Here is a 56108-nt window from a genome sequence, read left to right as displayed (position 1 = left end):
GACCAGGTCCATCGCGCCGCCCATGCCCTTGACCATCCGGCCGGGGATCATCCAGTTGGCGAGGTCGCCGCCCGCGGAGACCTGCATCGCGCCGAGCACCGAGACGTCGATCCGCCCGGAGCGCACCATGCCGAAGGAGAACGCCGAATCGAAGTACGCCGCACCGGGGTTGACGGTGACGGTCTCCTTGCCGGCGTTGATCAGGTCGGGGTGGACGTCGGCGTCCGCCGGGTAGGGGCCGGTGCCGAGGATGCCGTTCTCGGAGTGCAGGACGACGTGCACGCCGGGCGGCAGGTGGCCGGGGATCAGGGTGGGCAGGCCGATGCCGAGGTTGACGTACTGGCCGTCGCGCAGTTCGCGGGCGGCCCGGGCGGCGAGCGCGGCCCGGGGGTCGAGCGCGGCCCGGGCGGCGAGCGCGTCGCGGGGGTCGAGGGCGGCGGTCATCGGGACTCCTCCGGGGCGGCGGGGCTGCTGACGGTGCGCCGTTCGATCCGGCGGTCGGCCGGGTCGGCGGCGACGATCCGGTCGACGTAGACGCCGGGCAGGTGGACGGCGTCCGGCGGGATCTCGCCCGCTTCGACGATCCGGTCGGCCTCGACCACCGTGATCCGGCCGGCGGTGGCGCACAGCGGGTTGAAGTTGCGGGCGGCGGCGTGGAAGACGCAGTTGCCGTGCCGGTCGGCGACCTCGGCGCGCACCAGCGCGAAGTCGGCGCGGATCGCCTCCTCCAGCAGGTGGCGGCGGCCGCCGAACTCCCGGACCTCCTTGGGCGGGGAGGCCACCGCGACCGCGCCGCCGCCGGGGGCGTAGCGCCAGGGCAGGCCGCCCTCCTCGACCTGGGTCCCGGCCCCGGCGGGGGTGTAGAAGGCCGGGATGCCGGCGCCGCCGGCCCGCAGCCGCTCGGCCAGGGTGCCCTGCGGGGTGAGTTCGACCTCGAGTTCGCCGCTCAGGTACTGCCGGGCGAACTCCTTGTTCTCGCCGACGTAGCTGGAGGTCATCCGGGCGATCCGCCCGGCCCGCAGCAGCAGGCCCAGGCCCCAGTCGTCGACCCCGCAGTTGTTGGAGACCACCCGCAGGCCGGTGGTGCCGGCGTCGACCAGGGCGCCGATCAGGGTGGACGGGATGCCGCACAGGCCGAAGCCGCCGACCGCGAGCAGTGCGCCGTCGGGAATGTCCCCGACCGCGCGGGCCGGGGAGTCCAGGACCTTGTCCAAGGGGGCCGCCTTAACCAGGGGGAGGGGCTGACTGGCGCACCACCCTCCCCGCAGGCCCCGGGGCTTTCCATGGCGGACGGCGCCATGGCGCGCACGCGCACCATGTGAGCCCCGCACACTCCCGGCCGCCGGCCGCCGCGACATGGCGGCGGGCCACGCAGTGCGGGCGGCCGATGTGTGGGCTCGTCACATGTCGTCCGGGGGGACGCACCCCTACGGTTCCGGCATCCCACCAGCACCGGCACGTCAGGAGCCCCCCACCATGCCACTCACGGACGCCACCCGCAGACGCCCCGTCCGGAAGTTCGCCGCGCTGGCCGCCTGCGTGCTGCTCGCCGCGGGCTGCGCGAAGGCCGGCACCGCGGGCACCTCGACCGGGGCCGGGAGCGGTGGGGGCGACAAGAGCCCGGTCAAGGTCGGCCTGGTGTACTCGAAGACCGGCCCGCTGGCCGCCTACGGCAAGCAGTACCTGGAGGGATTCAAGGCGGGCCTGGCGTACGCCACCAAGGGCACCGGCGCGGTGGACGGACACCCGGTGGAGGTTGCCGAGCAGGACGACGCGGGCGACCCGGCGAAGGCGGTCTCCGCGGCCAAGGACCTGATCGGCAAGAACTACAAGATCCTGGCGGGCTCCACCGCGTCCGGCGTGGCGCTGCAGGTCGGCCCGATCGCCGCGCAGAACAAGGTGCTGTTCATCTCCGGCCCGGCCGCCGCCGACAAGGTCACCGGCCTGAACAAGTACACCTTCCGCTCCGGCCGCCAGTCCTACCAGGACACCAGGGCGGCGGCCTCGTTCATCGGCGACGCCAAGGGCAAGAAGGTCACCGTGCTCGCCCAGGACAACGCCTTCGGCCAGGCCAACGTGGCCGCCGTCAAGGACGTGCTGGGCGGCGAGGGCGCCACCGTGGACGCCGTGCTGGCCCCGCCGTCCGCCACCGACCTGACGCCGTTCGCCACCCAGGCCAAGGACGCCAAACCCGACCTGCTGTACGTCGCCTGGGCCGGCGACACCGCGTCCGCGCTGTGGACCTCGCTCAACCAGCAGGACGTGTTCTCCGCGACCAAGGTGGTCACCGGCCTCGACGTGGCCGCCTCCTACCCGCTGTTCGGCCCGGCCGCCGAGAAGATCGACTTCCTGAACCACTACTTCGGCGGCGCCGCCGGCACCGAGGCCGAGAAGGCGATGACCGACGCGGTCGCCAAGGCCGGCTCCAAGCCCGACCTGTTCACCCCCGACGGCTTCACCGCCGCCCAGATGGTGGTGCACGCGCTGGAGGCCAACCAGGGCTCCGACGCGGACACCGACGCCCTGGTGAAGGCCCTGGAGGGCTGGAGCTTCGACGGCGTCAAGGGGAAGTTCACCGTCCGGGCCGAGGACCACGCGCTGCTCCAGCCGATGTTCCAGGTCAAGCTGACCGGCTCCGGCGCCGGCGCCATGCCCACCGCGGTCAGGACCCTGCCCGCCGACCAGGTCGCCCCGCCGGTCGCCAAGACGGCGGGCTGAGCCGGATGAGCACCCCCGCCCCGGTCCTGCGGCTGGACGGCCTCGGCTGGTCCGTGCGCGGCGTCCCGATCGTGCAGGACGTCAGCCTGGACGTCGCCGAGGGCGAGTTCGTCGCCTTCATCGGCCCGAACGGGGCGGGCAAGACCTCCCTGTTCAACCTGGTCTCCGGCATCTACCCCGCCACCCGCGGCACCCTCCACCTGGACGGCGCCGACATCACCGCCCTGCCGGTGCCCGCCCGGGCCCGGCGGGGCCTGGGCCGGACCTTCCAGACCTCCTCGCTCTGGCCCGGCCTGACCGTCGCCGAGCACGTCCGGCTCGCCGCCCAGGCCGCCGCCGGACCCGCCGCCTCCTACCGGATCTGGCGCCGGGCCGGCCACTACCGGCAGCAGGTCGAGCAGACCCTGGAGCGCACCGGCCTCGCCGACCGCGCCGACCACCTCGCCGGGTCCCTCTCGCACGGCGGCAAGCGGAAGCTGGAGCTCGCCGTGCTGCTGGTCGGCGAGCCCCGGCTGATCCTGCTGGACGAGCCGATGGCCGGCGTCAGCGCCGAGGAGGTGCCCGCGCTGGTCGAACTGATCCGCTCCGTCCACCAGGAGCAGGGCCGCACCGTGCTGATGGTCGAGCACCACATGGACGTGCTGCTCGGCCTGGCCGACCGGCTCGCCGTGATGCACCACGGCACCCTGCTCGCACTCGACACCCCCGACGCCGTGATGGCCGACGCCACCGTCCAGGGGGCCTACCTCGGGGAGGCGCTGTGACCGAACCCCTGCTCCGGGTAAGGGAGTTGCGGGTCGTCATCGACGGCCTGCACATCCTGCACGGCGTCGACCTGGACGTCGCCGCCACCGGCGTCACCGCCCTGCTCGGCCGCAACGGCGCCGGCAAGACCACCACCGTCAAGGCCGTCATGGGACTCGTCCCGCGCACCGGGGCGGTCACCTTCGACGGCGCGGACATCACCGCCCTGCCCACCCACCTGGTGGTGCGCCGCGGCATCGGCTACGCCCCCGAGGACCGCGGCGTCTTCGCCGGCCTGAGCGTCGCGGAGAACCTGCGGCTGGCCGAACGCGACGGCGACCCCGCCTACGACCTGGTCCACGAACTGTTCCCCGAGCTGAAGCAGCGCCACAAGCAGCCCGCCGGGACCCTCTCCGGCGGGCAGCAGCAGATGGTCGCCATCGCCCGCACCCTGCTGGGCGGCAACCGGCTGATCATCGCCGACGAACCCACCAAGGGCCTCGCCCCGAAGATCGTCACCGAGGTCGCCGACGTGCTCGCCCGGGCCGCCGAGACCGTCCCCGTCCTGCTGGTCGAGCAGAACCTCGCCCTGGTCCGCCGGGTGGCCGGCCACTGCGCCGTCCTCGCCGACGGCCGCACCGCCCACCAGGGCGACGCCCGCGCCCTGCTCGCCGACGAGGACGCCGCCCGCCGCCTGCTCGGCGTCGGCAGCCACCGACCCGACACCCACGGGAGGACGCCCCGATGAACACCGTCGTCCTGCTCGCCTGCACCGGCCTCGGGCTCGGCGCGCTGTACTTCCTGGTCGCCTCCGGCCTCTCGCTGATCTTCGGCCTGATGGACGTGCTCAACTTCGCCCACGGCGCGCTGCTCTCGATCGGCGCCTACGCCGCCTGGTGGGCCGCCACCGACGGCGGCATGGGCTTCTGGCTGGCCGTCCCGTTCGGCACCCTGGTCGGCACCGCCGCCTCGGTGCTGCTCGAACTCGCCCTGATCCGCCCGCTGTACGCCCGCCCCCGGGACCAGATCCTGGCCACCGTCGGCGTCGGCCTCGCCCTGCCCGCCCTGCTGATGGGCATCTGGGGCTCCGACGCCCGCCCCTTCCCGCAGCCCGCCGCGCTGGCCGGCACCGTCGACCTGCTCGGCGCCACCGTCCCGGTCAACCGCTTCGTGCTGATGGCCGCCGCCCTGGTCGTGCTGGTCCTGCTGCGGCTGTTCCTGGCCAGGACCCGCTACGGCCTGATCGTCCGGGCCGGCGTCGAGGACCGGGCCATGGTCACCGCGCTGGGCATCGACGTCCGCAAGGCCTTCACCCTGGTCTTCGCCATCGGCGGCGCCGCCGCCTCGCTCGGCGGGGCGCTGGCCGGCCTCTACTTCGGCTCGGTCAACCCCTCGCAGGGCACCGGACTGCTGATCTTCGCCTTCGTCGTCGTGGTGATGGGCGGCATGGGCTCGGTCACCGGCGCCGCCGTCGCCTCGGTCGGCGTCGGCCTGGTCCAGCAGTTCGCCAACTACTACACCACGGCCGGACTCGGCGACCTCTCGGTGGTCGTGCTGCTCGCCGTCCTGCTGCTCGTCAAGCCGCGCGGACTCACCGGGAGACTCGCATGACCGCCCACCTCAAGCGCTGGTGGCCGCTGGCCCTGCTGCTCGTCCTGTTCGCCGCGCCCTACAGCGCCCTGCCGGTGCCCGGCCTGCTGGACGGCCCGCTCGGCAGCCCCGGCAGCCTGCAGCTGATCGCGCTGTGCCTGCTGTACGGCGGCCTCGCCACCGGCTACGACCTGCTGCTGGGACGCACCGGGCTGCTCTCCTTCGGGCACGCGCTGTACTTCGCCACCGGCCTGTACGCCACCGACCTGGCGATGCTCGAGTTCGGCCTCGGCTTCGTGCCCGCCGCGCTGTTCGGCCTCGCCTGCACCGTCGCGCTGGCCCTGCTGCTCGGCGCGGTGTCGCTGCGGGTCACCGGCATCGGCTTCTCGATGGTCACGCTGGCCTTCGCCCAGGCCGGCTCGATCCTGGTGCAGCGCAACCCCGGCGGCCTGACCGGCGGCGAGGAGGGCCGCTCCGCCCCCGCCGAGCACCTGCCCGACGCGCTGATCGGCATCCAGAATACCGCCAACCTGTACTGGATCGCGCTGGCCTACCTGGTCGTCACCCTCGCCGTGGTGCACTGGACGGTCTCCTCGCCCACCGGCCGGATCTGGGCCGGCATCCGGGAGAACGAGCGCCGCGTCGAGGTGCTGGGCCTGCGCCCGTACGGCTTCAAGCTGGTCGCGTTCACCGTCTCCGGCGCGCTGGCCGGCGCGGGCGGCGTGGTCTACCTGCTGCTCACCGGCGGCGCCACCCCGCAGGCGGCCGGCTCGGACGCGACGCTGGCGCTGCTGGTGATGGTGGTGCTCGGCGGCTCCGGCACCCGCTGGGGCCCGCTGCTCGGCGGCGTCCTGTACACCTGGGCCGCGCACCGGCTCGGCGACCTCGCCAACTCCGACTCGATCGCCCACCTGCCCCCGGTGCTGCGGGTTCCGCTCTCCCAGCCGCTGTTCCTGCTCGGTACGCTCTTCGTCGCCGTGGTCTACCTGCTGCCCGGCGGCCTCGCCAAGCTCCCCGCCCGGCTGCGCGGCGGCCGCGCCGCCAAGACCGCCGTCCCCGTCACCGCCGTACCGGAAGGCGCCGCATGACCGCCCCCCAGCCGCTCACCGTCCCCGTCGACGGCGGCGAACTCGCCGTCCTGCACTGGCCCGCGACCGTGCCCGGCGCGCCCGTGGTGGTCGCCGTCCACGGCATCACCGCCAACGCGCTGGCCTGGGGCGCGCTGGCCCGGCTGCTCGACGGCCGGGTCGCGCTGTACGCCCCCGACCTGCGCGGGCGCGCCGCCAGCCGCGACCTGCCCGGCCCGTGGGGCCTGGCCCGGCACGCCGAGGACGTCGCCGCGCTGGTCACCGCGCTGGACGCGGGCCCGGTCCGGCTGGTCGGCCACTCGATGGGCGCCTGGGTCTGCTCGCTGGCCGCCGCCCGGCACCCCCACCTGGTCGCCGAACTCACCCTGGTGGACGGCGCGGTGACCTTCCCGCTGCCGCCCGGCGTCCGCGAGCAGGACGCCCTCGCGGCGGTCCTCGGCCCCGCGCTGACCCGGCTCTCGATGACCTTCGCCAGCCGCGCGGCGTACCGCGAGTTCTGGCAGGCCCACCCCGCGTTCACCCCCTGGACCGACGAGCTCGACGCCTACACCCAGCGCGACCTGGTCGGCGAGGCACCCGAACTGGTCTCCTCCTGCGTGCACGAGGCGGTCACCACCGACGGCACCCAGGTCCTGCTCGACCAGGAGGCGGCCGGCGCGGTCCACCGCCAGCGCGTCCCGACCCGGCTGCTCTACGCCGAGCGCGGCCTGCTGGACGAGCCCCAGGGCCTCTACGACCCGGCCCGGCTGGCGGCCGCGGAGGTCACCGTGCCGACCGAGCCGGTCGCGGACACCAACCACTACTCGATCGTCTGGTCCGACCGGCTGGTGGAACTGCTGCTCGCGCCCTGACCGGCCGCACCGACGGCGCCGGGGCCCGGGAAGCAGCACGCTTCCCGGGCCCCGGCGCCGTCGGGAGCGACCCCGTGCCGTGCGGGCGCGCTACCCGCCCAGGAAGGCCTGCCAGCCGCCGGCCGGGGCCTGGCCGACGTTGAGGGTGCGCAGCTTGCGGAGGGTGGACTGGTCCTGGACCTCCAGCCAGTCGACCAGCTGCCGGAACGAGACCAGCCGGACGTCGGGCTTGTCGGCGATCTGCTTGAGGGTCTCCTCGACGGCGTCCATGTAGATGCCGCCGTTCCACTGCTCGAAGTGGTTGCCGACGAACAGCGGGGCGCGGTTGGTGGTGTAGGCCCGGTTGAAGCCCGCCAGGTAGGAGTCGCGGGCCTGGTCGCGCCACTGCCCGTACTTCGACGGGTCGCCCTTGGTGGAGCCGCCGGACTGGTTGGCCAGGATGTTGTAGTCCATGGACAGCACCTGGAAGCTGTGGCCGGGGAACGGGATGCCCTGCAGCGGGAAGTCCCAGATCTTGCCGTCCTGGACCTTCTGCGGCCAGATCTGCAGGCCGCCGGGGGAGCTGGCGTCGTACTTCCAGCCCAGCTTGGCGGCGGTCGGCAGCAGCGCCTTCTGGCCCTCCAGGCAGGGGGTGCGGCCGCCGATCAGCTCCTTCTTGTAGTCGAAGGGCAGCGGGTCGACGTCGGTGAAGCCGGTGTTGGTCCTCCAGTTGGTGACGAAGGAGACGGCCTGCTGGATCTCGCTCTCCCAGTCCTCCGGCGTCCACTTGTTGACGCCGTTGTGGTCCGAGCGGGTGGAGCAGAAGTGCCCGTTGAAGTGGGTGCCGATCTCGTGGCCGGCCAGCCACGCCTGGCTGATCAGCTTGATGGTGTTGCGGACGGCGTTGTCGGACAGGAACGGGATGTCCGAGGCGCCGACCGGGTGCTGCGGCGGGTGGTAGAGCGAGGACTTCTCCTTCGGCAGCGTGTAGATGCCGGAGAGGAAGAAGGTCATCGTCGCCTTGTGCTCCTCGGCGAGCTTGAGGAAGCGGGTGAACTGCCCGTCGTCGGTGGCGCCGGCGCCGTCCCAGGAGAAGACCACGAACTGCGGCGGGGTCTCGCCCGGCTTGAGCTTCTCGGGGGCGGGCTGGTGGGGCTGGGTGCCGGTGTCGGCGGTGGAGCCGTCGCCGATCGGGGTGCCCTTGACGGCGGACGGGCTGCCGCTGCCGGCGGCGCCCCCGGTCTTCGCGTCGGAGCCGGGACGGTTCGCCGCGCCGCCCCCGCTGGAACAGGCCGCGACGGCGCCGAGGGCCGCCGTGGCCGCTGTGGCGGTCAGCACTGTCCTGCGCGAGATGCTGCTCATGGTCTCCCCTGCCACGGTGGGCCCGGCCAAAAGAAGGTCCGGACGCCGACACGCGGCTCCGGAGGTCAACTTCTGGCAAAATCGGACAATTTGACGGTAACGCCACCCAAGGATGGCATGTCCGGGGTGGCCGGTCCAACGCCGCCCACCCTCACCCGGTCATCACGCCGGCCGGGCCCGCCCGGCTCCCGGCCGGCCCGCCTTGTTGCCGTCCTGAGACAGACAACCCCGAGGTCGAGGCCGCTACTCGCTCTCCACCAGGGCCGCCAACCGGCGCCGCCGCCGGACGAGTTGCACCACCACCGAGCTGATCGCGGTGGCCGCCGCGCAGGAGATCACGAAGCTCAGCCAGGCGGTGTCGAACCAGTGCAGGTTCAACCAGCCGAGGCTGACGATGTACGCCGCCCACACCACGGCGGCCACCGCCGACCAGCGCAGGAACGTCCAGGGCCGGTACGCGGAGTGCCCGACCGCCAGGTCCAGGACGGTCCGCCCGGCCGGCACGAAGCGCGCGATGATCACGATGGCCGCCGCCGCCCGGCTGGTGGTGCGCCCGGTCAGCGCCCGCTGCACCCGCTCGACGCTCGCCGCCAGCCGCGGCCGCCGGGCCAGCCGGCGGTGCACCGCGGGCGCGCCGCGCCGGGCCAGCTGGAGCAGCAGCAGGTCGCCCAGGAAGGAGGCGACCGCCACGCCCGCGCCCAGCAGCAGCGGCGAGCCGTCCACGTGCGCGGTCTTCAGCACGGCGAGGATCACCAGCGTCCCGCTGGGCAGGAACGGCAGGAAGGCGTCGCCGAGGACCGCCGCCAGTGCCAGCGCGCAGTACCAGGCGGGGCCGATGACGGCATCCAGATCCACGGTGTCTCTCCCTCCAGCACGCCCGGGGGGAGCAGCTGCAACGGGGATCAACGCTAGCGCGGGCAAATTTCATGGCATGAAGCACCCCCGTGTGGCATACCGCACACGGCCCCGGGCACGGCGAGAGCCCCCGGGCGGGGTGCCGCTCCGGGGGCTCGTGGGATCGAACGACGCTGGTCGAGCCCGTCGATCTGTCGCTGGCGCGCGGAACCGGTACGTGTTCCGCGCCGGTCTCCAGACTGCCCCATCCGCACCCCCGAACGGGCCCGCGGACCTGGCGACTTCTCGCTGTGGCGTGAAGTCGCCACGCAGCGTGGCCTGCTGGCGGACCGTCAGCCGCCGCGCCCCGGCGCCCCCGCCGGGGCGGGAACAGCCCGGCCGCCGGACGGGTTGTGCTCCGACGAACGCCCGGGCACCCGGCCGGGGCACCAGGAGGACGCACCGCATGAGCACCGCACCGGAGCCGACCGCCCCCGAGACTGCACCCGAGAGCGCCGCCGCCGTGGACCCGGTCCGCGGCCGGACCGCCGGCCGCGCCCCCGCCCCGCTCTCCATCCTGGACCTCGCCACCGTCGGCTCCGGCCACACCGCGGGCGAGGCGCTCGCCGCCACCACCGAACTGGCCCGGGCCGCCGAGGGCTGGGGCTACCACCGGTTCTGGGTGGCCGAGCACCACGGCATGCCCGGCGTCGCCTCCTCGGTGCCCGCCGTGCTGCTCGCCCACCTCGGCGCCCACACCACGACGCTGCGCCTGGGCTCCGGCGGCGTGATGCTGCCCAACCACGCCCCGCTGGCGATCGCCGAGCAGTTCGGCCTGCTGGAGGCCCTGCACCCGGGCCGGATCGACCTCGGCCTGGGCCGCGCCCCTGGCACCGACCAGGCCACCGCCCGGGCGCTGCGCCGCGGCCTGGCCGACGGCGCCGACGACTTCCCGCGCCAGCTCGCCGAGCTCACCCACTTCCTGGACGGCGACTTCCCGCCCGGCCACCCGTACGCCCGGCTGGAGGCGGTGCCGCGCTCGGCCTCCCGCCCGCCGGTGTGGCTGCTCGGCTCGTCCGGCTTCAGCGCCCAGCTGGCCGCCCGGCTCGGGTACCCGTTCGCGTTCGCGCACCACTTCAGCGCCGCCAACACCGTCCCGGCGCTCGACCTGTACCGGGACGGCTTCACCCCGTCCGAGGTGCTGGAGAAGCCGTACGCGCTGATCGGGGTCAGCGCGGTGGCCGCGGAGAGCCGGGAGCGGGCGCTGTGGCTGGCCCGCTCGGCCGGGCTGGGCATGCTGCGGCTGCGCCAGGGCCGGCCGGGCCCGATCCCGACGCCGGAGGAGGCCGCCGCGCACCCCTACACCCTCGCCGAGGAGGACTTCCTCGACTCCTGGCTGGCGAACGTGGTGCTCGGCACCCCGGCCGAGGTCGCCGAGGGCCTGGAGGCACTGCGGCGGCGCACCGGGGCGGACGAGCTGATGGTCACCTCGCACATCCACGGGCACCGGAACCGGCTGGAGTCCTACGGCCTGATCGCCGAGGCGTACGGCCTCACCGGCTGATCGCGTCGAGCACGGCCAGCTGCTCGGCGACCCGCTCCGCCGACCAGGTCCGCACCCAGTCGGCGAAGTCGCCGGTGTACGCCCGGGGCGCGGCCTCGGTCCGCATGACCAGCGCCAGGTAGATCCGGTACAGCGCGAGCCGGGCCCGCCCGGCGTCGTCCACCGCGAAGGCCGGGTCGACCGAGCGGTAGCCGGCCACGAAGTCCTCGTCCCGCTCGGCGGCGCCCAGCGGGTCGAGGCCGACCAGTTCGGCGAGCGGGTCGCCGAAGAAGGCCCGCTCGCCGTCGATCACGCCGGTCAGCTCCCAGCCGCCGTCCGGGCCGGGGGTGAGCAGCAGGTTCCCCTCCCAGGCGTCGAAGTGCACCAGGGCGGGGCGGCGGACCTCGGCCAGCGCGGCCCCGAACCGCTCCGGCAGAGCGCGCAACTCCTCGGCCGGGGCGGGCAGTTCGACGCCGTAGCGGTCGGCGTCGGCGAGCAGCGCGCCGAGCATCGCGGCGAACGCGGCCGGCCAGTCACCGGCCGACAGCCCGGCCTCGGGCTGCGGGTAGCCGTAGCGCTCCCCGGTGGCCCGGGCCACCCCGGCGGCCCAGGCGCCCAGGGTGCGGCGCAGCCCGGCCCGGTCGGCGGCGGAGAGCTGCTCGCGCAGGCTGTCCCAGGTGCGGCCCTCGACGTAGCCGAGCAGCAGCCACTCGCGGCTGTCGGCGTCCCCGTCCGGGTCGTGGTGCAGCACCTGCGGGACGGCCAGCCCGGCGTCCGCGGCCAGCGCGTGGAACAGCCGCTCGGTGCCCAGCAGGCCGCGCTCGTGCGCCAGCCCGGGGGTGCCGGGCGGCGGGGCGCACTTGAGCACCAGCCGCCGCCCGTCGGCCAGTTCGAGCAGCCGGGCGGCGTTGTACAGCCCGCCCGTCAGCGGGGTCTCGGCGACCACCGCCACCCCGCCCAGCACCGCGTCCACGCGTCCCATCGTCCTGCTCCCCTCCGCACCGGAAGACCGCGGCCGTCACCGCGACCGGTCACGGAGTATCGCCGCGATCGCCTCGGGACCGCCAGGGCGGGCGTAGTACCAGCCCTGCGCGGTGTCGCAGCCGGTCTGGCGCAGCCGCTCGGCCTGGGCGGCGTGCTCGATGCCCTCGGCGGTGACGGTCAGGCCCAGGGCGTGCGCGAGCTGCACCATGGCGCCGACGATCTGCTCGTCGGCGGCCCGCCGCCGGCCGTCGGCGCCGGGCGCGGACTCGCGGAACGCCTCGATGAAGGTGGCGTCCAGCTTGAGCGCGTGCACCGGCAGCCGGGACAGGTAGGCGAGGTTGGAGTAGCCGGTGCCGAAGTCGTCGATGGCGATCCGCACGCCCATGTCGGCCAGCGCCTGCAGGGACTGCAGCGGGCGGCCGCCGGGGCCGAGCAGCGCGCTCTCGGTGATCTCCAGCTGGAGCAGCGCGGCGGGCAGCCCGGTGCGCTCCAGCACCTCGGCGACGTCCGCGACCACGTCGGAGTCCCAGATCTGGCGGGGCGCCAGGTTGACGCTGACCAGCACCGGCTGCCCGGGGAACCCGTCCAGCCACTGCCGGGCCTGCCGGCAGGACTCCTCCAGCACCCACTTGCCCAGCGCCACGATCGCCCCGGACTCCTCGGCGAGCGGGATGAACCGGTCCGGCGGCAGCAGCCCGTACCGGGGGTGGTTCCAGCGCACCAGCGCCTCCGCGCCGCGCACCGCGCCGTCGGCCAGCGCCACCAGCGGCTGGTACTCGACGGTGAACTCGCCGCGCTCCACGGCCGGGCGCAGCTCGGTCGCCAGCAGGTGCCGGGCGAGCTGGTCGGCGCCCCGGTCGCGGTCGTACAGCGTCCAGCGGGCGCGGCCGTCGGACTTCGACCAGTACAGCGTGGAGTCGGCGTCCCGGACCAGGTCGGTGGGCGTGGAGCCGTGCACGGGGCGCTCCACCACGCCGATCGAGGCGGTGACGGTCAGCCGGTGCCCGGCCACCTCGAAGGGCCGCTCCAAGGCCTCCATCAGGTCGGCGGCCAGCCGGGTCAGCTGCTGGTGGCCGGCGCTGCCGGTGACCAGCACGGCGAACTCGTCGCCGCCCAGCCGGGCCACCAACTGCCGCCCGTCCCGGGCGAACCCGTGCTCCAGCCGGGCGGCGACCGCCACCAGCAGCTGGTCGCCGATGTGGTGGCCGAGGGTCTCGTTGATGGCGGCGAAGCCGTCCAGGTCGACGTAGCACAGCCCGATCCGCCGCTCGCCGTCCGCGCCCGGTCCGCCCCGGCCGTCCGGCTTGAACGCGGCCTCCAGCCGCTCGTAGAACAGCGTCCGGTTCGGCAGCCTGGTCAGCGGGTCGTGCAGCGCCTGGTAGGCGAGCCGGTCGCCGAGCTGGCGGCGCTCGGTGACGTCCTCGACCATCACCATCGTGTAGTACGGGTCGCCCGCGCCGTCGCGGATCAGCGAGACGGTGACCCGGCCCCAGACCTCCCGCCCGCCGCGGTGCTTGAGCCGCTTCTCGGCGCGCATCCGGTTGCGCTCGCCGCGCACCAGCTCGCGGTAGCGGCTGCGGGACGGCTCCTCCGGCTCGATGACCTGGTGGATGTGCATGCCGGGGAGCTCGGCCACCTCGCGGCCCAGCATCGCCGCGAACACCGGGTTGCCCTCGATCAGCAGGTCGTCGGAGTCGATCAGCGCCATGCCGATCCCGGCGTCCGAGAACGCGGCCCGGAACCGCGACTCGCTGGCCCGCAGGGCGGCGGCCAGCCGCTCGGCCTCGGTGTCCGGCGGGGCCCCGCAGGCGGTGCACGCCCCGGCTCCGGTACCCGGGCGCGGCGCTTCGGGCCGCCCACCCCGATGGTGTGCGTCGGCCCCGACGTTCCGGCCCGGCACGGCACGCTCCCGTCCGCTGCTGCCACTGGTCGCGCCGGACGCTCCTCACGGACGGCGACCGGCCAGGCGGCCCGCGCCCGCCCGCGGCCCCGGCCCGGTGGGCGGGGAGCGGTCGGCGGCCTCGGGCCACGCCCGCCGATCATAGGCCGCCGGTGTAACTGTCCGCGACCGCCGCCAGGGTGATTGGCGAGGCTTGTCCCGAGCTGCCCGTTACATTCTGTGCGAGGCGCGCGGATCGCCGCCGGAGCGCGCCGGCGGGCCGGCCGCCGCCGCGCGGGCGGGGGCCGGGGAGTGCGCCCGCGCGCACGGACCGTGACGGCGCGGGCGGGCGGGCGCGGGGGTGCCGGACGGTCAGGCCAGGGCGGCGGAGAGCGTGATGGTGGTGCCGGACAGCGCCTGGCTCACCGGGCAGTTGGCCTTCGCGTCCTCGGCGGCCTTCACGAAGCCCGCCTCGTCCAGGCCCGGGACGGTGCCGACCACGGTCAGGTGGATGCCGGTGATGCCGGTGCCCGGCTGGAAGGTCACGTCCGCCTTGGTCTCCAGCTTGGTGGGCGGGGTGCCGGCGCCGGTCAGGCCGTGCGAGAGCGCCATCGAGAAGCAGGACGAGTGGGCGGCCGCGATCAGCTCCTCCGGGCTGGTCTTGCCGTTCGCCGCCTCGGCCCGGGACGGCCAGGACACCGGGAACTCGCCGACGCCGGAGGAGTCGAGGGTCACCAGGCCCTTGCCGTCGAGCAGGTTGCCCTCCCACTCGGTGTGCGCGGTGCGGGTCGTCGCCACGATCAGGTACCTCCCATGAGAAGCGGACAGCTGTCGAACTGCTGTGCCCGCGGCCGGACTTCCGGCCGAGGCCCGCCCAGCCTACGGCCCGCACCGCGCTCCGGAGGCCGAACGCCGCGCGGAGCGGCCGGCCGTCCCGAACGCCGTCCCACATGCCGGAACGGGCGGGTGATCAGGGCGGACGGGCCCGGCCCGCCCTGTTAGATTGGCCGTCCGCCGCGCCCGAGCGCCCACCCGAAATCCCGCATCGGAGCCACCCCACATGACGGACCAGCCCACTCCCTCCCCGGCGGGGATCGACGACGCCGTGCGGGCCGAGCTGACCCGCCTGCGCGAGTCCATCGACAACATCGACGCCGCCGTCGTCCACATGCTCGCCGAGCGCTTCAAGGCCACCCAGCAGGTCGGCCGGCTCAAGGCCGAGCACCAGCTGCCCCCCGCCGACCCGGCCCGCGAGCGCCGCCAGATCAAGCGCCTGCGCGAACTCGCCCTCAGCGCCAACCTCGACCCGGTGTTCGCCGAGAAGTTCCTCAACTTCATCATCGCCGAGGTGATCCGCCACCACGAGGCCATCGCCAACGAGGCCTGAGCCGCCCGCACGGCGGTTGTCTGCTCCGGGTAAGGGCCGGATTTCGCCCTGCCCCGGGCACGGGTTAGCGTGCAGTCCTTGCCAAGGAGGCGGTGTCGGTGTCGGTGGCGGTGACCGAGGGGCCCACCCAGGAACGGCGTCCGCGCAAGCGGCGGCCCTGGTACGTGGAACTGCCCGTGATGATCGTGATCGGCCTGGTCGTCGCCGTGCTGATCAAGACCTGCCTGTTCCAGATGTTCTCCATCCCGTCCGGCTCGATGGAGAACACCCTCCAGGTCGGCGACCGGGTCGCGGTCAACAAGTTCGCCACCCTCACCGGCTGGAAACCGGAGCCCGGCGAACCCGTGGTGTTCAAGGACCCCGGCGGCTGGCTGCCGCCCGCCCCGCAGAGCGGCAACGCCTTCACCCGCACCGTGCACTCCGGCCTCAGCGCCGTCGGCCTGCTCCCGCCCGGCGACGACTACCTGGTCAAGCGGGTCATCGCCACCGGCGGCCAGAGCGTCGCCTGCCACGGCACCACCCTCACCGTCGACGGGCAGCCCGTCGCCGAGCCCTACCTGCACCCCGGCGACGACTCCTGCTCCGGCATCGACTTCGGCCCGCTCACCGTCCCGGCCGGCCACGTCTGGGTCGAGGGCGACCACCGCAGCGACTCCGCCGACTCCCGCTACCACCGCGACGGCCCGGACGGCGGCGCGGTCCCCGTCGCCGACCTGGTCGGCCCCACCACCGCCGTCGTCTGGCCGCTCAACCACTTCACCTGGTTCGGCTGGACCGGCCACTGACCGGCCCCCGCCGGATCAGCCGCCGGTGACGCCGCGCCGCAGCCGCACCGCGCAGCCCGCCGCCACCGCACCCGACAGCAGCACCAGCACCCCCGCCTCCGCCCACTGGAACGGCCAGTAGCGGCGGGCCGGCTGGTACTCGACGCGCTGCACCAGCCCCATCGCGTTGATCGCCCCCCGGCACGCCGCGACCGAGTCCAGGTCCTGGTGGCACGCCGCGGGCACCGGCCCGGTGAACGTCCGCCCCGCCGGATCCACCGCGCGCACCGACAGCACCCACGCCCCCGGCAGCGACACCGGCACCGACGCGTACAGCTCGTCCCCCGTGATCCGGATCGTCCCCCGCTCCGGCTCCAGCACCAACGCCCCCTCCACCCGGGCCGGCGCCGCCAGGTGCGGGCGCACCAGCAGCGGCACCAGCACCTGGACGGCCACCAGCACCCCCAGCACCACCGCCATCGCCGCGACCTGACGGCGCAGCAGCAACCCCGCCGCCACCCCCGCCGCGAACCCGAACAGCGCCCACCCCACCGGGACGATCCCGTGCGCCGCGAACACCAGCGGCCCGAACCGGCCCGGCAGCGCGCCGTCCCCCGCCCCCGGCAGCGCCTGCGCCCGGTCCAGCGGCGCCGCCCACCAGGACACCGCCCACGACAGCAGCCCCGCCAGTCCCGCCACCGCCGCGCCCACCAGCGCCAGCCGCACCAGCAGCCAGCGCGTCCGGGACACCCCCTGCGTCCACGACAGCCGGAACGCCCCCGACTCCAGGTCGCGCGCCACCAGCGGCACCCCCGCGAACATCCCCGCCCCCGCGGGCAGCACCAGCAGCAGCACCAGCCCCAGCCAGAACAGGCCGGTGAGCAGCCCGTCCCCGTCCACCGCCGCCGCGAACGCCGACTGCGCCCGCTCGCAGCCCGCCCCCGTCCGGGCGCACCCCGGCAGGCCGCTGGAGTCGTACAGGCCCGCCAACCGGGGCCCGGTCGCGCCGTACAGGGCCGCGACGACCGCCAGCGCGGCCAGCGCGCACCACGCCTGCGCCCGGTACTGACGCCAGGTCAGCCAGCTCACGACAGCTCCTCCGCCCGCTCGTCGCGGTCCTGCTGCAACTGCTCCAGGACCACCTCCTCCAAGTCCCGCACCCGCCCGTCCGGGCCGGCCAGCAGCTCCGCCAGCGGGCCCGCCGACCGGACCCGGCCCCGGCCCAGCACGATCAGGTGGTCGCAGTCCCGGGCCAGGTCGCCGATCAGGTGCGAGGACAGCAGCACGCTCGGGCCGTGCTCGGCCCGGGCCTCCGCCAGCCGGTCCAGGAACTCCCGCCGGGCCAGCGGGTCCAGCGCCGCCACCGGCTCGTCCAGCACCAGCAGGTCCGGCCGCTTCGCCAGCGCCAGGGTCAGCGCGAGCTGCGCCCGCTGGCCCCCCGACAGCCGGTCCGCCCGCTGCCCCGGGTCCAGTCCCAGCTCCGCCACCCGCCGCCGCGCCCAGCCGTCGTCCCACCGGCGGTTGGCCCGGCGGCCGAACACCAGGTGCTCCGCCACCGTCAACCCCCGGTGCACCGGCGCGTCCTGCCCCACGAACCCCACCCGGGCCGGCCACTGCGGCCCGGACCCCGGCCGGGCGCCCCACACCCGCAACTCGCCCGCGCTCGGCGGCAGCAGCCCCGTCACCAGGTGCAGCAGCGTGCTCTTCCCGGCCCCGTTCGGCCCCACCAGCCCCACCGTTCGCCCCGCCGGCACCTCCAACGTGCACTCCCGCAGTGCCCACCGCCTCCGGTAGCGCCGCCCCACACCCCGAGCCTCGATCACGACCCCTCCTCCGTCACGTCCTGCGAACACCCACCACCCTGGCCCCGGGCCCCGCCGCACCGCGTCGGACCTGGGACCACGCCCGGAGCGGTACTCCAGCAGGAGGGCGCCCGGGGAACGGCGGGTCCGTGCCGCCGGCGGCCGGAGCCCCTCGAACGCCGGGGCTGCCGCGGGCCCTTGCCGGAACCGGAAGCCGATGCCCGCACCGGCAGCGAACCACCGGCGGACCCGGCCCCGCCGTCCCCCGAGCCCCCGGTGGTCGCTCCCAGGTACGACGTCCGCCGTCGTCCCCAGGTCCGATCCGCCCGCCCCCGCCCGGCCGCTAGCGTGGCGGGCATGGACTTGCACCGGCCGCTCGGCCCACGGTCGCGGGCCGCCGTGGACGCGGCCGCCGCCGCCGTCCTGACCTCACTGCCCCTGCTCCCGGTCTGGAACGCGACGTCCGGGCACCCGCAGCGGGTCGCCCTCGCGGCGGTGCTCCCGGGCCCGCGCCCGGCGGACCTGGCGATGGTGGCGCTGGCCGCGCTGGCCGCGCCGCTCGCCCGGCTCCGGCCCGCCGGGGTGCTGCTCGCGGTGCTGGGCCCGGCGGCGCTGAGCGTCGGCGTGGCGTCCTCGCCCGCGCCGTGGGTGGCGGTCGCGGTGGTGCTGTACCGGCTGCCGGGGGCGGTGCCGCGCCGCCGGGCCGGGCAGCTGCTGGCGCTGGCCCTGCTGGTGGCGGCGCTGTGCCTGTCCGGGATGCTGGGCTGGTTCTGGCCGCACCCCGGCTTCGGCGGCCCGGGCGCGGTCCTGACGGCCTGCCTGTTCCTGGCCACCGGCTGGACGGCGGGCTGGGCGGTGGACGAGCGCCGCCGCCGCCGGATCGAGCACGCCGCGTCCCGGGAGCGCGAGGAGCGGCTGCTGATCGCCCGCGAACTGCACGACGTGGTCGCGCACAGCCTCGGAGTGATCGCCGTGCAGGCGGGCGTCGCCAACCACGTCGCGGCCGAGCAGCCCGAGCAGGCCCGGCTGGCCCTGGCCTCGATCGAGGAGACCAGCCGCACCGCGCTGAACGAGATGCGGGCCCTGCTGGGCGTGCTGCGCACCGGCGGGGACGGGGAGCGGCTGCCCGCGCCGCGGCTGTCCGACCTGGACGGGGTGGTGCGCCGGGCGGCCGCCGCGGGCGTCCGGGTGGAGGTCCAACTGGTCGGCGAGCAGGCCGAGTTGCCGCCGGGGCTGGAGCTGGCCGGCTACCGGGTGGTGCAGGAGGCGGTCACCAACGTGGTCCGCCACGCCGCCACCGACCGCTGCCGGGTCCGGCTCGACTACCGGCCGGAGGCGCTGGAACTGACCGTCACCGACGAGGGCCGCGGCGGGCCGCCGCACGCAGGCGGCAGCGGGCACGGCCTGGCCGGGATGCGCGAGCGGGTCGCCGTGCACGGCGGCCGGTTCCGGGCCGGGCGGGGGCCCGCCGGGCGGGGCTTCGAGGTGTCTGCGGTGTTCCCGCTGGTGGTGGCCGGATGATCCGGGTGCTGGTGGCGGACGACCAGGCGCTGGTGCGCGGCAGCTTCCGGCTGCTGGTGGACTCCGCGCCCGACCTGGCCGCGGTCGGCGAGGCCGCGGACGGCGCCGAGGCCCTCGAACTCGCCCGCCGGGAGCGGCCGGACGTGGTGCTGATGGACATCCGGATGCCCCGGCTGGACGGCATCGAGGCCACCCGGCAGCTCACCGCCGACCCGGCCCTGGCGGGCGTCCGGGTGCTGGTGCTGACCACCTTCGACCTGGACGACTACGCCTTCGCGGCGCTGCGCGCGGGCGCCGCCGGGTTCCTGCTCAAGGACACCCGCCCGGCCGAACTGCTGGACGCGGTCCGGGTGGTGGCCGCGGGGGAGGCGCTGCTCGCGCCCCGGGTGACCCGCCGGCTGATCGAGGAGTACACCCGCCGCCCGGAGCCGTCCGCGCTGCCCGCCCCGGCGGCCCTGGCGGGGGCGACCGAGCGGGAGCGGGAGGTGCTGGCACTGGTCGGGCTGGGCTTCTCCAACGAGGAGATCGCCGCCGAGCTGCACGTCAGCCTGTCCACCGCGAAGACCCACATCGGCCGGCTGCTGCAGAAGCTCGCCGCCCGCGACCGGGCCCAACTGGTCATCGCGGCCTACGAGTCGGGCCTGGTCCGGCCCGGCGTACGATGACCGGGTGTTCATCCTCGAGCTGACCTACACCGCCCCGCTGGAGCGCGTCGACGCCCTGCTGCCCGCCCACCTCTCCTGGCTGGAGCAGCACTACGCGAACGGGACCTTCCTGGCCTCCGGCCGCAAGGTCCCGCGCGACGGCGGCATCATCCTGGCCGTCGCCCCCGACCGCCCCGCCGTCGAGGCCCTCGCCGCCACCGACCCGTTCGTCCCGGCCGGGATCGCCGCCTACCGGATCACCGAGTTCGTCGCCACCACCACCGCCCCCGCCCTCGCCGCCCACCGCGAGACCCTGCCGGTCTGAGGGCGCCTCAGCTCCGGGCCGCCGACTGGGCGGCGAACGCGCCTGCCAGGACGAGTGCGCCGCCCGCCAGTTGCGGGGTGCCGAGGTGCTCGCCGAGCAGGATCCAGGCGAGCACGGTGGCCACCACCGCCTCCAGGTTGGCGACCACGCCCGCGACCGGCGGGGAGAGGTGCTGCACCGAGGCCACCCCGGTCAGGTAGGCCAGCACGGTGGCCACCAGCACCATCCACAGCGCCGGCAGGAGCGCGGGCACCTGGTGGCCGTTCATCGCCACCGAGCGCCCCAGCAGCGACCAGTCGGCGTCCCAGGGCAGGGTGAACGCGGTCAGCAGCACGGCGCCGATCAGCAGGCCGTACGCGGAGACCGCCAGCGGGTCGACCGGGCGCTCGCCCTGCCGGCCGGCGTCGGCGAGCACGAAGTAGCCGACCTGGCAGCAGGCCGCGCCGAGCGCGAACAGCACGCCCAGCGCGTCGAAGGACAGCCCGTTCCACACCTCGACCACGCAGGCCAGCCCCGCCACCGCGACGCCTGCCCCGGCCGTCGCCCGCCGGGAGACCGGCCGCCGCTGCACCAGCCGGACGTAGGCGATCAGCAGCGGCGGTCCCAGGTACTCGATCAGCAGCGCGACGCCCACCGGGATCCGCGAGATCGCCGCGAAGTAGCAGGCCTGCACGCCCGCGACGGCCAGCAGGCCGAAGCCGAGCAGCACCCCGGGCCGCCGCAGCACCGCGTCCCGGTGCCGCCACGCCACCGGCAGCAGCACCAGCGCCGCCCCGGTCACCCGCAGCCACACGGTGTGCGCGGAGGACAGCCCGGCCTCGATCAGCGGCTTGGCCGCCGTCCCCGACCCGCCGAACGCGACCGCCGACACCAGCGCCAGCCCCAGCCCCAGCGGAGCCGCCCGCCGGGCCGCCCGCCGGGTCGGACCCGGACCCGGACCCGGACGCGGGGCCGCGGCCGCAGCCGTGGCCGGGACGGGCGGGGGAGGGGCGTCGACGGGAACGGCGGAGGGGTCCGAGCTGCTGTGCATCGCCGCATTCTGCCAGCCCGGACCCCTCCGCCGTAAGGTGTTACCCCGCCGGTTGGTACTGATCGCCGAGCAGCCCGCCGGCCCCGCCCAGCCCCGGCGCGGTGCTGGCGGACGGGCTGCGACCGGCCCCGCCGCTCGGCCGGGCCGAGGGCGAACGGGTCGGCCGGAGGCCGTTCTCGCCGCCGTCCGGGCTCGCCCCGCTGCCGCCGCTGGGACGGGCCGACGGCGAGGCCGAGGGCCGGTCGTCACCCGCGGACGGCGAGGGCGTGCTGCTCGCGCTGTCCGCCGCGGACGGGCTCTGGCTCGGCGAGGCGGAGCCGCTCGGCGTGCCGGAGGGCGCGCTCGCGGCCGGGGCCCGGGTCGGCCCGGCGAAGTCGGTGACCGGCTGCCCGGCCAGCGCGGACTTCATGTACGCCGTCCAGATCTGCGCCGGGTACTTGCCGCCCGCCGCGCTGCCGGTGCCGCCCACGCCGTCCAGGCTGACCTGCTTGCCGGTGCCCGGCTCCTGCCCGAACAGGCCGACCACGGTCACCAGTTCGGGGGTGTACCCGGCGAACCAGACCGACCTGGAGTCATCGGTGGTGCCGGTCTTGCCCGCCACCGGGCGGTTCAGCGCGGCGGCCCGGTAGCCGGTGCCGCCCTGGTCGTCGACGACGCCCTGCAGGATCGAGGTGGTGGCCCGGGCCGCGTCCTTGGAGATCGCCTGGGCGGTCTTGTGCTCGGGCAGCACGACCTGCTCGCCGCCCGCCTCCAGGCCCTTCACCAGCCACGGGGTGATCTGCTGCCCGTCGTTGTCCAGGGTGGCGTACACCCCCGCCAGCTCCAGCGCGCTCGGGGTGGCCGCGCCCAGCGGGATCGACGGGACGGCACTGAGGCCCGGCGTGTCGGCGGGCAGGCCGAGCGCCACCGCGGTGGCGCGGACCCTCTCCAGCCCGGTGTCCTGCGCGAGCTGCGCGAACACCGAGTTCACCGACCAGTCGGTGGCCTGCTGCAGCGAGATCTGCCCGTACGAGTGCTCGCCCTCGTTCGGCGGCGCGTACGGGGTGCCCTTCGCGCCGCGCACCGGCCGCCGGTTGGTGCCGTCGTACACGGTGTCGGCGGTGATCCGCTCGCCGGACTGGGTGCGCGCCCCGGAGTCCAGGGCGGCCGCCAGCGCGATCGCCTTGAAGGTGGAGCCCGCCTGGTAGTCGGTGCGGGTGGCGTTGTCGATCCAGTGCTTGGTGGCGTCCGCGCCGCCGTACAGCGCCAGCACCTGCCCGCTCTTCGGGTCCACCGAGACCGCGCCGGCCTGGGCCGCCGCGTCGACCTTCCGGCTGTCCGGCTTGAGGTTGTCGGTCAGCTGGGTCTGCACCGCGTCCTGCAGCTGCTGCTGCTTCTTCGGGTCGACGGTCAGCGTGATGGTGTACCCGCCCTGGGCGAGCTGGGCGTCCGAGACGATGCCGTGGTCGGTCAGGTACGAGGTGGCCGCGGCCACCAGGTAGCCCGCCTGCCCGGACAGGCCCGGCGCCGACTTCGGGGCCAGCACCTCCGGGAACGCGGTGTGCTGCCGCTCCTCGGCGCCCAGCCACTTCTTCGCCACCATGCCGTCCAGCACGTAGTTCCAGCGCGCCGTCGCCTTCTGCTTGCCGGCCTCGCTGGCCGAGGAGACGTCGAAGGCGCTCGGCGCGTTCAGCAGCGTCGCCAGGTAGGCGCCCTGGGCGGCGGTCAGCCGGCTCGCGTCCACCCCGAAGTACGCCTGCGCGGCGGCCTGGATGCCGTACGCGCCGCGCCCGTAGTACGAGGTGTTCAGGTAGGAGGAGAGGATCTCGTCCTTGCTCTGGGTGGCGTCCACCTTGATGGCGATGAACACCTCCTTCACCTTGCGGCTGACGGTCTGCTTCTGGTTCAGGTACGCGTTCTTCACGTACTGCTGGGTGATCGTCGAGCCGCCCTGGGTGGAGCCGCCGGACGCGGTGTTGAACGCGGCCCGGGCCATGCCCTTGAGGTTGACCGCGCCCTCCGAGTAGAAGTTGCGGTCCTCGGCGGCCAGCGCGGCGTGCTGCGCCTCGGGGGAGACCTTGTCCAGCGAGACGTTCTGCCGGTTGGTCTGGCCGGTGCGGGCCAGCACCGAGCCGTCCGCGTACAGCCAGGTGTTGGACTGGGCGGTGGCGGCCGCGTGCGCGTCCGGCACCTTCACCAGGGCGAACAGTCCGACCCCCAGCAGCACCGACGCCGCCAGGCCCAGCAGGGTGATCCGCCAGGTGGGTATCAGCCGGCGCCAGCCGGTCCGCTTCTTGCGCTCACGAGGCTTTCGAGGCAACGGAGACCTTCCCGCAGGCCCCGGACGGGCTGCTCGCTCGGGCGACGGCGTGAACCTCGCCAGCCTGACTGATCGACTTGTCAGATGTTAGGGACCTATGTCCCATTTCTCCTAAGACGATCTTTAAATCCCCCTTAGCTTCACATCCTCCCCCTTCTCAACGAGCGCGCCGCGCAAGGGACATGGCGGGAACGGCCGGAAAACGCCGAAGGCCCCTCGCTGAGAGCGAGGGGCCTTCGTGCTGTCGGTGCGCCGCCAGGGACTCGAACCCCGGACCCGCTGATTAAGAGTCAGCTGCTCTAACCAACTGAGCTAGCGGCGCGTGCTGACGTGGAGAACACTACACGCTCCCCGACCTGCGGTGAAACCCGGTTCCCGGGCGAGCCGGACCGGGCCCGGAAACGCCGAGCGGCCCGGAAGCGCCGAGAGCCTCCCCGGAGGGAGGCTCTCGTGCTGTCGGTGCGCCGCCAGGGACTCGAACCCCGGACCCGCTGATTAAGAGTCAGCTGCTCTAACCAACTGAGCTAGCGGCGCCTGCTGACCCGGAGAACACTACACGCCCCGGGCCGCCCGCCGAAATCGTGACACCCCGCTCACCGAGCGTGCTCAGCGCGGTGGCGGCAGCCGGCTCAGGAACACCTCGAACGCGGTCGGCTTCACCGCGTTCGCCCCGTCGAACGGGTAGTTCATCTCCTTGATGGCGATCAGCGACAGCGCGATCAGCCCGGCCAGGCTGAGCACCATCGCCAGGTGCGCCCAGGTGTTGGAGAGGCCGAACAGGAAGGTGAAGGCGATGGTGACCACCGCGCCGGCGATCAGCGCCGCCCACAGCAGCGGCGGCACGCAGTCCGCGATCAGGTTCAGCCGGGCCCGGCGCTTGCTGGCCAGCCCGTCCACGTGCTGGATCACGTTCTGGTAGATCGCCGACTGCTGGTCCCCCTGCGGGTCGAAGGAGAGCGCGGACTCCCGGATCCGGTACATCAGCGCCGTCGCCGCCGGGTCGCTGTGGTGGTCGTTCATCTGCCGCCACTCGGTGTCCACCACCGCGTGCGCGTAGCTGAGCGTCAGCCCCTCCAGCTCGGCCCCCGCGGGCAGCGGCATCTGCCGGGACATCCAGTACACCCCCGCCAGCTCGTCCGCCTCGTCGAAGGTGGTCGCCTTCGCCGTCGACGAGTTCTCCCACACCACGATCACCACGAACGCCACCAGCACCGCGTAGAACGCCCCGACCGCCGCGAAGATGAACCCCGCCACGTCGTTGCAGTTCTCCCGCGCCGGCACCGACGCGTACTTCTGCACCAGCAGCATCCCCGCCGCGGTCCCCGCCAGCGTGCCCACCATGATCATCACATCGACCCAGTTCACGCCGCCCCCACATCCCCTCGGTGCCCGATTGTGCGCATACGGCCATCACATCGCCCGCCCTCGCCCCCCAGCGACCCGAACTAGCCCGACCGGCCGCCGGACGCACCCCTGCCGGACGGCGGGCGGCGCTGTCGGGCAGCGCGGTGATCACGAGGAGTTCGGGTCCTGCGGAGCGCGGGGACCGGCCCCGTGCTCCACCCTCGTCCTTGACCTTCCGCGTTGCCCGCGAAGCGCCCTCGTCGGCCGTCCATCCGCAGAGGAATCTATCGGTCGAATTCGGACAGACGGGACAATCAACGCAACACGCGCCGAAATGGACCGCGCTGTCACTCGGATCGCGCACTGCGGCGTCAACTCCGGGTGACGAGTAGTCAGATCGGGTGGAAATCGGTCAACCGGCGTGCCGCGCCCGGTGCGTGCGCCGCGCACGCCGGGCTGCCAGGATCTCCGGTGTCCAACTCCCCTGCCGCGCCCGCCCCCTGCCCGCGCGGCCCGCTGCGAAGGCAGAACCATGAGCACCGCCCCCGACCCCTACCGGCCGGTCCGCCGGATGCGGGCCCGCGACCGGCGCGAGTCGCACCGGGTCTCCACCCCGCTCGAGCTGTTCTTCGACCTGTGCTTCGTGGTCGCCATCGCCCAGGCCGGCCGGGAACTCGCCCACGCCCTGGCCGAGGGCCACTACGCCGCCGCCCTCACCGGCTACGCGATGGCCTTCTTCGCGGTGTGGTGGGCCTGGATGAACTTCACCTGGTTCGCCTCCGCGTACGACGTCGACGACGTGCCCTACCGGCTCACCACCCTGGTGCAGATCACCGGCGTGCTGGTGCTCGCGGCGGGCGTCCCGCGGATCTTCGAGGACCAGGACCTGGTGCTCGGCGTGGCCGGCTACGTGCTGATGCGCCTGGCCATGGTCACCCAGTGGCTGCGCGCGGCCCGCGGCGAGAGCGGCCCGGCCCGCACCTGCGCGCTGCGCTACGCGGTGGGGATCTCGGTCGTCCAGGTGTTCTGGGTGGTCCTGCTGTTCCTCCCGCACGGCACCCAGGGCCCGCTGTTCCCGCTCGGCGTGCTGGTCGAACTCGCCGTCCCGGTCTGGGCCGAGAAGGACAACCAGACGCCCTGGCACCGGCACCACATCGTGGAGCGCTACGGCCTGTTCACCATCATCGTGCTGGGCGAGACGGTCGCCGCCGCCACCGTCGCGGTCCAGGCCGCGCTGGACGAGCACCGGGCGGTCGCCGAACTGCTGCCGATCGCGGCCGGCGGCCTGCTGATCTGCTTCGGCGCCTGGTGGATCTACTTCGCCGACGACAGCCACGACCACCTGCGCGACAACCGGCAGGCGCTGCCCTGGGGCTACGGCCACTACCTGGTCTTCGCCTCGGCCGCCGCGGTCGGCGCCGGCCTGGAGGTCGCCGCCGGGCACGCGGTGGGCACCGCGCACCTCTCGGCCCGGGCCGCGAGCGCCGCCGTGACCGTCCCCACCGCGCTGTTCCTGGTCACCGTCTGGGCCCTGCACTCCCGCCACCACAAGCGCGGCGCCGCCCAGGCGATCCTGCCGCTGGCCGCGCTGTCGGTGCTGGCTGCGACGCTGGCGGGGGAGTCCGCGGTGCTGATCGCCGGGCTCCTGGTGGCGCTGGCCGTCGCCACTGGCCTGATCCTGTCCGCGAAACGGAGCTGACCGTGCGCCTCGAAGACCTCCCCTACGCCCACCTGCTGCAGCGCCACACCGGGCCGCTGCGCCCCGACGCCCGGTACGACACGGTGCACTTCGACGGCCTCGCGCTGACCGGGCAGTTCGGCGGCACGCACTTCCTGGAGTGCGCGTTCACCGGGGTGCGGATCGAGGAGGCGAAGCTGCGCCGGGCCGGGTTCAACGAGGTGTGGGTGCAGGGCGGCCGGCTGGTCGGGGTCGACCTGGCGGAGAGCGAGTGGCAGGACGCCGAGGTCGACTCCACCGTGCTGGCGGGCATCTCCGGGTACGGCTCGGCCGTCCGCCGCACGGTGTTCCGCCAGTGCAAGCTGGAGGCGGTCAACCTGCGCGGCGCGGTGCTGCGCGACGTGGTCTTCGAGGACTGCCTGCTGCGGGACGTCGACCTCGCCGAGGCCAAGCTGACGGACGTCTCCTTCCCCGGCAGCACCCTGGACGAGGTCCGCCTGCGCGGCGCGAGCCTGAAGAACACCGACCTGCGCACCGCCGCCCGCCTCGGCCTGCCCGACGGCCACCTCGGCCTGCGCGGCGCCGTCATCTCGACCACCCAACTGCTCGACCTCGCCCCGCAGTTCGCCCACGCCCTGGGCATCGCGGTGCAGGACTGAACCCGGCCGCCGCGAGCCGTCCGTCGAGGATTTCCCCCCGGCTGTTCACCTCCTGTCCGCCGTTGCGGCCGTCGGTGAACAGTCCGCCAAACCTTCGTCCCGGCCGGTGACCCGAGGGCCCGTCCTGCGTGAGGATGCTCGGCGTTCGACACGAAGGTGTCTGGACAACACCAGCAGCCGAGGGGACGGGCGGGTCGAAGTGGCAGAGCTGAGTCGTAGGAAGTTCATCGCGTTGTCGGCGAGTGCGGCGGCCGGGGCGGCGGTCGCCGGGACCGCGGCGGGAGCCGGGGCGGCACCCGCGGCGGCGGCCGCGGCGGGGGCCGCGGCGGGGGCCACCGGCACCCTCGCGGACGCCCGGCACATCGTGGTCCTGATGCAGGAGAACCGCAGTTTCGACCACTACTTCGGCATGCTGAAGGGCGTGCGCGGCTTCGCCGACCGGGCGACGATCCAACTGTCCGGCGGCTACGGCGTCTTCAACCAGCCGAACCTGCTCGGCCGCCAGTACCCGTGGCAGTTCTCCGCGACCAAGCCGGCCGGCGGCGCGGACCCGGAGCGCCTGGCCCAGTGCAACGGGGACCTCGCGCACGGCTGGAGCGACCAGCACAAGGCGTGGAACGGCGGGAAGTTGGACTCCTGGGTGTCCGCCAAGGGCAACGTGCGCACCCTCGGCTACCTGACCCGGGCCGACATCCCGTTCCACTACGCGCTGGCCGACAACTGGACGGTCAACGACGCCTACCACTGCTCGGTGCTCTCCGCGACCGGCCCCAACCGCACCTACCACTGGTCCGGCCAGATCGACCCGGCCGGCACGGCCGGCGGCCCCGCGTACGACGGCGGCGACGAGTCGGGCCTGAAGTGGCAGACGTACGCGGAGGCCCTGGAGGCGGCCGGCGTCAGCTGGAAGGTCTACCAGAACGCCGCCGACAACTACGGCGACAACGCGCTCGCCTACTTCACCGCCTTCTCCTCCGCCCCCGCCGGCAGCGCGCTCGCCGTCAAGGGCATGGGCTCGGTCCCGAAGGCGACCGGGAAGACCCCGGACGACATCGTCGCCGCGATCAGGGCGGACGTGCTGGCCGGCACCCTGCCCCAGGTGTCCTGGATCGTGCCGGACCAGGCGTCCTCGGAGCACCCGTACGCCACCCCGGCCGACGGCGCGCACTTCGTGCACAACGTGCTGGACGCGCTGAACGCCGACCCGGCCGTGTTCGACTCCACGATCCTGTTCCTCAACTACGACGAGAACGACGGCTTCTTCGACCACGTCCCGCCGCCGGTCGCCCCGTCCGGCACGGCGGGCGAGTTCTACAACGGCACCAACATCGGCCTCGGCTTCCGCGTCCCGATGATCGCCGTCTCGCCGTGGAGCCGCGGCGGCTGGGTCTCCTCGGAGACCTCCGACCACACCTCGGTGCTGCGCTTCCTGGAGAAGTGGACCGCCGCCCTCGGCAAGCCCGCGACCTGCCCGAACATCTCGGCCTGGCGGCGGAAGGTCACCGGCGACCTGACCGGCATGTTCGACTTCGCCCACCCGGTGTACGGGATGCCCGCGCTGCCGGACACCTCGCAGACCATCGGCCTGGCCGCCTGCGGCCCGCTGCCCAACCCGGCCCCGGTGAACAACCAGCTGCCGGTGCAGGAGCCGGGCACCCGCCCGGCCCGCGCGCTGCCCTACCAGCCGGTGGCCAACCTGGACCGCCTGGAGTTCGGCTCCGGCGGCGTGATCAAGGTCTGGATCGCGATGTCCAACCAGGGCAGCGCGAGCAGCCACTTCGCCGCGTACGCCAACGCCTACCGCTCCGGCGGCCCGTGGCCGTACACCGTCGACCCGGCCGGCTCGACCAGCGACTTCTTCAACTGCGGCACCGGCTACGGCGCGGGCAAGTACGACCTGACGGTGGTCGGCCCCAACCGCTTCCTGCGCCGCTTCACCGGCGACGCCACCGCCGCCGGCAAGAACGCCGCCGCCACCGCCACGTACGCCCCCGCCCCGGACACCGGCAAGCTCGCCCTCTGGTTCGAACTCGCCAACACCGGCAGCACGGCGGTGACCTTCACCGTCACCTCCAACGCCTACCGCTCCGACGGCCCGTGGACGTACCAGGTCGCGGCCGGGGCGAGCACCCGCGACTACTTCAACGCCGTCGCCTACACCAACGGCTGGTACGACTTCACCGTGACGGTCAGCGGCGACGCCAGTTGGTCGCAGCGCTTCACCGGCCACCTGGAGACCGGCGCCCCCTCGATCTCCGGCTGACGCCCGGGGCGGGGCCGCCGCACCCGGACGCCCCGGTCCGGGTGCGGCCTCCCGGGGCCGGTGCGAGGGTGGACGGAGCCCGATGTCCGCGAAACCCCGAGGAGGAGACATGGGCCTGAGCGACCAGTTCAAGGACAAGGCGAAGGACCTCGCCGACCAGGCCAAGTCGGCGCTCGGCGACCACGGTTCCAAGGCCGAGGAGACCGAGCAGAAGGCCCGCGAGCAGGCCGAGGGCATGATGCCCGGCGGCCAGGAGTCCGCGGACGACCAGCAGCAGCAGGAGGGCGAGTCCTCCTGACCTGCCGACCGCGTGGGACGGGCCCGACCGGGTCCGTCCCACCGGCGTACCGTGGCAAGGGGGGACCGCCCACCCGAGGAGGAGACATGGGCATCTTCGACAGGTTCCGCCACAAGGCGGCGGCCCAGCCCCCCGCCGACTCGCCCGAACGGGCCGCCCTCGCCCACGACGAGGCCGCCGACGCCTTCGGGGACCGGGTCGAACGGGCCCGCGACGACGCCGAACGCCGGATCCGGCAGGAGCGCGAGGACCGCGAGGCCGCCGAGAACATGACCGCCGAGGGCGACCCCTGGAGCTGACCCGCGCGACACCCCCGGAGCGCCGGCCCCGTCACCGGGCGCCGGCGCTCCGCGCGCTGTGACACGGCGGTGACAGTAGGCATACGTCACACGGATGTCGGGCTGGAAGTATTCCTTCTGCGCGGGGGAGCGGGCCGAGAGGGAAACCGGCCCGCGGAGCGCGCAACCCACACCAGTCGCAGCACCCGTATCCCTTGGGGGGAAACCCATGAACACCCGCCGGTCCGTGTCGTCCGCCGCCGCTGCGACGAAGGTCGCCGCCGCCGCGGCGCTGGTCCTCGCCGCCACCGCCGTGGCCGGCGGCACCGCGTGGGCGGACGGCGCAGCGGCCCTCCCCCCGTGTGCCCACGGGACGGCCGTGCTGCCGGGCGAGACCCCGGTCCAGGGCGGCCCCGCGCACAGCGGCACGGTGGCGCTCGAGGTCACCGGCGACGCGAAGCCGACCGTCCAGGGCGACGTGACGACGTACCGGGTGCGGGTCACCGAGACCAACCGGACCGGCGCCGACTACCGGCACGTGACGCTGCTGCCGATCTTCTTCACCCAGCTCGGCGTGATGAACGGCGACAACGCCAAGGTGTTCTGGGAGCACGGGGGCAGCAGCGTCGCCCTGCCCACCCGGCCCGGCTGCGACCCGTCGGCCTGGGTCGACTCCGCGGCGCTGGACGTGCCGCTGGCGAACGGGCAGTCGGCCTCCTTCGACCTGCGGATCACCACCTCCACCCCGGTGGCGGAGAAGGTCAAGGAGATCAGGGTCGGGGCGAGCGCCTGGGCGGACGGCACGTCGGTCACGGCAGACTCCTTCCTCCAGCTGCCGGGCGTGCCCCGGGCCGCCGAGCCCACCAAGGCGCCCACCGCGACCCCGACCAAGGCGGCCACTCCGACGCCGACCGCGACCCCGACGAAGGCGCCCGCCGCCTCGGCGACCCCGACCGCGACCGCCGCCACCCCGGCCCCCGCGGCCGCCTCCGCCGAACTCGCCTCCACCGGCGGCGGCAGCAACACCGGCCTGCTGGCCGCCGCCGCGGCCCTGCTGATCGCCGCGGGCGGCGCCGTCCTCTACACCCTGCGCCGCCGCACCCGCTGACCTTCCGCCACCTCCCTACGGCCGGCCCCTTCCGAGGGGTCGGCCGTACGGCGTTCAGGGCCGCGGCGGCGGGGGTCGCGCTGAGCAGGGTGAGGGCGAGGTCGACGGCGGCGGCGAGGTCGGTGTGCTCGCCGCGGGCCCAGTCGTGGGGGGTGCGGACGACCTCGATGTCGGGGTCGACGCCCCGGTTCTCGACCGAGAAGCCGATGCCGCCGGTGAACCAGCTGGCGTTCTTCGGCACGGAGATCTGGGTGCCGTCGCCGAGCGCGTGCCGCCCGGTCATGCCGACCACGCCGCCCCAGGTGCGGGTGCCGACCACCGGGCCGAGGGCGAGTGCCTTGATGGCGGTGATGATGACGTCGCCGTCGGAGCTGGTGGCGTGGTCGGCGAGGGCGACGACCGGGCCGCGCGGGGCGTCCCGGGGCCAGCGGACGGGCTGCCGGCCGCGGGTGAAGTCCCAGGCCAGGACCCGGCGGTGGAGCTTCTCCAGGACGAGTTCGGAGACGTTGCCGCCGGCGTTGCCGCGGACGTCCAGGACCAGGGCGGGGCGGGCGAGTTCGGAGCGCAGGTCGCGGTTGAACTGGGCCCAGCCGGAGCCGCCGAGGTCCGGGATGTGCAGGTAGCCGCACAGGCCGTCGCTGAACTCCCGGACCAGGTGCCGCCGCCTGGCCACCCAGTCCTGGTAGCGGATCGGCCGCTCGTCGGTGAGCGGGGTGACCGCGATCCGCCGGGTCCGCCCGTCGTGGCGGACGGTCAGTTCGACGGTGCTGCCGCCCGTCCCGGCCAGCAGCGGGGTCGGGCCGCGCACCGGGTCGGGCGGGCGGCCGTCCACCGCGAGCAGTTCGTCGCCGTCGTGCAGGCCGTAACCGGCCAGCGGGGCGCGGGCCTTGGGGTCGGAGGACTCGCCGGGCAGGATCCGGTCGACCAGCCAGCGGCCGTCGACGTCGCGGTGCGCGTTGGCGCCGAGCAGGCCGAGCGGCTGCTGGGCGATGGCCGGGCCCTCGCCGCGCCGGGACGGGGTGACGTAGGCGTGCGAGGTGCCCAGTTCGCCGAGGAGTTCGCGCAGCAGGTCGGCGAAGTCGTCGGGGGAGGCGATCCGTTCCAGCAGCGGGGCGTACTGGTCGGTGAGCGCGGGCCAGTCGAGGCCGCACATCCCGGCGTCCCAGAACTGGTCGGCGACGATCCGGGCCGCCTCGGCGTAGGACTGCCGCCACTCGGCGGCCGGGTGCACGGTGTGGGTGATCCGGCGCAGGTCGACCGGGACGGGGGCGGTGGGCGCGGCCAGCGGGTACAGCTTGAGCGCGCCGGCCGAGAACACCGAGACGGCCGAGCCGTCCGCGGAGACCGCGAAGCCGTCCAACTGCTCGACCAGGGTGGTGCGGCGGCCCCGGGCCAGGTCGAAGTGCTCCAGGGCGGGGCGGCCGGAGGTGTCCTCGGGGTTGGCGAAGGTCTGGCCGAGCGCGCCGGAGATCGGCCAGCGCAGCCACACCACGCCGCCGCGGACCGCCGCCGTCGCCGAGTACTTGGAGGCGATCACCGGGAACGGGACGAGCCGCTTGCCCAGCCCCTCCTCGTCGACCCGCACGGTGCCGTCGCCGGTGGCCTCCTCCGGGTCCAGGCCGACCGGCGGGCGGCCCTCGGCGGGCGAGGCGAACGGGGACGGGGTGCCGGCGGCCAGCGGGACCAGGTAGGGGCGGCAGCCGAGCGGGAAGGACAGGTCGCCGGTGTGCACGTCGTGCACCGGGTCGAAGCCGCGCCAGGACAGGAACACCAGGAAGCGGCCGTCCCGGGTGAACACCGGGTGCTCGTCCTCGAACCGGCCGCCGGTGACGGCGACCTTGTGCTCGGGCCGGTCGGTGCGGGCCAGCCGGATCGCCCGCAGCGAGCGGCCCGCGACCGGCTCCGACCAGGCCAGCCACTGCGAGTCGGGGGAGAACGACGGGCTGGAGACCGGCCCGAACCGGGACGCGGCGACCTCGGCGACCGCGCCGTCCGCGGTGTCCACCAGCAGCAGCCGCCCGTCCGAGCAGGCCACCGCGAGGCGCCCGCCGTCGGGGGCGGCGGCCAGCTCCTGGACCCGGCCGATCCGGCCGCCGGCGATCCGCCGGTGCGGGGGGTGCTCGTCGGCGGCGTCCTTGCCCGGCAGCGCCGCCAGCTCGATCGCGTCCTCGCCGTCCGCGTCGGTCACCCAGGCCGCCTGGTTGCCGTAGCCGAGCACCAGCGGCAGCCGGCAGCGCACGCCCGGGGTGTCGGCCAGCACCCGGGCCGGGCCGTCGCGGTGGGTCAGCCAGTACAGCGAGCCGCGGACGTTGATCACCCCGGCCCGGCCGGTGGCGTCGCAGGCCAGGTCCTTGACGTTGTTGGCGGCGCTGACCTGGTACGGCCGCCGCCCGGCCCGCGCCCCGCCCAGCGGCACCTCCAGCCGGCGCGGGGCGGGGGCGTCCAGCGAGTCCAGCAGCCAGACGTCCCCGGCGTGCTGGTAGACCACCCGGACGCCGTCGGTGGCGGCCTCCCGGGCGTAGTACGAGGCGTGGTCGGTGTGCCGGCGCAGGCCGGTGCCGTCCGGGCGGACCGAGTACAGGTTGCCGACGCCCTCGTGGTCGGAGAGGAACGCGATCCGGGTGCCGTCGGCGGCGGCCACCGGCATCGGCGAGGCCAGGTGCCCGGGCAGGCCGGGCAGCAGCAGGTCGTGGTCGACCCAGAGCCGGCCGGTCGCGCCGCCCCGGTAGCGCTTCCAGAACGCGGGCTCGTGCGGCGCCGCGTCGGTCAGCAGCACCGTGTGCCCCTCGCCGACCTGGGCGTCCGCGACCGGCCCCCACGGCATCCGCCGCCCCGGCGCGCCGTCCGGCGACAGCTCCCACGCCCAGGCGTAGTGCGCGAACGGCTCGTGGTACGAGGTCACCGCCAGCACCTCGCCGTTCGGCAGCCAGCCGCGCACCCGGGTGTCCTGGCTGCCCCAGTACGTCAGCCGCACCGCCGCCCCGCCGTCCACCGGCGCGGTGAACACCTCCGGCACCAGCGCCGACCAGCTCGTCCAGGCCAGCACCGCGCCGTCCGGCGACAGCCGGGGGTGGCTGACCCTGGTCCGGTCCGCGCTCACCCGCCAGGCCCGGCCCACCGTCCCGTCCGCCGCCAGCGGCGCGACCCAGACGTCGTCCTCCGCGGTGAAGGCGAGCAGCCCACCGCGCACATGGGGGTACCGCAGGTATCCGGACACCCCTCCATGGTTCGATCGGCGGCCGGGGCCCGCAAACGCGGTCGGTCCGGGCGGGCCGCCGGAGGGCCGCCGGGGCGGCTGACGCGGGGTCAGTGAACCGGGTCCGCCGGTCCATTGACAGGGGACGGCCGCAGCCGCTTCAGTGGTCTAGTCCAACTCCCTGGGTGGGTGCCGGTGCGGCGGCACGCCCCGGTCGGGAACCCCACAGCCCGGCGGACGGAGGAGGGCGTCCCCCACACAGAGGCAGGAGCATCCCCACATGCACACTCCCCGCAGGAAGCGGCTGCTCGCCGCCGGAACGGCCTGGGCGGTGGCGGCCACCGGCGCCGTCGCGCTCAGCTTCGGCCTGGCCGGGTCGGCCTCGGCCGGAGAATTCCTGGTCAACGGCGGTTTCGAGACCAATGCACTGAGCCCCTGGACCTGTAGCGGCTCGACCGGCTCGGTGGTCACCGGCCACGCCCACGGCGGCACCTACGCGCTCGCGGGCGCGGCCTCCGCGTCCGACACCGCGCAGTGCGCCCAGACCGTCGCGGTCGCCCCCAGCACCACGTACACGCTCAGCGCGTACGTCAACGGCGCCTACGTCTACCTCGGCGTGGACGGCGGCGCCTCGACCTGGACGCCGAGCACCGGCGGCGGCTACCAGAAGCTCTCGGTCAGCTTCACCACCTCCGCGACCCAGACCTCCGCCACCGTGTTCACCCACGGCTGGTACGGGCAGGGCACCTACTACGCGGACGACGTCTCGCTGGACGGCCCCGGCGCGCCCGCCTCGCCCTCCGCCAGCGCGAGCCCCTCCACGCCGGCCAGCCCCAGCCCGTCCGCCTCGGCCTCGGCCAGCAGCAGCCCGTCGACCAGCGCCTCGCCGTCGACCTCGGCCAGCCCGTCGAGCAGCCCGTCCACCTCGGTGCCGCCCACCAGCCCGCCGCCCGCGGGCGGCCACGCCCTGGTCGGCTACCTGCACGCCAGCTTCGCCAACGGCGCCGGGTACATGAAGATGTCCGACGTCCCCGACAGCTGGGACATCATCGACCTGGCCTTCGGCGAGCCGGACTCCATCACCGGCGGCACCATCCACTTCAACCGCTGCCCGGTCACCGAGTGCCCCGGCGTCGAGTCCGACGCCGACTTCAAGGCGGCCATCGCCGCCAAGCAGGCCAAGGGCAAGAAGGTCCTGCTGTCGATCGGCGGCCAGAACGGCGAGGTGCAGCTCACCACCACCGCCGCCCGCGACAACTTCGTCAACTCGGTCTCCGCGATCATCGACAAGTGGGGCCTGGACGGCCTCGACATCGACTTCGAGGGCCACTCGCTGTCGCTCAACACCGGCGACAACGACTTCAAGAACCCCACCACCCCGGTGATCACCAACCTGATCTCCGCGGTCAAGACCCTCAAGGCCAAGTACGGCGCGAAGTTCCAGCTCACCATGGCGCCGGAGACCTTCTTCGTCCAGCTCGGCTACCAGTACTACGGTTCGGGCCCCTGGGGCGGCCAGGACCCGCGGGCCGGCGCCTTCCTGCCGGTCATCTACGCCCTGCGCGACGACCTGACGCTGCTGCACGTCCAGGACTACAACTCGGGCTCGATCATGGGCCTCGACAACCAGTACCACAACATGGGCGGCGCGGACTTCCACATCGCCATGACCGACATGCTGCTCAGCGGCTTCCCGGTGGCCGGTAACACCAACAACGTGTTCCCGGCGCTCAAGCCCTCGCAGGTCGCCATCGGCATGCCCGCCAACACCTACGCCGGCAACGGCTACGTCGCCCCGGCCGTGGTCAACCAGGCGCTGGACTGCCTCACCAAGGGCACCAGCTGCGGCTCCTACACCCCGCGGGCCGGCAAGCAGCCGAACCTGCGCGGCCTGATGACCTGGTCGATCAACTGGGACAGCTACAACGGCAACGAGTTCTCGAAGAACTTCCACAGCTACTTCGGCTGAGACCCGGCACGGCACTGACGGAGCCGGCCGCCCCTCGGAGGGCGGCCGGCTCCGGCCGTCCTCCGGCCGGACCGCCGCTGGTCGACCGGGGCGGAGGGCGCGCCTAGCCTGGGGAGGAAGGAGGTGATGGCGATGCTGGCAGACGCGCCCCTGTTCGCGGTGATCCCCGTGACCGACCTCGAACGGGCCAAGCGCTACTACCACGACACGCTCGGGCTCACGCTCGCCCGGGAAGGCGCCGAAGAGGTGGTCTTCCGTTGCGGCAGCACCGAGTTCGGGATGTACGAGACCCCGTACGGCGGGCAGGCCGGCCACACCCTGGCCAGCTGGAAGGTCGCCGACCTGGACACCGAGATGGCCGAACTGCGCGGCCGCGGCGTGGTGTTCGAGGAGTACGACCAGCCCGGGCTGAAGACCCTCGACGGGGTCGCCGAGGCCGACGGCATGCGGGCCGCCTGGTTCAAGGACCCCGACGGCAACGTGCTGTGCGTCAACGAACTGCACCAGGCGTGAGCGGATCGGCGAACAGCGGACCGGCGAACGCAGAAGGCCTCCCCGGAGGGAGGCCTTCGTGCTGTCGGTGCGCCGCCAGGGACTCGAACCCCGGACCCGCTGATTAAGAGTCAGCTGCTCTAACCAACTGAGCTAGCGGCGCCTGCTGACGGAGAGAACATTACCTGGTCAGCGCCCGAAACACACAATCGGCCCGGCCCGGACCCGGACGTATGCTGAAGCCGGCGCACCCCGCACCTGCCGAGAGGAACCACCGTGGGCCAGCTGACCCTGCTCTTCCTGGTGCTGCTCGCCTCGGTGGTCACGATGCCGCTGGCCCGCCGGAGCAGGATCCCGCAGCCGGTGCTGATGACCATGGTGGGCCTGGTCTTCGCGGTCGTCCCGCAGATCCCCAACGTGCAGGTCAATCCGGAGTTCATCCTGCCGCTGGTGCTGCCGCCGCTGATCTTCGCGGTGGCCCGGCGCTCCTCGGTGCGGTACTTCAAGGCCAACATCCGCTCGATCCTGCTGCTGGCCGTCGCCCTGGTGGTGGTCACCACCACCGCGGTGGCCGGGGTGTTCAGCTGGCTGGTGCCCGCCGCGCCGCTGGCCGCTGCGGTCGCGCTGGGCGCGCTGGTCTCCCCGCCGGACCCGGTCGCCGCCGTCGCGGTGGCCGGCGAGGTCGGGCTGCCGCGCCGGCTGACCGCGGTGCTGGAGAGCGAGGGCCTGTTCAACGACGTCACCGCGATCGTCATCTACTCGCTGGCCGTCGAGGCCGTGGTCGACGGCGACCTGTCGGTGGGCCGGGCGGTCGAGCGCTTCCTGCTCTCCGCCGTCGTCGCGGTCGCCGTCGGCATCGGGCTCGGCTGGCTGAACGCGAAGATCGCCGGGTTCCTGGACGACCCGACCCAGCAGGTCGCGCTCAACCTGCTCGTCCCGTTCGCCGCCTACACGCTGGCCGAGGAGGCGCACGGCTCCGGCGTGCTGGCCGTGGTGGTCTGCGCGCTCTACCTCGCCGACCGGGCCTCCGACGCCGACGAGGTCTCCTACCGGCTGGTCGGCAACGCGTTCTGGGAGATCGTCGAGACCCTGATCACCGGCGTCGCGTTCGGCCTGATCGGCCTGGAGCTGTCCACCGTCCTGCAGGACGTCAAGGACACCTGGCACACCATGATCGGCGACACCGCGATCGTGATCGGCGTGGTCGTGCTGCTGCGCCTGCTGTGGCTGCTGCCCGCCGCCTGGATCTCCCGGCGGGTCACCCACGGCGAGGAGGACACCCCGATCAGCTGGCGGGAGACCGTCGTGCTGTGGTGGTCCGGCATGCGCGGGGTGGCCACCGTCGCGCTGGCGCTCGGCATCCCGCTCGCGCTGCACGACGGGCTGGCGTTCCCGGCCCGCAGCGAGATCGTCTTCATCGCGTTCAGCGTGGTGCTGTTCACCCTGGTGGTCCAGGGCCTGACGCTGCCCTACGTGGTCAAGCTGCTCGGCCTGGACGACGCCCACGACGAGCACGAGCGGGCCGTCCGGGAACTGTGGTGGCGCGCCGCCAAGGCCGGGCTGCACCGGCTCGCCGAACTGGAGGAGGAGGACCAGCTCCCGCCGGAGATCACCGAGCGGCTGCGCGAGCGCCAGCACGACCGCCTCGCCCGGCTCTGCCCGGAGAAGTACGAGGAGGAGGAGGCGCTGGAGGCCAAGCGCCGCGGCAAGCAGTGGCGGCAGGCCTTCGCCGTCGAGCAGGAGATGATCGCCGCCTCCCGCCGGGAGGTGCTGGTGGCCCGCGGCGAGGCCGGCGCCGACCCCGAGGTGGCGGACCGCGTGCTGCGCGCGCTCGACCTCCAGTCGGCCCGGAAGTGACGTCCCGTCGACCTCTCGCGGTGCGCCCCTGCGGGCGCGCCCGCAGGGCATAGGGTTGGGGGCGGGCAAGGCCGTCGACGGAGCCGGCACACGCACGCGTACCCGCCCGGACCAGCGCGACCCTCCCGCCGGAACCAGCCGGTAGACGCAACCCGTACGACGCTAGGAGCAACCGATGTCGGACACCCCTGCCAACGGCCGGACCCCGTTGGACCGCACCCCGCAGTGGGCCGCGCTGGGGAAGCACCGGGCGGAACTGGGCGACCAGCACCTGCGCGAGCTGTTCGCCGCCGACCCCGACCGCGGCACGCGCTACACCCTGCAGGTCGGCGACCTCTTCGTCGACTACTCGAAGCACCTGGTCACCGACCGCACCCTCGACCTGCTGCGCGAACTCGCCGCCGCGACCGGCGTCGCCGAGCTGCGCGACGCGATGTTCCGCGGCGAGAAGATCAACACCACCGAGGACCGCGCCGTCCTGCACACCGCGCTGCGCGCCCCGCGCGGCGCCGTGATCGAGGTCGACGGCGAGAACGTGGTGCCCGCCGTGCACGCCGTCCTCGACAAGATGGCCGACTTCTCCGGACGGGTGCGCTCCGGCGCCTGGACCGGCCACACCGGCCGGCGGATCCGCAACGTCGTCAACATCGGCATCGGCGGCTCCGACCTCGGCCCCGCGATGGCCTACGAGGTGCTGCGCTCCTACACCGACCGCGACCTGACGGTCCGTTTCGTCTCCAACGTGGACGGCGCCGACCTGCACGAGGCCGTCCGCGACCTGGACGCCGCCGAGACGCTGTTCATCGTCGCCTCCAAGACCTTCACCACCATCGAGACCATCACCAACGCGGTCGCCGCCCGCAGTTGGCTGCTGGAGCAGCTCGGCGCCGGCGAGGAGGCCGTCGCCAAGCACTTCGTGGCGCTGTCCACCAACGCGCAGGGCGTCGCCGACTTCGGCATCGACACCGCCAACATGTTCGAGTTCTGGGACTGGGTGGGCGGCCGCTACTCCTACGACTCGGCGATCGGCCTCTCGCTGATGATCGCCATCGGCGCCGAGCGGTTCCAGGAGATGCTGGCCGGCTTCCACCTGGTCGACGAGCACTTCCGCACCGCCCCCGCCGAGCAGAACGTGCCGCTGCTGCTCGGCCTGCTCGGCGTCTGGTACGGCGCGTTCTTCGACGCCCAGGCGCACGCCGTGCTCCCGTACTCGCACTACCTGTCGAAGTTCACCGCGTACCTGCAGCAGCTCGACATGGAGTCCAACGGCAAGTCCGTCGACCGCCAGGGCAACCCCGTCGACTGGCAGACCGGCCCGGTGGTCTGGGGCACCCCCGGCACCAACGGGCAGCACGCGTACTACCAGCTGCTGCACCAGGGCACCAAGACCATCCCCGCCGACTTCCTCGGCTTCGCGAAGCCGGTCGCCGACCTGCAGCCCGGCCTGGTCGCCCAGCACGACCTGCTGATGGCCAACTTCTTCGCCCAGACCCAGGCGCTGGCCTTCGGCAAGACCGCCGAGGAGGTCGCGGCCGAGGGCGTGCCCGCCGAGCTCGTCCCGCACAAGACCTTCCGCGGCAACCACCCCACCACGACCATCCTGGCCGACGAGCTGACCCCGCACGTGCTGGGCCAGCTGATCGCGCTCTACGAGCACAAGGTGTTCGTCCAGGGCGCGGTCTGGAACATCGACTCCTTCGACCAGTGGGGCGTCGAGCTCGGCAAGGTGCTGGCCAAGAAGGTCGAGCCGGTGCTGCTCACCGGCGAGGGCGCCGGGGCGCTGGACGCTTCGACCGCGAACCTGGTGGGCCGCTACCGGGAGCTGCGCGGCCGGTGAGAACGGCGGGCCCGCATTAGGGGCTCGGGGAACGGCGAGTCCGTGCTGCTGGCGGTCGGAGCCCATCGGAGGTTCGTGCTGCTGCGTGCAGTGAACGGAACCGGAAGCCGATGCGCGCAACGGCAGTGCACCGTCAGCAGACTCGGGCTCGCCGTTCCCCGAGCCCCTGCTTTCACGTCACCCGCGCCAGCAGGGACTCGGCGTGCGCGGTGACCAGTTCGCGGGCCAGGGCCGGGTCGGGGGCGGCGAGGGCGCGGGCCAGCGCCAGGTGTTCGGCGTGGTCCCGCTCGGCGTGGTCGGCGGTCGCGGTGGCGGCGGCCGAGACGCGTATCTGGCGGTCCCAGAGGGTCTGGTAGAGCGAGGTCAGGACGGGGTTGCCGGCCGCCCGCAGCAGGGTGAGGTGGAAGTGCCGGCCGGCCTCGACGGGGTGCGGGTCGCGGTGTTCGCAGGCGGCCAGCAGGTCCGCGGCGGCGGCCGTCAGCGCGGCCGGGCCGCGGGCGGCCAGGGTGTCGACGGCGGCGTGCTCGAACAGGACCCGGGCGGCCAGCACGTCGCGGGCCTCGCCCGGGGCGATCGGGACGACCTGGGCGCCGCGCTTGGGGTACAGGTGCAGGAAGCCCTCCGACTGCAGGCGCAGGAACGCCTCCCGGACGGGCGTGCGGGACAGGCCCAGCTCGGTGGCGACGACGCCCTCGGAGAGCAGCGTGCCGCCGGGCCAACTGCCGTCCAGCAGGCGGGTGCGGACGTGCCGGTAGGCCCGGTCGGCGGTGGGGAGGGAAGCGTCGCTCACGCCGTCATTCTGTCACGGGTCCTGGCTTGCATCTAAGCTTGCATCTATGATGCGGGCATGCCCCCGGACACCCCGCGCTCCCGCACCGCCCTGTTCGTGACCTGCCTGAACGACACCCTCTTCCCCGGCACCGGCCGCGCCGCCGTCACCCTGCTGCGCCGCCTCGGCGTCGAGGTCGACTTCCCGCCCGGCCAGAGCTGCTGCGGCCAGATGCACTTCAACACCGGCTACCGCAGGGAGACCGCCAGGCTCGCCCGGCACTTCGTCGACACCTTCGGCGGCTACGAGGAGATCGTCGTCCCCTCCGCCTCCTGCGCCGGCATGCCCGCCGAGGCCTACCCGCTGGCCGCCGTCGGCGACCCCGGACTGGCCCGGGCAGTTGCCGAACTCGCGCCCCGCACCTTCGAGTTGACCGAGTACCTGACCGACCGGCTGGGCGTCGAGGACGTCGGCGCGCACTTCCCGCACCGGGTCACCTACCACCCGACCTGCCACAGCCTGCGCGCCACCCGGCTCGGCGACCGGCCGCACCGGCTGCTGCGCGCCGTCGACGGGATCGACTACGTCGAGCTGCCCGCCGCCGAGGAGTGCTGCGGCTTCGGCGGGACCTTCTCGGTCAAGAACCCGGCCGTCTCCGGCGCCATGAACGGCGACAAGGCCCGGCACGTCCTGGAGACCGGGGCGTCCGTGCTGGCCGCCGTCGACAACTCCTGCCTGATGAACATCGGCGGCCGGCTGACGAAGGACGGCCACCCGGTGCGCACCCTGCACCTGGTGGAGATCCTGGCCCGCACCGCCCAGGACGGGCCGCTGCCCGGCCTCCCCGTGGTGGAGGCCGCCCGATGAGCAGGTCCTTCCTGGGCTGGCCCGCGTTCCCCGAGGCCGCCGCCCGCGAGGTCGGCAACCGGCAGCTGCGCGAGAACGTCCGCCGCGCCACCCACACCATCCGCGGCAAGCGGGCCGTGCTCGCCGCCGAACGCCCCGACTGGGAGCAACTGCGCGACAGCGCCGCCGCGATCAAGGACCGGGTGCTGGCCGGCCTGGAGGGCTACCTGCTGCAGGTCGAGGAGAAGGTCACCGCGGCCGGCGGCACCGTCCACTGGGCCCGGGACGCCGCCGAGGCCAACCGGATCGTCACCGACCTGGTCAGGGCCACCGGCGAACGCGAGATCGTCAAGGTCAAGTCGATGCTCACCGAGGAGATCGGCCTCGACGCCGCCCTCGAAGCCGCCGGGATCAACGCCCGCGAGACCGACCTCGCCGCCACCATCGTCCAGCTCGGCGACGACCTGCCCTCGCACGTGGTCGTCCCCGCCCTGCACCGCAACCGCAGCGAGATCCGCGACATCTTCGCCCGCGAGATGGGCCGGCACGGCCGCCCCGCCCCCGAAGGGCTCACCGACGATCCCGCCGAACTCGCCGAAGCCGCCCGGCTGCACCTGCGGGAGAAGTTCCTCGGCGCCAAGGTCGCCGTCTCCGGCGCCAACTTCGTGGTCGCCGAGACCGGCACCCTGGTCGTCGTCGAGTCCGAGGGCAACGGCCGGATGTGCCTCACCCTCGCCGACACCCTGATCTCCGTCGTCGGCATCGAGAAGACCGTCCCCACCTGGCAGGACCTCGAAGTCTTCCTGCAACTGCTGGCCCGCAACGCCACCGGGGAGCGGATGGCCCCCTACACCAGCACCTGGACCGGCACGGTCGACGGCGACGGCCCGCGCGACTTCCACCTCGTCCTGGTCGACAACGGCCGCACCCGCGCCCTCGCCGACCCGGTCGGCCGACAGGCCCTGCGCTGCATCCGCTGCGGCGCCTGCATGAACACCTGCCCCGTCTACGAGCGCACCGGCGGCCACGCCTACGGCTCGGTCTACCCCGGGCCGATCGGCGCGATCCTCAACCCGCTGCTGCGCGGCCTCGACGACCCGCAGACCGCCTCGCTCCCGTACGCCTCCACGCTGTGCGGCGCCTGCAACGAGGTCTGCCCGGTCCGGATCCGGTTCACCGACGTGCTGCTCGACCTGCGCGCCCAGGTCGCCGACGGCGGCAAGCACCCGGTCGAGCGGGCCGCGCTGAACACCGTCGGCGCCGCGATGCAGCGCCCGCTGCTGTGGAAGGCCGCCGTGAAGGGCGCCGGGCTGCTCGGACCGCTGCTGCCCGCGCGCACCCCCGTCCCGGGCTGGACCGACAACCGGGCCCTGCCCGACGTCCCCGGGGAGTCCTTCCGCACCTGGTGGAAGCGGAACGAAGGAGAACGCGCATGACCGCCGCCCGCGAGGAGATCCTCCGCCGGATCCGCGCCGCCGCCGTCCCGCCCGCCCCCGAACCGCCCCGCCACTACCTGCGGCACGCCCCCGGCACCGACCCGGACGACCGGCCCGGCACGCTCGCACTGTTCGCCGAACGGCTGGCCGAGTACGGCGCCCGGGTGCTGCGCGCCACCGACCCCGGCCCCGCCGTCGCCCGGGCCCTGCACGACGAGGGCGCCCGCAGCCTGGTCGTCCCGGACGGACTGCCCGCCGCCTGGACCGCCGACTGGGACGGCGAGGTGCGCGCCGACCGGCCGCCGCTCGGCAGGGCCGAACTCGACGCCACCGACGCCGTCCTGACGGCCTGTGCGGCCGCCGTCGCCGACTCCGGCACCCTGGTCCTCGACGGCGGAGCCGCCCAGGGGCGCCGCGCCGCCACCCTGCTGCCCGACCTGCACGTGTGCGTGGTGCGGGCCGAACAGGTGCACTCCGCGCTGTCCGGCGCGCTCGCCGTCCTCGACCCGGCCCGGCCGCTCACCTTCGTCAGCGGGCCGTCCGCCACCGCCGACATCGAGATGATCCGGGTCAAGGGCGTGCACGGGCCGCGCCGGCTGGTGGTCGTGCTGCTGGAGGCCCCGAGCGGCTGACCGGCCGAGGACCCGGGCCGGCTAACCGGCCGGGGTGGGGGAGGCGGAGACCGCCGGGCGCGGGGGCGGGCCGTGCTGGGCCGTGTACACCAGGCCGAAGCCCAGGCCGGCCGCCAGCGTCACCGCGCCCGTCCAGGCCAGCGCGCGGCACAGGCGCCGCCTGCGCCGCTCCTGCCGGTGCCCGCGCAGGGCGGCCGCCTCGGCCTCGGCGAGCTCCGCGTCGAGCCAGGCGGCCCAGTCGGAGTGAAGATCGTCGGACGCCATGACCCGGACATTAGCAGCCCTTTACACACCGTCCGGGGGCAACGCGGCCCGGACGGCGCAACGCGAAAGGCCCCCCGGTGAAGGAGGGCCTTTCGCTGTCTGTGCGCCGCCAGGGACTCGAACCCCGGACCCGCTGATTAAGAGTCAGCTGCTCTAACCAACTGAGCTAGCGGCGCCTGCTGACGTGGAAGACTCTAGCAGCGCCCGGCGCCCGGGCCCAAATCCATTCCCACCGGAGCGGCACCCCCCGTTCAGCGCGCGTTCGGCACCGGGTCGCCCGCCTCCCGGGTGCGGCCGCGGGCCGCCCGGACACACGCCCACAGCACCACCGACGCCCCCGGCAGCCACGGCTCGGTGGTGTCCGGCGCGACGACCCACCGGCTGGACGAGGACTCCGGCTGGTCGACCGCCCGCTGCACCGGCGGCACCGTGACCGCGTCCCCCGGGCCGTGGCACAGCAGCGGCGGCACGTCCCGGGCCCACTCCTCCCAGGCCAGCAGCGTCCGCAGCCGGGCCGCCGTCCCCGGCTGCACGAACAGCAGCGTCCGGCCCCGGTAGGTCGCCACCGGGCCGCAGCCCGGGCCCGAGGTCCACAGCTCGTCCAGCACCCGGCGGCCGAACACCGCCGGCAGGCTGATCACGTCGAAGACCCGGCCGCACGGGAGGACCGCGGGCGCCCACGGGCGGGCCTCCCACAGCGCGCGCATGCTGCTCGGGTACTCGCTGGCGGAGGCGAGCCACGCCTCCCCGGCGACGCTGACGTACTCCACGGATTGATAGGTCCAGATGTCCACCCGGAAAGGGTGGACCGGCGGCCCGGCGGGGCGCGCCGAAAACGGCGTTCGCCGGACAGCGGCGGGGGAGGGGGCGTACCATCGCCCGCCGCATATGCCAGTGGCCTGGCGGGGCCGCTCCGGGGCTCGCCCGAGCCCGCTCGGGCCTACTCCTCGGGGCCGCGGCGCTGCAGCGAGCGGCCGTACTCGACCATCTTCCGCGCGTAGTCAGGCGTCCAGTCCGCCCGCTCGGCGATCTGCTCCGCGGAGAGCGCGTCGAACCGGCGCGGATCCGCGAGCTGGGCGGCGGCCAGCGCCTGGAAGTCCGTCGCCCGCTCCGCCGCGGCCCGGAACGCCAGGGCCAACTCGGTGGAACGCGACAGCAGTTCGGACGGGTCGTCGATCGACTCCAGGTCGAAGAACCGCTCCGGCTCCGGCTCCGCCCCCGCCGGCTCGAAGATCAACTCAACCGGCCGGATCCGCCGGGCCGGGCCCGGCACCGACGGAACGACCGCCGGAGTCGGCGAACCGCCCTGGTCGGACGCCTGCGGATGCGAGTCGGGCATGACGGAGCACCTCCGGGGGTGACAGGGGAAAGACGGCCGCCGTCCATTGTCGCGCGCGGACCGCCAGAACCGGAACGGTGCGCCCACGAGCGCTATTCCCCGCCGGGGGCGCGAGGCCCGCGCCGCACGCCCGCCCGCTGCGGTCACAACCGGACGCGGTGTTCCGAGAGGTGGGCCAGCACCGCGTGGTTGGCCTCCCAGCCGTCGGGGAACTTGACGGCCACGCCGAGCTGGACCGGCTCGGTGGCCGGATGGTTGTCGAGCAGCTCGGGGATGCCCGCGCGGGCCACCACGATGCAGGCGTGCCGGTGCCGGGAGGCCAGCACGCACAGCCGGCCGGTCTCCAGGTGGAAGGCGGTCGCGTCGGGGCGGCCGGAGAGCGGGTGCAGCACGACCGTGACGTCGTACTCGCGGCCCTGCAACCGGTTCGCGGTGTCCACCGTGACGGCCTCGCCCGCCGCCGGGTCGACCGGCACGCCCAGCCGGGCCAGCTCGGCGCGCACCGCGGCGGCCTGGTCCCGGTGCGCGGTGCCGACCGCGACCCGGCCCGCGGTGAGCAGGGCGGCCCCCTGCTCGGAGCGGGCGGTCAGCCCGCGCTCCAGCAGCCGGCGCACGGTGGCCGCGACCGCGGCCACCGCCTGCGCGTCGGTGCGGACGGTGTGCCGGGCGGGCAGCTCCAGCAGCGCCCAGCCGCCGGCCGCCGCCTCGTCGATCGCCGCGTCCACCGCCGAACCGTCGCCGCGCACGCCCGGCACCAGCGTCCGGTCGTCCGGGCCGGTGCCGGACCGGAACGGGGTGTACGGGTAGAACGCGGCCGAGACCAGCGGCGCCGCCGACGCGGGCAGCCGCCAGGACACCGGCAGGCGGTGCGGGCGGATCGCCGGGTTGTGCGCGAGCAGCGTCACCACCGCCGAGGAGGACGGGTCGTAGGACAGGCCCGCCCACTGGTCGGTGCCCACCACGGTGAACGGGTCCAGCTGGCCCGGGTCGCCGACGAACAGCGCCCGCTCGAACAGCCGGGCCACCGCCAGCAGCGCGTCCGAACGCATCTGGTACGCCTCGTCGACGATCGCCTGCCGCCAGGGCTGCTCGGCCTTCACCCACTGCCACTTCGCCGCGGTGGAGATCACCACGTCCTGCTCCAGCAGGTCGGCGACCTTGTCCTTCGCCGTGACGTTGGGGTGCCGCAGGGCCTCCGGGGCGGGCCTGGAGTCGCTCGCGTGCAGCCGGCCGATGCCGATCTCCGGGGCCTTCGACGCCAACCGGTCGACCAGGTCGTCGACCTGGCTGTTGGTCTGGGCCACGATCATCAGCCGCTCGCCCGCGCCGACCAGTTCGCGGGCCGCCCGCACCACCAGCGTCGACTTGCCCGCACCCGGCGGGGAGTCGACCACCACCCCGCGCGGCGCGCCCGGCGCCGGGCGCACCACCGCGTCGAGGATCCCCGCGACGGCCCGGTCGGCGGCCTCGCCCGGGGCCAACTCGCCGGCAGGGGAGCCGTCCTGACGGTCCGCCACCGGATCTCCGGAAAGGTTCATTCGCCGATCATTCCCACTCGTCCGCACCGGCCGGTGCATCCTCGACGGCCACCGGAGGGCCGCCGTGCGTCCACGGCGTGTCCGCCGGGTCCGGCAGCGGGGCGGACTGCCGGGGCGCCAGCTCGAACAGGGTGAACACCACGGCCGCCCCCGGCTCCGGGACGCTGCCCGGCTCCGGGTCCTTGCGCCGCCCCATGCCGGACAGCAGCCGCACCACCACCTCGCCCGGCCCGGACGAGACGATCTCGGCCCGCTGGGCCGGCTCCGCGTGCGCCCGGTACACCTCCCGGCCCGGATCGGCGTGCGGACGGTCCTCGGTGCGCACCACCAGCAGCGGGCGCGGCTTGGGCGAACGGCCCGCGGACCACTCCGGGACCACGTCCACCACCTCGCCGGCGAACGCCTCGCCGGACAGCCGGCGCTCCGCCATCGCCAGCGGGTCGTCCAACGCCTCCTGGATCTCCAGCTTCGCCTGCTCCCGCTCCCGCTGGGCCAGCTTCCGGGCCGCCGTCACCGCGTCGTCCAGCCGCGGCTGCGGCGGCTCGCCCGCCGCCACCCGGTCCCGGTGCATGGTGAACGACCAGCGGTCGCCCTCCCAGCGGTCCGCCAGGTGCCCGGCCGCGGGCAGCTCCCGCAGCAGGTCCACGCCGTGCCAGACGTCGCGCCAGGTCGGCAGCGCCACCGCGAGCAGCAGCCGGGCCAGCTCGGCGTGCGCCTGCTCGACCAGGCCCGCCGCCCGGCGGACCTCCGCGCCGTCCCGGGCCGCCTCGGCCCGCTCGCGCACCGCCACCGCGGCGTCGTGCCGCAGGATCGCCGGGGCCAGCACCCGCTCGTCGAACTTCGGATCGGTGGCCGGACCGGCCGGCGGGTGCAGCAGCAGGCCCCCGCCGTCCCGCGCCGACTCCACCCACTCCGCCGCCGACGCGCCCGTACCGGCCGGCTCGAACCCGGCCGGCGACCGGTGCCAGGCCAGCCGGGCTGCCAGGTGCTGGTCCTCCAGGTGGCTCTGCCCCGTCGCCCAGTGCCGGGCCAGCAGACCGGTCATCGACAGCAGCAACGAGGAACCCGGCACCTGCGCACGGTCCGTCAGGTGCGTCAACCAGCGCCCCAGCAACGGGACTTCGGTCGGCGCCGGGTACTCGCCCGGCTCCGGGTCCTCCGCCGTGCGGCGGAACCTGGTCGAACGGCCCAGCAGCGCCAGGTGCGCCACGCCCCCCGCGTTCGGCACGATCAGCTGCGGCGCGTCCGCGCACAGCTCCCGCACCACCGGCACCTTCTCCCCGCTCACCGGATCCTTCTCGGAGCCCTCCAGCAGCTCCACCTCGTCCCCGAACGACTCCAGGTACGGCACCACGTCCCGGGCCGTCGCGGCCAGGAACTCCGAACGCTGGGTGCGGTTCAGCGGCTGCGGCACGAAGTGCAGCCGGGGCGCCTCCCGGTCGGTGCCCAGCAGCACCGCCAGCGGCGCCCCCGACTCGCCCGCGGCCGCCAACGGCACCAGCACCATCGGACGCTCCGACAGGTGCCGGTGCCGCACCGTCGCCACCGGCTGAGCCCGCTGCGCCCGCACCGCCTCCAACCGGGCCAGCGTGGACAGCAGGCTCACCGCACGCCCCCGACCGCCAGCGCCTCGGCCCGCAGCCGGGCCGCGTACGCCAGCCGCTCGGACGCCTCGTCCAGGCCCAACTCGCCCGCCAGCTCCGGCTCCAGGCCCGCCGCTCCGCCCGACTCCGCCGCCGCCAGCGCCTCCTCGACGGTGCGCAGCGACCCCAGCTCGCCGCGCACCCCGCGGCCCAACTGCTCCACGTCGCCCGCGCAGCGCGCCTGCGAACGGCAGTGGAAGCCCAGCTCGCAGGCCGAGATGCAGTCCGGGGCGTACGCGGCGGGCACCGCGGCGACCGCCTCGGCCAGCTCCCCGGCCGGCCGGGTCGGAGTGCCGGTCTCGTCCCGGGCGAGGTCGAACGTCACCCCGTCGGGCAGCGCCGCGAGCAGCTGGTCGATCCGCGTCATCCGGGACAACTGCCGCCGGGTGACCGCCAGTTCGCGCCGCACGTCGACCGGGACGGCGACCGGCTGGGAGGAGAAGTCCTTCGGGCAGACCAGCAGCACCGTCAACTCCGGGGCGCCGGGCAGCTCCTGGGCCGCGTACGGATCCGCGGACAGCGGCCGGCCGGCCAGCCGGGCCGCCGCCTCCTGCAGTGCCAGCACGTACACCGCGGCCTGCCGGGCGGCCGCCCCGACGTTCGCCGGATCGGCCGAACCGTCCAGCACCGGAAAGGACTTGATCTCCACCACGGTGCACCGGCCGGCGTGCACCACCAGCGCGTCCGGCTCCAGGTAGGCCGGGCTGCCCGCCACGTCCAGCCGCAGCATCGGGTGGTCCAGCAGCGTCCATGCCACCGGATCGGCCGCCGCCTCGGCGAGCACCGCCAGCGTCCGCTCCGCGCGGACCGCGGGGGCCGCCGAGGGCAGCAAGTCCGGTACGGCGAGCGAGGACACCTCGTCCGCCGGGACGCCCAGCCGTCGGCGCAGCGGCTCCAGCAGCACCGCGTAGCCGTCCCGCTTCAGGCGGGACTCGAACTGCAGGCCGCGGCGGATCGCGAACGGCGACTGGCCGAACGGCGCCGGACGGCCCAACTGCTGGGCTAGCGCGGTCTTGTCGACGCCCGCGGCGTCCAGCAGGGCGCGGCGGCGGCAACCCGGATTGGCGGCGAGCGCGGCGAGGGCACGGGCGTCGAGGCTGCGCTGCGGCGCCGGGCCGCGCAACTCGGAGAGCCGCCGCAGCGGCGGGGAAGCCTGCCCCAGGTGCGAGACGTTCATGGTGCGGCCCAGTCTCGCATCCTGAGCCGACAAAGCGGAGCCCGGCACTCGAACCGGGCGCACCGGGCGCACCGGGCAGGTTGCCGCGGGATGCCGGCGTGGGACGTCGCCGCGGGACGCCGGCGCACCCGGTGCGGGACCGCGGGGTGCCGGTGCGGGATCATGGGACGTTGGCCCCGACGCCGGGGCCAGTGAACCGCCCCCATCGAACGAGGTACACCGCATGCCCGCCCGCATCGTGCTGGTCCGCCACGGCGAGACCTCCTGGTCGGCCACCGGCCGGCACACCGGCCGCACCGACGTCCCGCTCACCGACGAGGGCCGGCAGATGGCCCGCGCCCTCGGCGAGCGCCTGGCCCGCGCCCCCTGGAACGGCCTGCCCGGGGCGACCGTGTACACCAGCCCGCTCTCCCGGGCCCGGGAGACCGCCGAACTGGCCGGCTTCGGCGACCGCGCCACCGACCGCCCCGAACTCCTCGAGTGGGACTACGGGCAGTACGAGGGCCGCACCGGCACCGACATCCGGGAGACCGACCAGCCCGGCTGGCTGATCTGGCGCGACGGCGTGCCCGGCGGCGAGACGCTGGCCCAGGTGTCCGACCGGGTCGACGCCTTCCTCGCCGAACTCAACGAGGAGCACGGCACCCCCGACCCCGACACCACCACCATGCACTGCGCGGACCGCGACGTCGTCCTGTTCGCCCACGGCCACCTGCTGCGGATCCTCACCGCCCGCTGGCTCGGCCTGCCCCCCGAGTACGCCCAGCGCCTCAAGCTCGGCACCGCCGCGCTCTGCGTGCTCTCCTGGGAGTACGGGCTGCCCGCGATCGAGATCTGGAACGACCACAGCCACCTGGAGCGGCTCGGGCACTGACGACCCGACAGCCGACAGCCGACAGGAGGTCGGGGGTCGGCCGGTCGACGGGCGGTCAGCCGACGGGGGCTCAGGCCGCCGCCGCGTCGTAGCCATCCAGGAAGTCCCGGACCTCCGGCACGGCGGCGTGCGGGCGCAGCCGGTCCGCGGTGTGCGCCAGCATGCCGCGGATCCGCGCCGAGCGGACCTGGCCGAGCAGCGCCACCGCCGCCGAACCGTGCTCGGCCGCGCCCGCCAGGTCGCCCCGGCCCAGCCGGTCGTGCGCCAACTCGGCGGTGTACAGCACCCGGTTGCGGACGAAGTGCGGCTCCTGCAGCCCCACCGCCCGCTCGGCCCGGGCGGTGGCCCGGTCCCACTCGCCGAGCGCCGACCAGCACTGCGCCTCCTGCCCGGCCAGCTCCGCCTCGCCGTAGAACGACATCCACTCCGGGTCGTCCGGCCGCTCGCCCCGGTCGAACAGCTCGTACGCCCGGGCCAGCGCCCGCTCGCAGGCCGACCGGTCGCCGAGCAGCGCCCAGCCGCCCGCCTCGCGCAGCACCAGCAGCGACAGCAGCCGGTCCGAGCCCAGCCCGTCCGCCGCGGCCTGCCCGGCCTGGGCGGCCCGCAGCGCCTCGCGGGGGCGGCCGGCGTCCCGGGCCAGGAAGGCGCTGTTGCTGAACACGTGCGCCTCCAGGTGCGGGTCGCGGGCCATCCGGGCGGTGGCCAGCGCCTCCGAGTAGAACGACCTGGCGTCCGTCAGCCGGTTCGAGTCGTGCGCCAACCAGCCCACCGAGATGGCGAGTTCGCCCGCCCCGCACTGCAGTCGGCGCTCGGTCGCGGCGTTGTACTCGCCGTCGTTGAGCAGCACGTAGGCGCTGCGCAGCGACTGCCCGGCCAGCTCGAACAGGGCGTCCGCGCCGTGCGCGTCGTCCAGCAGCCGGATGTCGCGGACCGCCTGCTCCACGCCCTGCACCTCGGCCGCGCCGACCCGGCGGCGCTCCGGCCGGGGCGGGGCCGCGGGCAGCGGGGCGGCGGCGGGCGGGGCCTGGTCCAGGCCGAGCACGGCCGCCAGGGCGGTGGGACCGCCGTTCAGGAACGTACGGCGAAGCACGTCGTCGTTCTCCTCGTCAGACCGGAGCGGGGCGTCCGGCGGGTGCGCCGGGACGGGCGGTTCGGCGGCCGGCGCCCGGCGGCGGGCCGCCGAGCGCGGTGCGAACCCGAGCTCCGCCAGTGACTTCTCCGGCCACAGGTGCCGGAACACCCGCTCGTACGCGTAGTTGGGGCAGCGGATCTCGCCGGACTCGACCCGTCCGACGTAGCGCGCGTCGCAGGACACGTGCTCGCCGATCTCCCGGGCGGCCCGGCGGACCAGGGTGGCGAACTCCCCCGGCGAGAGGGCGCCGCGCAGCTCGCGCATCGCCTGGTTGGGGACGGGCGCCGGACGGGGCCCGCCGGTTCGCGTGGCTGCCATGCTGCACTCCGAGGTCGTGCCGGGGTGGTCGCGCCGACCCCTGGGGGGAGGGCCGCCGCGTCGGCACGACAGTACCGGCAGTCACCGTGCGAACACGGCGGGTTGCTGGGAGCGGGTGGGTCAATTGCGGACAATCCGGACGCAGTTGCCGCGTTGTGCCATGAAATGCCATGGCTTGCTGTATCGGAGGCCGTGGCCTGGACGGCTGGTCCCGCGTTGTCCTGATACATGGACACCGGCGGTACGGGCCCCCTCCCGGACCGGCCTCCCGTCGCACGACCGGGTGACGGAGCACCATCCGGTTTCCGCGCGACCCGAGGCGACAGGAGGTCCCCCATGGCCACCGGAGTTCCCCAGTACCGACGGCAGGCCGTCCCCGCCACGCCGCCGCCCGTCAGCTCGGCCGCCCGCGTCGTCCAGTACGACACCGTCACCGTCCAGGTCCGGCACGGCCTGGAGGCGGTCGACATCCTCCGCCTGCGGCGCGCCTGCGGCGCCGTCCAGCAGACCGCCGCCGGCACCGCCATCGCCTTCCTGGTCCCGGCCGGCACCGCCCTGCGCTGGCACCTCACCGGCTCCGCCTGCACCCCCGGGGCTGACCTGCTCCCGCCCACCGACCCGCGCTGGATCATCCCGCCCTCCGGCTCCCAGCCGTACCCGCGCCCCACCGACGCCTGGGTGCTGCGCTCCGCCCTCTGCGAAGCCGCCACCACCCTCACCGCGGGCGGCCTGGGCCCGCTCTGAGCGCGTCCGGGCGATGTCTGACGGCTCATCAGAGAACTTGCCTGACGCGTGAGTTGGCATGCAACCGTCGTCTCAGCGGGCGGAACGTCCGACCCCGCAGCGGGCAGCTCCCGTCACCCACCGTCGCGGCCGCCGGGCGTGCGGACCGCTCCGTGGCCGGACGTTTCCCGTCGAACGCCTGTGCCCGCCCCTGGTGCGGTCATATAGTCGGCACCACACGGGAGTTGGGGGGACGACAGGTGTCCGAGCACGTCTCCGTTCCGGGTCCACCAGGACCCCAGGGCCCACCGGGACCCCCGGGGCCGGCGGTGCCACCGCGGCCCGCCTTCCGGCCCGGGCAGGTCGAAGTCAGGATCGACGGGCGGACCCTGTGGATCGCCGGGGCCGCCTACCCGCTGCGCAACATCGCCCGGGTCTACCAGGTGGTCCTCTACCCCCGGAGCGCCGAGGCGTTCGGCCGGTTCGGCCGCCGGTTCGCCGGCACCCTGGCCGTACTGGTCGTCGTGCTCTCGGTCGGGCTGATGTCCATCAGCGCGTCCTCCTCCTACAGCGACGAACGCGACCAGAACCGGACCTCGTTCTCCCAGTTCGTGGTGACCGTCGGCGTCGTCCTGCTGGTCTTCTACGTGGTCGACCTGCTCAGGGTCGTCCTGCAGAAGGCCCGGCACGTGGTCGCCGTCGAGACCAACGGCTCCTCGGTCGCCCTGATCACCGCCCCCGACGAGGCGGGCCGCCGGGCCATCACCCGGTACCTCGCCGCCGCCATTGACCGCCCCGAGGCCGGCCTGCTCCTGCACGTCGACACCCTGGCGGTCAACCCGGCCCACTACTACTTCGGCGACACCGTCAACGTCCACGGCACCGGAAACATCGGAAGGATCAGCGGGTGAGCGGCGAGCAGAACTTCTACCTGGGCAACGTCACCAACGTGAACGGCACCGGCAACATCGGGTCGATCAGCTTCGGCGGGAGCGCCCTCCCGCCCACTCCGGAGCAGATCTCCCAGCAACTCGCCCAGCTCCGGGCCGCCCTGGCCGGCCTGCGCGGACACCTCCCGGCGGACCAGGCCCAGCGACTGGACCAGACGCTCCTCGAACTCGACCCGGCGGCCGCGCCGCAGGAGACCGAGGCCCAGCGCGGCGCCCGACTGGGGCGGGCGCTGGAGACCGCCCGGCGGGTCGCCGAGACGGCGGGGGCGGTCGGGCCCGGGGTGATCGCGCTGGTCGAGCGGGTCATGGGGATGGTCTCGGGACGCTGAGGGCCGCCGGTGGCGGGCGGGGCGTCCAGGGGCTGCGGGCTGCGGGCTGCGGGCGTCGGGGGCCGTCGGGGTCCGTCGGGGGCGAGGGCTCCGGGGAGATCATCGGATAATGGGGCCATGGGCCGTCCACGCACCACCCCCGCCGCCCCCGGCCGCACGCACAGCCAGGGCCCGCTCACCGCCGCCGTCGCCTCCGGCACCGCCGAGCTCCGCCCCGACCGCGACCGGCCGCACGCCTGGGAACTGCTCCTCGACGGCGCACCGCAGTCCCTGGTCGACCTCGCCGACCCCACCCACCTCGGCTTCGCCTACCAGCGCCGGATCGGCCACCTGATCGACCTCGCCGCCCCCGCTCGGCAGCCCCTCACCGCCCTGCACCTCGGCGGCGGCGCCCTCACCCTGGCCCGCTACACGGCCGCCACCCGGCCCCGCTCCCGCCAGCAGGTCGCCGAGATCGACACCGCGCTCACCGAACTCGTCCGCACCGAACTGCCGCTCGACCGGAGCTGGCAGCTCAAGGTCCGCGGCGGCGACGCCCGCGCCGTCCTCGAACGCACCCCCGACGACTCCACCGACCTGGTCGTCGCCGACGTCTTCGCCGGCGCCCGGGTCCCCGCGCACTGCGCCACCGTCGAGTTCGCCCGGCACGCCGCCCGCGCCCTCGGGGCCGGCGGCCACTACGCCGCCAACATCACCGACGGCGGCCCGCTCGCCTTCGCCCGCGCCCAGACCGCCACCCTGGCCGCCGTCTTCCCCGAGCTCTGCCTGATCGCCGACCCCGCCGTCCTGCGCGGCAAACGCTTCGGCAACCTCGTCCTGCTCGCCGCGCACACCCCCCTCCCGCTTACCGACCTCACCCGCCGCCTCGCCACCGACCCCGCCCAGGCCCGCCTCCTGCACGGCCGCGACCTCACCGACTTCACCGCCGGCACCCCCGCGACCACCGACACCACCGCCGTCCCGTCCCCGGCCCCGCCGCCGAAGACCTTCGGCTGACGTTCCCGGCGGCTGTCGGGGTCAGCGCCGCAGCGCGGCCGGATCGAGGTCGAACGGGAACGGTTCGGTGAGGGCCGTGGACTCACCGGGCTGGACGGTGCGGTCGAGGTAGCCACTGCCGTCGGGGGCCAGGCGGCCGAGGTGCAGGCGCGGCGCCGGGTCGAGGTCCAGGCGCCAGTAGTGCGGGATGCCGGCGGCGGCGTACAGGCCGGGCTTGGTGCGGCGGTCGATGACCCTGGTGGACGGCGAGGCGATCTCGATGGCGACCACGACGTCGTCGGCGTGCAGGGTCGCCCCGGCCCCGGCGGTCGCGGCGGCGTCGGCGATCACCAGGTCGGGGATCAGCAGGCCGTCCGGCACCAGCACGTTGACGGCCTCCAGCACCTCGAACGGGGCGTCGGCGGCGGCGATCGCGGTGCCTAGGAGCATGGCCAGACGAAGGCTGGCCCGCTGGTGCGGTACTCCGGGGTTGGGGCTCATCAGCAGGGCCCCCCCGAGCAGTTCGATGCGATGGCGGCTGTCTTCGGGCAGCGCCAGGACGTCGTGGACCGTCCACGGTCCGAGGTGATCGGAAACAGCGACACTCATGATCCCTCCTACCTTCCTTCGACGCCGTGGAACGGGATGCCTCCATTGTCTCCACAGGCGTCGGTCGGCGATACCGGTTGCTCGGAGGAACAGGTCAGTGGCCACCGCCCGGGAGGCCGCGGTGCTTGTACATGGCGGCAGCGGTGAGCAGCAGGCCGGCGGCGATGGGGAGGAGGACGGCGACGGCGCTCTCGCCGGCGGGGCGGGTGGGGGTGGCGGTGAGGGCGAGGC

The 56108-nt window shown here is 74.6% G+C and carries 51 protein-coding genes, 4 tRNA genes and 1 pseudogene (1 of these 56 running past the window's edge); 30 read left to right on the top strand and 26 right to left on the bottom strand.

Translation table 11 applies throughout. The features are described 5' to 3' along the window. Positions 1–444 carry the 5' portion of a 3-oxoacid CoA-transferase subunit B gene (locus tag IH44_RS0114015; RefSeq protein WP_051816879.1) on the bottom strand. 231 nt of this gene lie to the left of the window's left edge, so only the first 444 of its 675 coding nucleotides appear in the window; its start codon is at positions 442–444; its stop codon lies beyond the left edge, outside the window. Then, entirely contained in the window at positions 441–1214 is a 774-nt protein-coding gene (locus IH44_RS0114010) for a CoA transferase subunit A (protein ID WP_030459849.1), read from the bottom strand. The genes IH44_RS0114015 and IH44_RS0114010 overlap by 4 nt, the downstream gene beginning before the upstream one ends. A gap of 262 nt (positions 1215–1476) precedes the next feature. Between IH44_RS0114010 and IH44_RS0114005 the strand changes: the two genes are divergently transcribed. Genes IH44_RS0114005 through IH44_RS0113980 form a run of 6 tightly spaced genes read left to right on the top strand, consistent with a single transcriptional unit; the run spans position 1477 to position 6991 of the window. Further along, entirely contained in the window at positions 1477–2718 is a 1242-nt protein-coding gene (locus IH44_RS0114005; protein WP_030459848.1) for a substrate-binding domain-containing protein, read from the top strand. A gap of 5 nt (positions 2719–2723) precedes the next feature. After that, the gene (locus tag IH44_RS0114000) at positions 2724–3482 is read left to right on the top strand and encodes an ABC transporter ATP-binding protein (protein ID WP_051816878.1); all 759 of its coding nucleotides are present in this window, start codon (positions 2724–2726) and stop codon (positions 3480–3482) included. Then, a complete protein-coding gene (locus IH44_RS0113995) occupies positions 3479–4210 on the top strand; it encodes an ABC transporter ATP-binding protein (protein WP_030459847.1) in 732 nt (243 codons plus the stop codon). Before IH44_RS0114000 ends, IH44_RS0113995 begins: the two co-directional genes overlap by 4 nt. Next, on the top strand, positions 4207–5073 hold the full coding sequence (locus IH44_RS0113990; protein WP_030459846.1) for a branched-chain amino acid ABC transporter permease: 867 nt from the start codon (positions 4207–4209) through the stop codon (positions 5071–5073). Before IH44_RS0113995 ends, IH44_RS0113990 begins: the two co-directional genes overlap by 4 nt. Next, positions 5070–6140, top strand: coding sequence for a branched-chain amino acid ABC transporter permease (locus IH44_RS0113985; protein WP_051816877.1), 1071 nt, complete (start codon positions 5070–5072; stop codon positions 6138–6140). The genes IH44_RS0113990 and IH44_RS0113985 overlap by 4 nt, the downstream gene beginning before the upstream one ends. Further along, positions 6137–6991: an alpha/beta fold hydrolase gene (locus tag IH44_RS0113980; protein WP_030459844.1), complete on the top strand. Its 855-nt coding sequence runs from the start codon at positions 6137–6139 to the stop codon at positions 6989–6991. The genes IH44_RS0113985 and IH44_RS0113980 overlap by 4 nt, the downstream gene beginning before the upstream one ends. Before the next feature lie 90 nt (positions 6992–7081). Here the strand turns inward: IH44_RS0113980 and IH44_RS0113975 are convergent, their stop codons facing one another. Together IH44_RS0113975 and IH44_RS0113970 are read right to left on the bottom strand one after the other, a co-directional pair. Beyond that, complete coding sequence (locus IH44_RS0113975; RefSeq protein ID WP_030459843.1) at positions 7082–8332, bottom strand: hypothetical protein; 1251 nt, start codon at positions 8330–8332, stop codon at positions 7082–7084. 243 nt (positions 8333–8575) lie between these two features. Beyond that, positions 8576–9187, bottom strand: coding sequence for a VTT domain-containing protein (locus IH44_RS0113970; RefSeq protein WP_051816876.1), 612 nt, complete (start codon positions 9185–9187; stop codon positions 8576–8578). Positions 9188–9632: 445 nt separating this feature from the next. On the opposite strand from IH44_RS0113970, the gene IH44_RS0113965 reads away from it, so the two are divergent. Then, positions 9633–10730, top strand: coding sequence for an LLM class flavin-dependent oxidoreductase (locus tag IH44_RS0113965; protein WP_030459841.1), 1098 nt, complete (start codon positions 9633–9635; stop codon positions 10728–10730). Here the strand turns inward: IH44_RS0113965 and IH44_RS0113960 are convergent. The 3 genes from IH44_RS0113960 to IH44_RS0113950 all read right to left on the bottom strand — a co-directional run bounded on the left by IH44_RS0113960 (position 10720) and on the right by IH44_RS0113950 (position 14370). After that, entirely contained in the window at positions 10720–11691 is a 972-nt protein-coding gene (locus IH44_RS0113960) for a phosphotransferase family protein (protein ID WP_030459840.1), read from the bottom strand. The two genes, IH44_RS0113965 and IH44_RS0113960, sit on opposite strands and share 11 nt — an antisense overlap. A gap of 36 nt (positions 11692–11727) precedes the next feature. Continuing rightward, positions 11728–13593, bottom strand: coding sequence for a bifunctional diguanylate cyclase/phosphodiesterase (locus tag IH44_RS0113955; protein ID WP_030459839.1), 1866 nt, complete (start codon positions 13591–13593; stop codon positions 11728–11730). Positions 13594–13944: 351 nt separating this feature from the next. Then, the gene (locus IH44_RS0113950) at positions 13945–14370 is read right to left on the bottom strand and encodes an OsmC family protein (RefSeq protein WP_030459838.1); all 426 of its coding nucleotides are present in this window, start codon (positions 14368–14370) and stop codon (positions 13945–13947) included. Positions 14371–14632: 262 nt separating this feature from the next. Here IH44_RS0113950 and IH44_RS0113945 point away from each other — a divergent pair, with 262 nt between their 5' ends. Together IH44_RS0113945 and lepB are read left to right on the top strand one after the other, a co-directional pair. Next, positions 14633–14959, top strand: a complete 327-nt coding sequence (locus tag IH44_RS0113945) for a chorismate mutase (protein ID WP_030459837.1) — start codon at positions 14633–14635, stop codon at positions 14957–14959. Between the two features lie 98 nt (positions 14960–15057). Next, a complete protein-coding gene (gene lepB, locus IH44_RS0113940) occupies positions 15058–15744 on the top strand; it encodes a signal peptidase I (RefSeq protein WP_107066527.1) in 687 nt (228 codons plus the stop codon). A gap of 15 nt (positions 15745–15759) precedes the next feature. On the opposite strand, the gene IH44_RS0113935 is transcribed toward lepB, so the two are convergent. Next, positions 15760–16812, bottom strand: coding sequence for an ABC transporter permease subunit (locus IH44_RS0113935; RefSeq protein WP_030459835.1), 1053 nt, complete (start codon positions 16810–16812; stop codon positions 15760–15762). Then, a complete protein-coding gene (locus tag IH44_RS0113930) occupies positions 16809–17528 on the bottom strand; it encodes an ABC transporter ATP-binding protein (RefSeq protein WP_255358063.1) in 720 nt (239 codons plus the stop codon). The genes IH44_RS0113935 and IH44_RS0113930 overlap by 4 nt, the downstream gene beginning before the upstream one ends. A gap of 354 nt (positions 17529–17882) precedes the next feature. Between IH44_RS0113930 and IH44_RS0113925 the strand changes: the two genes are divergently transcribed. Genes IH44_RS0113925 through IH44_RS0113915 form a run of 3 tightly spaced genes read left to right on the top strand, consistent with a single transcriptional unit; the run spans position 17883 to position 20015 of the window. After that, the gene (locus IH44_RS0113925; RefSeq protein ID WP_051816875.1) at positions 17883–19046 is read left to right on the top strand and encodes a sensor histidine kinase; all 1164 of its coding nucleotides are present in this window, start codon (positions 17883–17885) and stop codon (positions 19044–19046) included. After that, positions 19043–19711, top strand: a complete 669-nt coding sequence (locus tag IH44_RS0113920; protein ID WP_030459832.1) for a response regulator transcription factor — start codon at positions 19043–19045, stop codon at positions 19709–19711. The genes IH44_RS0113925 and IH44_RS0113920 overlap by 4 nt, the downstream gene beginning before the upstream one ends. A 4-nt stretch (positions 19712–19715) precedes the next feature. Continuing rightward, the gene (locus IH44_RS0113915; protein WP_030459831.1) at positions 19716–20015 is read left to right on the top strand and encodes a YciI family protein; all 300 of its coding nucleotides are present in this window, start codon (positions 19716–19718) and stop codon (positions 20013–20015) included. A gap of 7 nt (positions 20016–20022) precedes the next feature. Here the strand turns inward: IH44_RS0113915 and IH44_RS0113910 are convergent, their stop codons facing one another. From IH44_RS0113910 to IH44_RS0113890, 5 genes are all read right to left on the bottom strand, one after another. Continuing rightward, the gene (locus tag IH44_RS0113910; RefSeq protein WP_030459830.1) at positions 20023–21045 is read right to left on the bottom strand and encodes a DMT family transporter; all 1023 of its coding nucleotides are present in this window, start codon (positions 21043–21045) and stop codon (positions 20023–20025) included. Between the two features lie 40 nt (positions 21046–21085). After that, a complete protein-coding gene (locus IH44_RS0113905) occupies positions 21086–23344 on the bottom strand; it encodes a transglycosylase domain-containing protein (RefSeq protein ID WP_063759606.1) in 2259 nt (752 codons plus the stop codon). A gap of 248 nt (positions 23345–23592) precedes the next feature. Next, a tRNA-Lys gene (locus tag IH44_RS0113900) sits at positions 23593–23666 on the bottom strand. 138 nt (positions 23667–23804) lie between these two features. After that, a tRNA-Lys gene (locus tag IH44_RS0113895) sits at positions 23805–23878 on the bottom strand. A gap of 72 nt (positions 23879–23950) precedes the next feature. Then, a complete protein-coding gene (locus tag IH44_RS0113890; RefSeq protein WP_232794939.1) occupies positions 23951–24709 on the bottom strand; it encodes a DUF4239 domain-containing protein in 759 nt (252 codons plus the stop codon). A 511-nt stretch (positions 24710–25220) separates the two neighbouring features. Between IH44_RS0113890 and IH44_RS0113885 the strand changes: the two genes are divergently transcribed. From IH44_RS0113885 to IH44_RS49395, 6 genes are all read left to right on the top strand, one after another. Further along, complete coding sequence (locus tag IH44_RS0113885; RefSeq protein WP_051816874.1) at positions 25221–26387, top strand: low temperature requirement protein A; 1167 nt, start codon at positions 25221–25223, stop codon at positions 26385–26387. A 2-nt stretch (positions 26388–26389) separates the two neighbouring features. Continuing rightward, positions 26390–27025 carry a pentapeptide repeat-containing protein gene (locus tag IH44_RS0113880; RefSeq protein ID WP_232794938.1) on the top strand — a complete coding sequence of 212 codons (636 nt, stop codon included), beginning with the start codon at positions 26390–26392 and terminating at the stop codon, positions 27023–27025. Between the two features lie 199 nt (positions 27026–27224). Continuing rightward, the gene (locus IH44_RS0113875) at positions 27225–29288 is read left to right on the top strand and encodes a phosphocholine-specific phospholipase C (protein WP_030459825.1); all 2064 of its coding nucleotides are present in this window, start codon (positions 27225–27227) and stop codon (positions 29286–29288) included. Positions 29289–29397: 109 nt separating this feature from the next. Then, positions 29398–29586, top strand: a complete 189-nt coding sequence (locus IH44_RS0113870) for a hypothetical protein (RefSeq protein ID WP_030459824.1) — start codon at positions 29398–29400, stop codon at positions 29584–29586. 86 nt (positions 29587–29672) lie between these two features. Further along, positions 29673–29885, top strand: coding sequence for a hypothetical protein (locus tag IH44_RS0113865; RefSeq protein WP_030459823.1), 213 nt, complete (start codon positions 29673–29675; stop codon positions 29883–29885). A gap of 208 nt (positions 29886–30093) precedes the next feature. Further along, on the top strand, positions 30094–30972 hold the full coding sequence (locus IH44_RS49395; RefSeq protein WP_157852310.1) for an LAETG motif-containing sortase-dependent surface protein: 879 nt from the start codon (positions 30094–30096) through the stop codon (positions 30970–30972). Between the two features lie 22 nt (positions 30973–30994). On the opposite strand, the pseudogene IH44_RS0113855 reads toward IH44_RS49395, so the two are convergent. After that, positions 30995–34189, bottom strand: a pseudogene (locus IH44_RS0113855) (S41 family peptidase); the annotation flags it as partial. 259 nt (positions 34190–34448) lie between these two features. Here IH44_RS0113855 and IH44_RS0113850 point away from each other — a divergent pair. Next, positions 34449–36137, top strand: coding sequence for a chitinase (locus tag IH44_RS0113850; RefSeq protein ID WP_030459820.1), 1689 nt, complete (start codon positions 34449–34451; stop codon positions 36135–36137). A 126-nt stretch (positions 36138–36263) separates the two neighbouring features. Further along, the gene (locus tag IH44_RS0113845; protein ID WP_051816873.1) at positions 36264–36650 is read left to right on the top strand and encodes a VOC family protein; all 387 of its coding nucleotides are present in this window, start codon (positions 36264–36266) and stop codon (positions 36648–36650) included. A 68-nt stretch (positions 36651–36718) separates the two neighbouring features. On the opposite strand, the gene IH44_RS0113840 is transcribed toward IH44_RS0113845, so the two are convergent. Continuing rightward, positions 36719–36792, bottom strand: a tRNA-Lys gene (locus IH44_RS0113840). A 113-nt stretch (positions 36793–36905) separates the two neighbouring features. On the opposite strand from IH44_RS0113840, the gene IH44_RS0113835 reads away from it, so the two are divergent. Then, entirely contained in the window at positions 36906–38486 is a 1581-nt protein-coding gene (locus IH44_RS0113835) for a Na+/H+ antiporter (protein ID WP_030459818.1), read from the top strand. A 175-nt stretch (positions 38487–38661) separates the two neighbouring features. After that, positions 38662–40323 carry a glucose-6-phosphate isomerase gene (gene pgi, locus IH44_RS0113830; RefSeq protein WP_030459817.1) on the top strand — a complete coding sequence of 554 codons (1662 nt, stop codon included), beginning with the start codon at positions 38662–38664 and terminating at the stop codon, positions 40321–40323. A gap of 172 nt (positions 40324–40495) precedes the next feature. Here pgi and IH44_RS0113825 read toward each other — a convergent pair whose 3' ends face one another. Next, positions 40496–41113 carry a GntR family transcriptional regulator gene (locus tag IH44_RS0113825; RefSeq protein WP_030459816.1) on the bottom strand — a complete coding sequence of 206 codons (618 nt, stop codon included), beginning with the start codon at positions 41111–41113 and terminating at the stop codon, positions 40496–40498. Positions 41114–41170: 57 nt separating this feature from the next. On the opposite strand from IH44_RS0113825, the gene IH44_RS0113820 reads away from it, so the two are divergent. From IH44_RS0113820 to IH44_RS0113810, 3 genes are read left to right on the top strand one after another with little or no spacing between them, the layout of a single operon-like run. Then, entirely contained in the window at positions 41171–41959 is a 789-nt protein-coding gene (locus IH44_RS0113820; RefSeq protein WP_030459815.1) for a (Fe-S)-binding protein, read from the top strand. Next, the gene (locus IH44_RS0113815; RefSeq protein WP_030459814.1) at positions 41956–43374 is read left to right on the top strand and encodes a LutB/LldF family L-lactate oxidation iron-sulfur protein; all 1419 of its coding nucleotides are present in this window, start codon (positions 41956–41958) and stop codon (positions 43372–43374) included. Before IH44_RS0113820 ends, IH44_RS0113815 begins: the two co-directional genes overlap by 4 nt. Continuing rightward, the gene (locus IH44_RS0113810; RefSeq protein WP_030459813.1) at positions 43371–44006 is read left to right on the top strand and encodes an LUD domain-containing protein; all 636 of its coding nucleotides are present in this window, start codon (positions 43371–43373) and stop codon (positions 44004–44006) included. The genes IH44_RS0113815 and IH44_RS0113810 overlap by 4 nt, the downstream gene beginning before the upstream one ends. A 21-nt stretch (positions 44007–44027) precedes the next feature. Here IH44_RS0113810 and IH44_RS0113805 read toward each other — a convergent pair whose 3' ends face one another. The 7 genes from IH44_RS0113805 to IH44_RS0113775 all read right to left on the bottom strand — a co-directional run bounded on the left by IH44_RS0113805 (position 44028) and on the right by IH44_RS0113775 (position 49967). Further along, a complete protein-coding gene (locus tag IH44_RS0113805; protein WP_030459812.1) occupies positions 44028–44270 on the bottom strand; it encodes a hypothetical protein in 243 nt (80 codons plus the stop codon). Between the two features lie 102 nt (positions 44271–44372). After that, positions 44373–44446: transfer RNA gene (locus IH44_RS0113800), tRNA-Lys, on the bottom strand. Positions 44447–44521: 75 nt separating this feature from the next. Beyond that, on the bottom strand, positions 44522–45064 hold the full coding sequence (locus IH44_RS0113795) for a bifunctional DNA primase/polymerase (RefSeq protein ID WP_030459811.1): 543 nt from the start codon (positions 45062–45064) through the stop codon (positions 44522–44524). Positions 45065–45210: 146 nt separating this feature from the next. Further along, positions 45211–45609 (bottom strand): hypothetical protein, encoded by a 399-nt coding sequence (locus IH44_RS0113790; protein ID WP_232794936.1) that lies wholly within the window; start codon positions 45607–45609, stop codon positions 45211–45213. Between the two features lie 143 nt (positions 45610–45752). Then, positions 45753–47147 carry an AAA family ATPase gene (locus IH44_RS0113785; protein WP_051816872.1) on the bottom strand — a complete coding sequence of 465 codons (1395 nt, stop codon included), beginning with the start codon at positions 47145–47147 and terminating at the stop codon, positions 45753–45755. Between the two features lie 7 nt (positions 47148–47154). Further along, positions 47155–48753: a hypothetical protein gene (locus tag IH44_RS0113780; protein ID WP_030459808.1), complete on the bottom strand. Its 1599-nt coding sequence runs from the start codon at positions 48751–48753 to the stop codon at positions 47155–47157. Beyond that, a complete protein-coding gene (locus IH44_RS0113775) occupies positions 48750–49967 on the bottom strand; it encodes a hypothetical protein (protein ID WP_030459807.1) in 1218 nt (405 codons plus the stop codon). Before IH44_RS0113775 ends, IH44_RS0113780 begins: the two co-directional genes overlap by 4 nt. Positions 49968–50190: 223 nt before the next feature. Between IH44_RS0113775 and IH44_RS0113770 the strand changes: the two genes are divergently transcribed. After that, complete coding sequence (locus IH44_RS0113770) at positions 50191–50841, top strand: histidine phosphatase family protein (protein ID WP_030459806.1); 651 nt, start codon at positions 50191–50193, stop codon at positions 50839–50841. Positions 50842–50911: 70 nt separating this feature from the next. Here IH44_RS0113770 and IH44_RS0113765 read toward each other — a convergent pair whose 3' ends face one another. After that, on the bottom strand, positions 50912–52291 hold the full coding sequence (locus IH44_RS0113765; protein ID WP_030459805.1) for a hypothetical protein: 1380 nt from the start codon (positions 52289–52291) through the stop codon (positions 50912–50914). Between the two features lie 336 nt (positions 52292–52627). On the opposite strand from IH44_RS0113765, the gene IH44_RS0113760 reads away from it, so the two are divergent. The 4 genes from IH44_RS0113760 to IH44_RS0113745 all read left to right on the top strand — a co-directional run bounded on the left by IH44_RS0113760 (position 52628) and on the right by IH44_RS0113745 (position 55289). Then, a complete protein-coding gene (locus IH44_RS0113760; protein ID WP_232794935.1) occupies positions 52628–53035 on the top strand; it encodes a hypothetical protein in 408 nt (135 codons plus the stop codon). A 308-nt stretch (positions 53036–53343) separates the two neighbouring features. Then, positions 53344–53925 (top strand): DUF6232 family protein, encoded by a 582-nt coding sequence (locus IH44_RS0113755; RefSeq protein WP_030459803.1) that lies wholly within the window; start codon positions 53344–53346, stop codon positions 53923–53925. Beyond that, positions 53922–54293 carry a hypothetical protein gene (locus IH44_RS0113750; protein ID WP_030459802.1) on the top strand — a complete coding sequence of 124 codons (372 nt, stop codon included), beginning with the start codon at positions 53922–53924 and terminating at the stop codon, positions 54291–54293. Before IH44_RS0113755 ends, IH44_RS0113750 begins: the two co-directional genes overlap by 4 nt. A gap of 117 nt (positions 54294–54410) precedes the next feature. Next, positions 54411–55289, top strand: a complete 879-nt coding sequence (locus tag IH44_RS0113745; protein ID WP_051816871.1) for a spermidine synthase — start codon at positions 54411–54413, stop codon at positions 55287–55289. 21 nt (positions 55290–55310) lie between these two features. Here the strand turns inward: IH44_RS0113745 and IH44_RS0113740 are convergent, their stop codons facing one another. Continuing rightward, positions 55311–55877 (bottom strand): Uma2 family endonuclease, encoded by a 567-nt coding sequence (locus IH44_RS0113740; RefSeq protein WP_030459800.1) that lies wholly within the window; start codon positions 55875–55877, stop codon positions 55311–55313. Positions 55878–56108: the final 231 nt, after the last annotated feature.

The sequence above is a fragment of the Kitasatospora sp. NRRL B-11411 genome (genome assembly GCF_000721345.1).
Classification (GTDB): Bacteria; Actinomycetota; Actinomycetes; order Streptomycetales; family Streptomycetaceae; genus Kitasatospora; species Kitasatospora cineracea.
The sequence above is the reverse complement of the archived record's forward strand: the minus strand, read 5'-3'. Positions and strand labels throughout refer to the sequence as shown.

Bases quoted from the DNA above. Each gene is read 5' to 3' on its own strand.
- IH44_RS0114005 (WP_030459848.1), top strand. From the start codon at position 1,477: ATGCCACTCACGGACGCCACCCGCAGACGCCCCGTCCGGAAGTTCGCC.
- IH44_RS0114000 (WP_051816878.1), top strand. From the start codon at position 2,724: ATGAGCACCCCCGCCCCGGTCCTGCGGCTGGACGGCCTCGGCTGGTCC.
- IH44_RS0113990 (WP_030459846.1), top strand. From the start codon at position 4,207: ATGAACACCGTCGTCCTGCTCGCCTGCACCGGCCTCGGGCTCGGCGCG.
- IH44_RS0113985 (WP_051816877.1), top strand. From the start codon at position 5,070: ATGACCGCCCACCTCAAGCGCTGGTGGCCGCTGGCCCTGCTGCTCGTC.
- IH44_RS0113980 (WP_030459844.1), top strand. From the start codon at position 6,137: ATGACCGCCCCCCAGCCGCTCACCGTCCCCGTCGACGGCGGCGAACTC.
- IH44_RS0113975 (WP_030459843.1), bottom strand. From the start codon at position 8,332: ATGAGCAGCATCTCGCGCAGGACAGTGCTGACCGCCACAGCGGCCACG.
- IH44_RS0113965 (WP_030459841.1), top strand. From the start codon at position 9,633: ATGAGCACCGCACCGGAGCCGACCGCCCCCGAGACTGCACCCGAGAGC.
- IH44_RS0113960 (WP_030459840.1), bottom strand. From the start codon at position 11,691: ATGGGACGCGTGGACGCGGTGCTGGGCGGGGTGGCGGTGGTCGCCGAG.
- IH44_RS0113945 (WP_030459837.1), top strand. From the start codon at position 14,633: ATGACGGACCAGCCCACTCCCTCCCCGGCGGGGATCGACGACGCCGTG.
- IH44_RS0113925 (WP_051816875.1), top strand. From the start codon at position 17,883: ATGGACTTGCACCGGCCGCTCGGCCCACGGTCGCGGGCCGCCGTGGAC.
- IH44_RS0113920 (WP_030459832.1), top strand. From the start codon at position 19,043: ATGATCCGGGTGCTGGTGGCGGACGACCAGGCGCTGGTGCGCGGCAGC.
- IH44_RS0113910 (WP_030459830.1), bottom strand. From the start codon at position 21,045: ATGCACAGCAGCTCGGACCCCTCCGCCGTTCCCGTCGACGCCCCTCCC.
- IH44_RS0113885 (WP_051816874.1), top strand. From the start codon at position 25,221: ATGAGCACCGCCCCCGACCCCTACCGGCCGGTCCGCCGGATGCGGGCC.
- IH44_RS0113870 (WP_030459824.1), top strand. From the start codon at position 29,398: ATGGGCCTGAGCGACCAGTTCAAGGACAAGGCGAAGGACCTCGCCGAC.
- IH44_RS0113865 (WP_030459823.1), top strand. From the start codon at position 29,673: ATGGGCATCTTCGACAGGTTCCGCCACAAGGCGGCGGCCCAGCCCCCC.
- IH44_RS49395 (WP_157852310.1), top strand. From the start codon at position 30,094: ATGAACACCCGCCGGTCCGTGTCGTCCGCCGCCGCTGCGACGAAGGTC.
- IH44_RS0113850 (WP_030459820.1), top strand. From the start codon at position 34,449: ATGCACACTCCCCGCAGGAAGCGGCTGCTCGCCGCCGGAACGGCCTGG.
- IH44_RS0113845 (WP_051816873.1), top strand. From the start codon at position 36,264: ATGGCGATGCTGGCAGACGCGCCCCTGTTCGCGGTGATCCCCGTGACC.
- pgi (WP_030459817.1), top strand. From the start codon at position 38,662: ATGTCGGACACCCCTGCCAACGGCCGGACCCCGTTGGACCGCACCCCG.
- IH44_RS0113820 (WP_030459815.1), top strand. From the start codon at position 41,171: ATGCCCCCGGACACCCCGCGCTCCCGCACCGCCCTGTTCGTGACCTGC.
- IH44_RS0113815 (WP_030459814.1), top strand. From the start codon at position 41,956: ATGAGCAGGTCCTTCCTGGGCTGGCCCGCGTTCCCCGAGGCCGCCGCC.
- IH44_RS0113810 (WP_030459813.1), top strand. From the start codon at position 43,371: ATGACCGCCGCCCGCGAGGAGATCCTCCGCCGGATCCGCGCCGCCGCC.
- IH44_RS0113805 (WP_030459812.1), bottom strand. From the start codon at position 44,270: ATGGCGTCCGACGATCTTCACTCCGACTGGGCCGCCTGGCTCGACGCG.
- IH44_RS0113790 (WP_232794936.1), bottom strand. From the start codon at position 45,609: ATGCCCGACTCGCATCCGCAGGCGTCCGACCAGGGCGGTTCGCCGACT.
- IH44_RS0113785 (WP_051816872.1), bottom strand. From the start codon at position 47,147: ATGAACCTTTCCGGAGATCCGGTGGCGGACCGTCAGGACGGCTCCCCT.
- IH44_RS0113775 (WP_030459807.1), bottom strand. From the start codon at position 49,967: ATGAACGTCTCGCACCTGGGGCAGGCTTCCCCGCCGCTGCGGCGGCTC.
- IH44_RS0113770 (WP_030459806.1), top strand. From the start codon at position 50,191: ATGCCCGCCCGCATCGTGCTGGTCCGCCACGGCGAGACCTCCTGGTCG.
- IH44_RS0113765 (WP_030459805.1), bottom strand. From the start codon at position 52,291: ATGGCAGCCACGCGAACCGGCGGGCCCCGTCCGGCGCCCGTCCCCAAC.
- IH44_RS0113760 (WP_232794935.1), top strand. From the start codon at position 52,628: ATGGCCACCGGAGTTCCCCAGTACCGACGGCAGGCCGTCCCCGCCACG.
- IH44_RS0113745 (WP_051816871.1), top strand. From the start codon at position 54,411: ATGGGCCGTCCACGCACCACCCCCGCCGCCCCCGGCCGCACGCACAGC.
- IH44_RS0113740 (WP_030459800.1), bottom strand. From the start codon at position 55,877: ATGAGTGTCGCTGTTTCCGATCACCTCGGACCGTGGACGGTCCACGAC.